Below are 55,615 nucleotides of genomic sequence, written 5' to 3'. Positions count from 1 at the left end.
TGGGGGGCTCGGGCTGAGCCTGCCGGGCCGCGTCGGCCAGCATCCGTTCCAGTTGCCGGGCGTCGGGGCGGGCCTGGGGATCGCGGACGAGGACGCGGGCGAGGACGTCCGTCAGGGCACCGGCCCTGACCGGCGGCGGTATGTCCTCGGTGAGGACCGCGGCGAGGGTCGCAAGGGTCGTATCCCGGCGCAGCGGATGGTGTCCCTCGACGGCGACGTACAGCATCATCGCGAGCGACCAGAGGTCCGAGGCCGCGCCGCCGTCCTTGCCGGAGACCCGCTCGGGTGCCATGTAGTCGGGGGTGCCGATGACCGAGCCGGTGGCGGTGAGGGCGGTGGTGTCGCGGATGGCGGCGATGCCGAAGTCGGTGAGCACCGGGCGGCCGTCGGGGCGCAGCAGGACGTTGGCCGGTTTCACGTCGCGGTGTTCGATGCCGGCCTCGTGGGCGGCCCGCAGCGCGACCAGCACTTCGAGGCCGATGCGTGCCGCCTCGACCGGATCCATCGGGCCGCGGGCGAGGCGGTCGGCCAGGGAGCCGCCGGTAACGAGCTCCATGACGATCCACGGGTAGGTCCCTGGGCCGCCGTCGACGATGTGATGGATCGTCACCACGTTGGGATGGTCGACCCGGGCCAGGGCACGGGCCTCCCGCAGCACACGCTCCCGCAGCAGCCGTGCCGCCTCCGGGTCGTACTCGGCGAGGCCCGGGTCGGACGGCCGTACCTCCTTGATGGCCACACTGCGGTGCAGCATCAGGTCGGTGGCCCGCCAGACCATGCCCATGCCGCCGCCACCGAGCCGTGCCACCAGCTCGAACCGTCCGTCGACAACCCGTCTCGCGGGGGTGTCTCTGCCCTCGTCGCTCATGCGCGGGAGCCTAGTGGTCCGCCCTGACAACCTCATATCCAGCTCAGTGAGCGAACCCCGGCGACTGCGCCGGGCCGGCGCCCTCCGGAACGTTCGTCGCCCATACCGCGGAACAGCGCGGTGACCTGCACGTCGAGACCGCGTGCCGACCGGGCGGGGATGGCCCGGCCGGTCACCGGCGCGTCTTATGCGGTGCGCCCCAGCCGGAAGCGGGGGTGCGGCTCGGCGTGGCCGGTCGCGAGGTCGGCGGCCATCGCGCCGATGAGCGGGGTGAACTTCGCACCGTGTCCGGAGCACGGGGAGACGATGACGAAGGGGCCGTGACGGTCGAGGATGAAGTCCTCGTCGGCGGTGGTGGTGTAGAGGCAGGTGGCTTCGGCGACCGGTTCGGGATCGAGGCCCGGGAGACGGTCGCGGACGAAGCCGCTGACACGCGTCCGCGACGAGGCATCGACGACACCGCTGCGGGCGCGGGCGGTGGTGGGCGTGCCGCGGTCGTGTTCGGCGACCTTGACCGTGGGCAGCGGACCGCCGTCGCTGCCCGACGGCAGACCGTAGAGGTGCAGTTCCTCGTCCCAGATCAGGGTCGGCCACTGTACGGCCGGATCCCGCTGCGGGAAGTGGAAGACCTGCTGCTGGGTGACCTCCAAGGGCGGCAGCGGTACGGGCAGTTCGAGCTCCGGCAGCCAGGCACCGGCGGCGATCACCACGGTGTCGGCGAGGACCTCGCGTCCGTCGTCGGTGCGCAGGAGCACCCGCTCGCCGCCCTGGATGTCGATGCCCGTGACACGGGTGCCGGTGATCGCCTCCGCGCCGTGCTCGATCGCCCGCCGGACGCAGGCCGCGACGGTCTGGTCGGCGTCGACGACGCCCGCCTCCGGGTGGTGGAGCACCAGGCCCGTGATGCGGATGTACGGCCAGCGCTCGGCGGCTTCCTCCGGGCCGAGGAGCTCATGGGGCACTCCGGCCGCGGACAGGAGCTCGGCGATCCCCTTCGTGTCGCGCTCCTCCCCCATGTCGAGGCCACCGGTCGTGCGCAGCAAGGGAGTTGAGGTGTCGTCCTCCAGTTCCCGCCACTGCTCGTACGCCCGCCCCGTCAGCTGTACGTAGAAGGGGTCGGCGTAAGCGCGCCGGATGATCCGTGAGCTGCCGTGCGAGCTGCCGTACCGGTGGCCGATGTCGTACGCCTCGACCAGCGTGACCTCGTGGCCGCGCCGGGCCAGCTGCCAGGCGGTGGCCGCACCCATCAGCCCGGCACCTACGACGGCGATCACAGCCCCTCCCCGGGGATCCAGTTCGTGCCCGCGAGCGCCACGCGGGCCGTGGCAGCGGATTCGATGGTACGGGCAACCACGTCCTCGTCCTGGGTGGAGATGCGCGGGGGTCGGGTGGTTGCCACCGAGGGCGATCAGCGCCCGCCGTGCCGGTGGCGACCGTAGCCAGATGGCCGGTACCGACGACCGGCAGCAACCGGGCTGAGTGGTAAGGGAGTTGGAACGTCAGGCCCCCGGCACCGGGAAGAGCATGCAGCTGCTCGTGGCGTGTGCGAGCAGGCGGTCCGCCGAGTCGAGGAGCCGCGCCTCGGCGAGCGCGGTGCGCCGGCCGCTGTTCAGGACGCTGCCGACGGCGCGGACCTTGCCCGTGTCGGCGGTGATCGGGCGCAGGAACTTCACGGTGAGGTCGAGCGAGGTGTAGCCCACGCCCGGCGGCAGGGTCGACTGGACGGCGCAGCCGGCCGCCGAGTCGAGCATGGTGGCGTAGATGCCGCCGTGGACGCTGCCGATGGGGTTGTAGTGCTCCTCGCCGGGCTCCAGGGAGAACACGGCGTGGCCGTGGTCGACCTCTTCGATGGCCATGCCAAGGGTGGCGGCGATCGGCGGCGCGGGCAGCCGGCCGGCGAGGATCTCACGGAGGAAGTGCAGGCCGGAGCCCTGCCCGACGGCGCCCGCCGAGATCGCGGGGTCGTCCCAGTCGTACGTACGAGAGCGTTCCATGCGGCTGCGGTTCCTCCCTGACCCACTGACTATGTTTCTCGAAGTTAGCTCTGCGCTTCGCTGACTGTCAATGTCGAAGCCAGGTGTCTACGATGGCGGTATGAAGTGGCTCGAGATGAGCACCGAGAACTGTCCGGTCCAGCGCAGCCTCAACCTGATCGGTGAGAAGTGGTCGCTGCTGCTCCTGCGCGACGCCTTCAACGGGGTGCGCCGCTTCGACGACTTCCGTCGCCATGTGGGGCTGTCGGAGGCGGTCCTCTCCGACCGGCTGCGCAAGCTGGTCGCCGCCGGGATCCTGCGGACGGTCCCCTATCAGGAGCGGGGCAGCCGGACCCGGTACGAGTACCGGCTGACCGCCAAGGGCCGCGATCTGTGGCCGGTCATCGTGGCGCTGCGGCAGTGGGGCGAGGCCTACGTCGGGGATCCCGAGGGCCCGGTCCTGGAGGTCCGGCACCGCGACTGCGGCGCCCCGGTGCGGGTCGTCGTCGAGTGCCCCGAGGAGCACACGGAGCTCTCCCCGAGGGAGGTCACGGTGACGCCGGGGCCGGCGGCGCGTCTGCAGCCCTGAGAGCCTGAAGGCCGTGTCCGGCGGATCTACCGGAGAGCTTGCCGCTCGGTGGACCGCCAAGACGGGCTTCCCGTCCGCGAGCAGTCGTTCGCCCGGGTTGACGTCACCCGCCCTCGGCGACCGCCCGTCGCCAGGCCTGCTCCCCCAGCAGCCGCAGCCCGTTGAGGCCGACGAGGACGGTGGAGCCCTCGTGGCCGGCGACGCCGAGCGGCAGTGGCAGGGTGCCCGCGAGGTCCCAGACGACGAGGCCCGCGATGAAGGCCCCGGCGATCACCAGGTTCTGCACGACCAGGCGGCGGGCCCGGCGGGAGAGGGCGATCACCGCCGGCACGGTGGCTAGTTCGTCGCGGACGACGACCGCGTCCGCGGTCTCCAGTGCCAGGTCGGATCCCGCGCGGCCCATGGCGATGCCGGTGTGGGCGGCCGCGAGGGCCGGGGCGTCGTTGACGCCGTCCCCGACGACCAGCACCTTGCCTCCGGCGCGCTCCAGTTCCGTCACCGCGCCCACCTTGTGCTGCGGCAGCAGTCCCGCCCGGACGTCCCTGATACCGACCTCGGCGGCCAGGCGTGCGGCCGCGCGCGGGTTGTCGCCGGTCAGCAGGGTCGGGGCGGTTCCGGTGAGGCGGGTGAGCGAGGCGACCGTGGCGGCGGCGTCCGGGCGCAACCGGTCGGCGAGGCCCAGGAGTCCGACGGGGACGCCGTCGGCCACGACGAGGACGGCGGTACGGCCGGACTCCTCCAGACCGGCCGCGTGGACCGCCGCATGCGCCGCCGCGGCGTCACTCGCGCCGCTGAGGAGCCGGGCCGGGGCGCCGACCGTCACCCACCGCCCCTTGACGGTCGCCGTCACTCCCACGCCGGGTGTCGAGTCGAAGTCCCGCGCGGGCGGCAGCGGCAGCTCCCGCTCGCGCGCCGCGTCCACGACGGCCCGCGCCAGCGGATGCTCGCTGGGGTGCTCGGCGGCGGCCGCGAGTGCCAGCAGCTCGCGTTCCCCCATGCCGGATCCGGGCAGCGGCCGTACGTCCCTCACCCTGGGTACGCCCTCGGTCAGCGTTCCGGTCTTGTCCAGCGCAACGGTGTCCACCTGGCCGAGCCGCTCCATCACCACCGCCGACTTGACCAGCACGCCGTGCCGTCCGGCGTTGGCGATCGCGGACAGGAGGGGCGGCATGGTGGCCAGGACCACCGCGCACGGCGAGGCCACGATCATGAAGGTCATGGCCCGCAGCAGCGCCCCGGTCAGCTCGGCGCCGAAGGCGAGCGGCAGCAGGAAGACGGCGAGGGTCGCCGCCACCATGCCGAGCGAGTAGCGCTGTTCGACCTTCTCGATGAACAGCTGGGTCGGCGCCTTGGTCCCGGACGCCTCCTCGACCATGCGGACGATGCGCGCCAACACCGAGTCGGAGGCGTCCCGTTCGACGCGGACGCGCAGCGCGCCCGTGCCGTTGACGGTCCCCGCGAACACCTCGTCGCCGGGCTCCTTCAGGACGGGCAGCGGTTCACCGGTGATGGTGGCCTGGTCGACCTCGCTCGCCCCGTCCATTACGCGGCCGTCGGCGCCGACCCGCTCACCCGGCCGTACGAGAATCGTGTCCCCGACCGCCAACTCCTCGACGGGTACCGCCCGTTCGGTGCCGTCCGTCGCGATCCGGGTCGCGGTGGCCGGGGCCAGGTCCAGCAGGCCGCGCACCGAGTCGGCGGTCCGGGCCGTGGCCAGGGCCTCCAGTGCGCCCGAGGTCGCGAAGATGACGATCAGCAGGGCGCCGTCCATGACCTGCCCGATCGCGGCCGCGCCGAGCGCGGCGACGACCATCAGCAGATCGACGTCGAGGGTCTTCTCACGGAGCGCCTTGAGCCCCTCCCCACCCGGCTCCCACCCGCCGGTGACGTACGCCGCCGCGTACAGCGGCCCCCAGGTCCAGGCCGGTGCGCCGGTCAGCTGCAGTGGCAGCGCGAGCAGGAAGCAGACGGTGGCCGCGACGGCCCAGCGCACCTCGGGCAGCGCGAGCAACCGGGTGCGCCGCGGGGGCGCGGGCGCGGTCGGGGCCGGGGCGGCCCGGGGCGGAGTGAGCGTGGAGGTCATACTCCGACCATACAGGAACACATGAAGACCCATTCATTTCTTCATGTGTACGGCGGACGTGAGTGCACATGGGTATGGGGCCACGGCCGCCCACCCTCCGTAGGATGAGTGGCATGGGCCACGGAGCTGACACCACCACCGCCGCAACGGCACGCGAGCGTCTGGAGGCAGTGGGCGCCGCCGATGTGGCCGCCACGCTCCAGGCCCTGGCGACCCCGTCCCGACTGCGCATCCTGGCCCGACTGCAGGAGGGCCCGTGCGCGGCGACCGAACTCGCCGACGCCGTGGGGATGGAACAGTCCGCCTGCTCCCACCAGTTGCGCCTGCTGCGCAACCTCGGCCTGGTCACCGGCGAGCGCCGCGGCCGCTCGGTCATCTACGCGCTCTACGACAACCACGTCGCCGAACTGCTCGAGCAGGCCCTCTACCACGTGGAGCATCTGCGGCTGGGCCTGCGCGACAGTACGGCCTAGGCCTCCTGGCCGTCCGGCTGCCGGACGACCGAGCGGGGCTCGGCGGAGGGGCGGCGGCGGAGCAGCAGGCGTCTCGCGGGGCGCTCCACCGCCTCGTACAGGACCCAGGACAGGCCGAGGGAGACGGCGAACGCGACGGCCGTGACGGCCAGCCCCGCCGTCGGACCGAAGAGGGGTTTCGTGCCGAGCAGGTTGGTCCCGGCCCGCAGCACGAGCAGGTGGACCATGTAGAAGGCGAAGGAGAGCTCCCCCAGCCGTACCAGTCGCCGGTGGCGCCACATCGAGGGCAGACCGTGCAGGTCGGCGACGGCCGCCGCCGGGATGAGCAGGGCGAAGCCGATGACGGTGCAGACGGTGGCCGGGTAGCCGTCGGTGATGTGCGGGACGTGCGGCACGAAGAAATAGCCGATGATCGCGATCGCGAGCGAGGCCTCCAGGCCGGGTCCGCGCCAGCGGTCGAGCAGCACCAGCCGGGCGACGGCGACCCCGAGGACGAACTCGGGCAGCCGCGCGGCGGGGAAGGAGTAGATCTGCTGGCCCAGCCAGTGGTGCGCGTCGACCCACGCCAGCCCCAGCACCGCCAGCACCGACGCTCCCGCCAGCGCCGTAGCACCGCGGGCACCGAGACGGCGCAGGACCAGCGCCAGCAGCGGGAAGACGGCGTAGAAGAAGGCCTCGCAGGCCAGCGACCAGCTGACCGGGTCCAGCGTCTGCCACCAGGGCCGCCACCAGGAATGCACCAGCAGGAGGTTGGCCAGCCCCTGGCTCAGGGTCGGCTTGGACTGGTGGGCCAGCGTGTACGCCATGAGCAGCGCGATCGCGGCGGTGACCAGGTGCACCGGCAGGATGCGCGCGATACGGCGGCGCCAGAAGGCGGGCGCGCGGTCACCCGGCCGGGCCGACCAGGTCAGGACGAACCCGGACAGCACGAAGAAGAACGACACCCCCGTCCCGCCGGCCCCGAACGCCCAGGTGACGACGGAGCCGGCGGTGCCGTCGAAATAGTGGAAGTTGTGCACGTGCAGTCCGAAGACCAGCAGTGCGGCCATCCAACGCAGGCCGGTGAGGGACGGCAGTGAGGGCGCCGGAGCGGACGGGGAACTCCTGGTCGTCGTGGTCGCGGTGGTCGATGACGACCGGGGCGCCCTGGTCGCCGTCGTCATCGAATCACCTGCAGGGGGCTGTTCGTACTGTGCATGAAGCGGGGCATGAAGGGGAACGTTGCCCGTTCAGCACCTTTCATTCATTCCCGTCCGCGACGTCACACCAATGGGGCCGAACCTCGCCGCCCTGGCGCTCAACCGCGGCCGCGCCCCTTGCCCAGACGTTCGAGAACGGCACGCGCCATCGCTTCCTCACCCTTGGCGTTGGGGTGCGCGGGGGCGGCGGGCGAGGCCGGCTGGAGCGGTTCGATCCAGCGGACGTCGGGTGCCTTGCACATGTCGTGGCCCACCGTGGGCCCGTAGGTGTCGACGTACTCCGCCCGGTCCCACTCGGCGACCAGCCGCAGCATCAGGTTCAGTCGCTTGCCGACGTCCCGCAGATAGGCGAAGTCCTCGGCCGCGAACGGCACCGACGGGTAGCAGCCGCTGCCGTCGTCGGGCAGCAGGTCGGGGTAGCCCACCACGAGCACCCGCGCGTGCGGCGCCCTGGTGTGCACGGCCCGCAGCACCGCGTCGATCTTCGGCGCGGTCCGCGCGATGGCGACCGTGAGCTGGTCGATGCCGGACGAGGCGTAGTAGCGCCGGCAGGGGTCTCCCGTCGGGTCCTGGGAGCTGAGGCGGGCGCAGGTGCCGATGATGGAGCTGAAACCGATGTCGTTGCCGCCGATCTGGACCGTCACCAGACCGGTGTCGCGGTTCAGCGCGTCCAGCTGGGGCCCGTTGGTGCCCTGCGCCTTCCACATGTTGTCGGTGGTCGCGCCGCTGCAGCTGACGTCCTTGAACGCGGTCGCCTTGCGCGCCGCCGCCACGATCGAGGGGTAATTGTGGTCGGAGCGGGCGCAGTTGGCGTCCACCTGCTGCGGGATGAGGGGACCCGCCGTATAGGAGTCCCCGAGCGACACATAGCGGGTGTCCCGGCCGTGTCCCCCTCCGTGTGCCGCGGCAGGCGTCGTGGACGCCGCGACGAGGGCGCAGCCGCCGAGCGCCGCCCCCACCGCCATCCCCCGCCGCCGGCGTCTCGCCGCTGAGCCCGAACGCGTGTCGTCCGCCATGCGATTCCTCCCCCTGAGACCCGGACGTCGCGCGGAGCCGCACCAAGGCGCGGCATCACACGCGACGCAGTCTGTATACCGCCCGGTATGTATCCGGGGCCAGAGGCGGGAGGCAGGCAACTGACCTTTCCCGCAAAGGGAATCCACCGGTTCCGGGGGCCTGAGACCCCCTCGGCCGGGGACCACGACATTGCTGCGGCACGCACCGAATCGACGAGCCCGTTGGGTCCCCGACCCAGGTAGGTCTATCGTCTGAATCGTGGGCCAGAACATAGGAGAGCGGCCATGATGCCGCAGGACGAAGCCGTGATCGGCTGCACGGGGAAGGTGCTCGTCGGAACGCGCGGATCCGCGGGGCCCGGCGAAATCCTGGTGCGCGTCAGAGGCGGTTCCGAGACCTTCCTCGCCTGGTCCGAAGATCCCCTGCCCACGGGGGCGACGGTGCTGGTGATCGAGTCGCGCGGATGTCGTGAGGTCGGCGTCATCGAGTGGGTGGATCCATTGGACGCGCTCGGCGACGCCGACGCTGACTGAGGAGTAGAAAGAAACATGTTCGGATACCGCGTTCCCGCTCCCGACGAGGCGATGTTGATCTCGGGAGGCAGGCGGGGACTGGGGGGCGCGCCGTTCCGAGTGGTGACGGGCCACGGCAAGTTCGTGATCCCGTTCTTCCGCAAGACCCGGTTCCTCACCCTGTCGATGTGCGAGTCCGAGGTCACCGAGACCTGTGTGACCCGGCAGGGCATCGCCCTGCACGTCCGCGCCGTCATCGCGTTCAAGGTCGGCAACGACCACGAGAGCATCATCAACGCCGGCCAGCGCTTCCTCTCCGACCAGGACCAGATGTCCGTCCTGACCGGCCGGATCTTCGCCGGTCACCTGCGGGCGATCATCGGCTCGATGACGGTCGAGGAGATCGTCACCGAGCGGCAGAAGCTCGCCGCGGAGGTCCTGGACACCTCCAAGACCGAGATGGCGAAGATCGGTTTGATCGTGGACTCGCTGCAGATCCAGTCGATCGACGACGGTGACGCCGGATACATCGACGCGATGTCCGCCCCGCACAAGGCGGCCATCCAGCGGCAGGCCCAGATCGCCCAGGCCCAGGCCACCCAGGCCTCCGTCGAGGCGGAGCAGGAGGCCGCCCGCAAGCAGGCCGAGTACGCCCGGCAGACCGCCATCGTGAAGGCGGAGTACTCCGCCGAGGTGGACCGCGCGCAGGCACAGGCGGCCCAGGCCGGACCCCTGGCGCAGGCGCACGCCCAGCAGGAGGTGCTCGCCGCGCAGACCGAACTGGCGCAGCGCCAGGCCAAGCTGCGTCAGGAGCAGCTGGTCGCCGAGATCGTGAAGCCCGCCGAGGCCGAGGCCGAGCGGGTCAGGGTGCTCGCGGCCGCCGAGGCGCAGCGCATGAAGATCCAGGCCGAGGCGGCGGCCTCGTACGACCGGGTCGCGCTCGACCGGATGCTGATCGACCAGCTGCCGCAGATCGTGAAGGAGGCGGCGGGCGGCCTGGCCGGCGCCAACGTCAACGTCCTCAACGGAGCGGACGGTCTGGGCGAGATCGCCGCGGGTCTGGTGTCCCAGGGCCTGACCATCCTCGACTCGGTCCGGCAGAACCTGAACGGCCAGGACGCCACCGACGGCCGCCGGCCCGAGGAGAACAGCGGCGGCGGGCTGCTCCAGCTGCACTCGGGCAAGGAGAGGAAGTCGGACGACGGGCCGGTCGACGTCGACTAGGCGCTCCGCGGGTGGTGCCGCGATGGGTTGCCTGTCGTCTGCGGCGCCGTTGTGGCTGGTCGCGCAGTTCCCCGCGCCCCTTGGGGCGCGGAGAGCCGCAGCGGACTTTGTCCCGCCTGCCATAACGTAGAGGGTGATCGCCACCTGACCGGGAGCCCCCATGACCGGTAGCCGACGGAACAGACCCGCCGAGGTCTCCGACGCCATCCAGCCGCCGAGCGACGCCGAACTGGTCGTCGGCGTGATCTCCGTGACCGTGCTGGTGGAGGTCCTGGGGGTGCTGTCGGGGTCCGAGGTGTGGCTGCTCGGGCTGCTGGTCTTCCTGCCGGGGACGGCGTCGGCGCTGTGCACCGTGCGGCAGACGGGGTTCGTCGCCGCGTGGACCACGCTCGTCGTCACCACCACCGCGGTGGTGCGGGCCCCGGTCGGCGGGCACTGGCTGGACCGGCTGCTGCTGGTCCTGTTCACCCTCGCGCTGGGGGTGGCCTCCGTCTACGCCTGTCGCTGGCGCATCCGGCGCGAGCACGAGATGCTGCGGCTGCGCTCCACCGCCGCGGCCATGCAGCGCCACATCCTGCACCCGCTGCCCCTGGTCACCGACGACGTGCTGGTCAACGGCGTCTACGAGCCCGTGCAGGAGGACCGGCTCGTCGGCGGGGACATCTACGACGTCGTCGACTCGCCCTTCGGCACCCGGGTGCTGATCGGTGACGTGCAGGGCAAGGGGCTGGCCGCCGTGGGCGCCGCGTTCGCCGTCATCGGCGCCTTCCGGGAGGCGGCCCACCGGGAGCCCACGCTCACCGCCCTCGTCGACGCCCTGGACGCAGCGGTCGTCCGCCACAACTCCTACGCCGAACAGACCGGCGACGACGAGCGGTTCGTCACCGCGCTCATCCTCGGCGTCGACGCCGACAGCGAGGTGCAGGTCGTCAACTGCGGTCACATTCCTCCCCGGTTGATGCACGAGGGCCTGGTCACCACACCGCCGCTGGACTCCGGTGTCCCGCTCGGTCTCGCCGAACTGGCCGCCGAACCCACGACCGTGGACTGGTTCGACTTCCCGGCCGGTTCGACGCTGCTGCTGACCACCGACGGCCTCACCGAGACCCGCGCCGACGACGGCACGTTCTACCCGCTCGACGAGCGACTGACGAAGCACCTCGGCCTCTCCCCCACCGAACTGCCCCGGGCGCTGCACGAGGACGCCCTCGCGTTCACCGACGCCGACCGGCGGCACGACGACATCGCCGTCCTGACCGTCCGCCGCTCCCCGCGCCTGTGAGCACACCATGCTCCGGTGCGGCCCTGCTGACCGGTCCGGTTAGCATCGGAGCTCCGCGTGGCTCCCAGCAGAGGCGACAGACATGGATCCGGCCGCGGTCTCCCCGCCCCCCGCGGGCGTCAGCCTGCGCCGGCTGCTGATGACCCTGGGCGACTCACTGGTGGAGGTGCAGGCCGCTCCCGCCGGACTGGACGTCGAGATCCAGGGCGTGGCGCTGCTCGATCCCGAGGACCCGCCAGCAGCACAGCCCGGCGAGCTGGTCCTCGTCATCGGTGCCCGCGGCCGGGCCGCCTTTCCCGCGCTGCGGGCCGCCGGGCGCGACGGGGCGGCCGCCGTCGTGGTCAAGCTGGACGGTGCCGGCCAGGCCACCGCCCTCAGCGAGACCGCCGCCGAGGCCGGGGTCGCCCTGCTCTCGCTGCGCGGCGACGCCCCCTGGGATCAGGTGAACGCGCTGGCCCGCGCCGCCCTCGACGACGCACCGCCGGGCGAGTACGAGGCAGGGGCCGAGGAGGGCGACCTGTTCTCGCTCGCCCAGACGACCGCCGTGCTGACCGGCGGCATCGTCAGCATCGAGGACGCCGCCAACCGGGTGCTGGCCTACTCCCGCTCCACCGACTCCGACGAGATCGACGACCTGCGGCGGCGCTCCATCCTCGGCTGGCAGGGCCCGGAGGCGTATCTGGCGAAGCTGCGCGAGTGGGGCGTGTTCCAGCACCTGCACTCCAGCGACAAGGTGATCGGCATCGACAGCCACCCGGAGCTGGGCATCCGCCGCCGCCTCGCGGTGGCCATCCGCTCCGGGGAGCGGCAGCTGGGCACCATCTGGGTCCAGGAGGGCTCCACGCCGCTGTCCGAGCACTCGGGGCGGGCGCTGCTGGGTACCGCCCGGGTCGCCGCCCACCACCTGGTGCGCCGCCGCCGGGAACTCTCCGACGACCTGACCCTCACCCGCACCTTGCTGGCCGGACTGCTGGAGGGCAGCACCGGCCCGCAGCCCCTGGCCACCCACCTCGGTCTCGACGCCGCCCGCCCGGCCGCCGTCCTGGGCTTCTCCTACGGGACCGCCGAGGCGGTCACCGCCCCGGAGCTGACCCACACCGAGGTCACCAACCTCATCTCGGTGCAGATCGCCGCCCGGCACCGCAGCGCCCTGGTCACCCAGGTCGACCCCCGGATCTATGTGCTGCTGCCCCAGCTGCCCCGCAGCATCGACAGGGACACCCTGCGCGGCTGGGCCCAGGAGATCACCGACGCCGCCCACCGCCATCTGAGCCTGCCGCTGCGCGGCTCGATCGGCTGCCTGGTGTCCGGACTGGGCAAGGCCCCCGACTCGCGCCGCGAGGCCGACCGCGTCCTCGACGCCATGCTGGGCGCCGGGGTCCCCGCCGCGGTCGCCGCACTCCCGGACATCCAGGCGGAAGTCCTGATCAGCGAAATGCTCACGCTGCTCGCCGCCCACCCCGAGATACGGGACCCACGGCTGACCGCGCTGGTCGCCCACGACGGCCGGCACCAGGGCCGGCTCGCCGAGTCCCTCCTGGCCTACCTCAACTGCTTCGGTGACGTGCGGGCGGCCGCCACCCGGCTGCATGTGCACCGCAACACGCTGCGCTACCGCATCCGCCGGGCCGAGGAACTGACCGGTCTCGACCTGAGCCGCCCCGACCAGCGACTGCTGGCCATGCTCCAGCTGCGGCTGCCGCCCGGCGCCTGAGCCCGGCTTCGCATTGTCCGGCCGTACAACCCTCGAGGACTACTTCGTACCCGAGAACAAACCCGCCTCCCCGCAGCCGCTCATACGCTTGCGCAAATCCATTTCCGCCAGTGAAACGGATCACTTCCCGCAAGGGAACGGAACGCGGCGCGGACCCCCTCCCTCGCGGCCCTCCCACCACCCCATGGATGTCGACATGACTACACGTCCCCCTGGTGCTGCGGCTCCGGCCGCCGCTCCTCCCTCCAGTGGTCGGACTCCCGAGCAGGCAGCCCTGCGGCCCGGCCTCAAGAACCGCCATCTGTCGATGATCGCCATCGGCGGGGTGATCGGCGCCGGGCTCTTCGTGGGCTCCGCCTCCGGCATCGCCGCCGCCGGACCCGGCATCCTGCTCTCGTACGCGCTGGTCGGCGCCCTGGTCGTGTTCGTGATGCGGATGCTCGGCGAGATGGCCGCGGCGAACCCGAGCTCCGGCTCCTTCTCCGCCTACGCGGACCGCGCGCTCGGCCGCTGGGCCGGATTCTCGATCGGCTGGCTGTACTGGTTCTTCTGGGTCGTCGTGCTCGCCGTCGAGGCGACCGCGGGTGCCGTGATCCTGGAGGGGTGGGTGCCTGCCGTGCCGCAGTGGGCCTGGGCGCTGATCGTGATGGTCGTCCTCACCGTCACGAACCTGGCCTCGGTCGGCTCCTTCGGCGAGTTCGAGTTCTGGTTCGCCGGCATCAAGGTCGTCGCCATCACCGGCTTCATCGTCCTCGGCGGTCTGGCGATCTTCGGTGTGCTGCCCGGCTCCGACCATGCCGCGACCGGCTTCGGCAACCTCACCGGGCACGGCGGCTTCCTGCCGAACGGCCCGGGCGCGATCCTCACCGGCATCCTGCTGGTCGTCTTCTCCTTCATGGGCAGCGAGATCGTCACGCTGGCCGCCGGTGAGTCGGCGAACGCGCGGCAGGCGGTCGCCAAGGCCACCCGGAGCGTGATCTGGCGGGTCGGCGTCTTCTACGTCGGCTCGATCCTCGTCGTGGTCTCGCTGCTGCCGTGGAACGACCCTTCGATCGCCAAGAAGGGCTCGTACGTGGCGGCTCTCGACTCGATCGGCATCCCGCACGCCGGCCAGATCATGAACTTCATCGTGCTGACCGCCGTGCTGTCCTGTCTCAACTCCGGCCTCTACACCGCCTCCCGGATGGCGTTCTCCCTCGGACAGCGCGGCGACGCGCCGCGCTCCTTCGTACGGACGAACTCCCGCGGCGTGCCGCAGCCCGCGATCCTGGCCTCGGTGGCCTTCGGTTTCGTCGCGGTGGGCTTCAACTACCTGTGGCCGGACACGGTCTTCCAGTTCCTGCTGAACTCCTCCGGCGCGGTCGCGCTCTTCGTCTGGCTGGTCATCTGCTTCTCGCAGCTGCGGATGCGGGGGATCATCCTGCGCGAGGCCCCGGAGAAGCTGGTCGTCCGCATGTGGCTCTTCCCGTACCTGACCTGGGCCACGATCGGCATGATCTCCTTCGTCCTCCTCTACATGCTCACCGACGACAGCAAGGGCGGCGGACGCATCCAGGTACTGCTGTCGGTACTGGTCGCCGCGCTGGTGATGGCCATCTCCCTGATTCGCGAACGCATCCGCCGGAACGGCACCCAGGACGCGCCGGTGTCCCGGTAGCCGCAGCGAACCGCAGCACCGTCCTCGGGGCTCCCCGCCACTACGGCCGGGGAGCCCCGACACGTCAACTGCCCACACCCGGACGAGGTTTCAGTGACATCAGGTGTGAGCATCCACACCTCCTTCACCATTGCGCCACCCGCCCCCGCACGGCAGAGTGTTCGAACTGCTGGGTAGGCCAAGCGAGTTGCTCGACACGTCACGACATGGCCTCACGAACGAAGCGGAAGGAAGACGTGTGAGCCCGATCTCGGTCCGGGGACTGGCAGTGGCTTCGGCCTCCGCGGTCACCGCTGTCGGAAGCGTCGTCGGAGCTTCCTCGGCCGCCACGCCGCAGACGAACGACGCCGAAGCGACGGCAGTCGGCTCGACGCTGCTCGCGGACATACCCGCGGGGCAGCAGGCCCAGGTGCAGACCGCGTCCCTGACGCAGCAGGCCGACGCCCAGGCCGTCCAGGCGGACGCGAGCGCCAGGCAGGACGCCGAACAGACGGCCCGCAGGGCTGCCGCCGCGACCGCGGTCGCGAAGAAGGAAGCCGCGGAGAAGGCGGCAAAGGAGCGGACCGAAGCCAAGGCGGCCGCCGACCACAGCAGCGCCGTCGTCCCGACCAAGAGCTCGTACACCGTCGCCGAGATCCAGGCGATAGCCCGGCAGATCGTGCCCAGCGGCCAGTTCCAGTGCTTCAGCAACATCGTGGACCGCGAGTCCGGCTGGAACATGCAGGCGCTCAACGCCTCCTCCGGCGCCTACGGCCTCATGCAGGCACTGCCCGGCAAGAAGTACGCGTCCGCCGGCTCGGACTGGCAGACCAACCCCGCCACCCAGATCAAGTGGGGCCTGAACTACATGAACAGCGTGTACGGCAGCCCCTGCCAGGCCTGGGCCTTCTGGCAGACCCACCACGCGTACTGACGTCGCTCGACGGTGCAGCGGGCCACTTGGTGGCCCTGGCGGTTCAGCTCCCGCCAAACCCTTCCCGCCCCCTAGACAGCTCGGGGGGTACAGCGCCTCCAACTCCGCTACCAGCCCGGACACTTGAAGGTTCGAAGGCCTGTCGTGACCCGTGAGCGCACTGGATACTGGACACGGTACGGCCCAGGGAACCGGGGGAGGCAGCATGGCTGGACGTTCGCGGGCGCAATGGGGGCTGGTACGGGAGAAGGCGTTGCTGATCAGCGCGCTCCTGCTCATTTCCGGAAGCTGGCTGTGGCTGGCGACACTCCACCAGGCCGGGCCCGACGGCTCGACTGCGAACCAGTACCTGAACCTCCTTGGCAACACCCTGGTCCAGGCAGGTGCGGTGGCCCTGATCCTCGATCTGATCAACCTCAAGCGATATGCGACCCAGGAGCTGGTCGCCGCCCTGCTCTCCAGCGACGGATATCTGAGTCAGCTCAGCAGCCTGGAGCAGGAACGTCACCTCAAGCGCGCCGTCCGGGCCCGCTTCCCCAACGACGGTGGTGTGTCGCAGGCCGTGGACTGGCTGGTGGCGACGCTCGCCGCGCCACCGCGCAGCAGCTACCGGGCCGAGATCGAACTGTCGGACCAGCCGGCGCAGGAACGGTTCGCCGACTCCGCACCGCCGCTGCCGGACAGCGTGCTGCGGATCAAGGCGTCCTTCACCTACCGCACCGACGCCAACACCTCCCGCCGCCCGGTGCGGATCAACGGCGACGGCGTCATCCACTCCCAGCTGATCCCCATCCCGGCGAACACCGAACTCACCCGGCGCTTCCGAGCCGGGCAGCTGTCCGCGGAGGAGTGCCTGGTCTGGGTACGGCACGTGCTGCAGCCCAGCATCAAAGTGGTGCTGCCCAGCCACGCCGTACCCCTGCGGATCGAACCCGACCTCGGCGGCATCTCGCTCAGCGACAGCTCCAACGGCACGCTCTGGCTGGAGTTCGACGTGACCTGCCAGCAGATGCTGATGCAGCCCGGCGAACAGGCCTGGGTCACTTACACACACCGGCAGCTGTGCAACCGGCACGACAACTACGTATGGCGCTCGTCCGCCCGCACGTACGACTTCTCGTTCCGGGCGATCGGCTTCCAGGACTACCAGCTCATGCCGATCGCCAACCTCGCCTCCCAGTCGACGGTCAGCCAGCTCGACCTGCTCAACGACGAGATCCGCTGCTCCGGGATGATCCTGCCCGAGTCGATGTTCGCCTTCGCGTGGAGTCCCTGGTCCGAAGGCGTCAACGGCGTGCGGCAGTCGGTCGACGGGCAAACCGGTGAACCGCCCCGGCCCGAGCCCGATCCCGTCTGACGCGGTGGATCAGCCCTCCGAGGCGTACAGGTCGCGCCAGTTCTCGCGCGGGCGTACGACTCGCGGGCTGCCGCCCTCCACGACGATCTCCGGGGGACGCCGGTTGGTGTTGTAGTTGGAGGCCATCACCATCCCGTACGCCCCCGCGTCCAGGAAGGCGACCAGGTCACCGGGGACGAGGTCGGGCAGTTGCGCGTCCTGGGAGAACGTGTCGGTCGACTCGCACACCGGACCGACCACCTCGGTCGGCCCCACCGAGGGCGCTTCCCGCACGGGCACGATGCGATGGGCCGACGTACGGTACAGGGCGGGGCGGATGAAGTGGTGCATCCCCGTGTCCAGGACCAGCATCCGGCGACCGGGCCGGTGCTTGCGGTACAGCACCTTGGCCACCAGCACGCCCGCCGGGCCGGCGACCGACCGGCCGGGCTCCAGGAACAGGTCGAGGTCATCGCGCCCGGACAGCAGCGGAGCCAGCGCGGCCGCGAACTCCTCCGGCCCCGGCACGCTCTCCCCGCCGTGGTCGATGGGGAAGCCACCCCCGATGTCCAGCCGCCGGAACCCGGCCAGGCCCACCTGCTGCCCGTACTCCAGCACATCCAGCAGTACTTCGGTGGCCCGCACCATCCCCGCCGGTTCCGGCACCTGCGAGCCCACATGCATGTGCACGCCCAGCGGTTCCAGATCCGGGTACCGCCCGGCCGCGAAGCCGTCGACCAACTCCCGTGCCTCGTCGGCCGGAACCCCGAACTTCGCCCGCGCGCTCCCGGTCTGCATGGGCGCCAGCGTCGCCACCGTCACCGCGGGATTGATCCGCAGACCCACCCGTACCCGGCGCCCCACGCCCTGCGCGATCCTCTGCAGTGCGTCCAGCTCATCGGCCGACTCCACATTGACGAGCACCCCGTGGCGGACGGCCAGCAGCAGCTCCTCATCCGTCTTCCCCACGCCCGCGAAGGTGGTGTGCGCCGGGTCCCCGCCCGCGTCCAGCACACGGCTCAGCTCGCCACCGCTCACCACATCGAAACCCGACCCCAGTGCTGCGAACCTGGTAAGGATCGCCTGATTGGAGTTGGCTTTCACGGAGTACGAGACACGCCCGCCCAGCGGCGCGAACGCCTCCCGGACCCGGACCAGGTTCGCCACCATGGCGTCCAGCGAGTAGACATAAGCGGGAGTACCGACCCCGGCCACGACCCGGTCGAGCGGCAGCCCGTCCAGGCACAGGACGCCGTCGATGTATCGCACCGGCGTGGGCGTGGTGCAGTCCCGTGAAAGGGTGGGTGATACGTCCATTGGAGACCCTTCTCCCCTGGCAGTGCGGGCTGAGCAGCAGCTCACCGATCTGTTCGTGACACTACGCCACATCGTGTGGGGCGATGCACAGTTGCCCCTCTACCCCGCCGTCGCGGTCCATCCACGACCACGTCCGCAGATTCACCGGCTGCTCGTCGGCGGGGTTCGTCTCGATCTTCGGTGAGTGACGGCACAGTCGGTCGCGCGCCTAGCTGATCCACCTGTCGCCGATGAGCGGCATGCTTAACCTCGAAGCCGGAAACGACCCACGCAGAAAAGGGTCTTCGCAGGCTCCTGCCTGCGAAGACCCTTCGCACCGTCGGGACGACAGGATTTGAACCTGCGACCCCTTGACCCCCAGTCAAGTGCGCTACCAAGCTGCGCCACGTCCCGGTGCCCGTCTGACCTGGGGTTTCCCCTGACCGGACGTGCATGGAAACCATACCGCACTCGGGTCGATGGTCGCGCATGGCTTTTGTCCGGGGCTGCCGAGGAGCGGTCCGCGGCAACACTTGACCTGAAGTTTGGTTGAGGTTGCACGATCGTCCGCATGACGATCACCGAGGAACAGCGGCGTACGTACGCCCACGAGGACCTGCCCGGGCTCATGGGGCTGATGACGGGCGACGAGAAGCACGGCCCGGCGGCGACGTCCACGCTGGACGTGCTGTGGGTGCTGTACGACCGGGTGCTGCGGGTGGGACCCGAGCGTATGGCCGACCCGGGGCGGGACCGCTTTCTGCTGTCGAAGGGGCATGGCCCGATGGCCTACTACGCGGTGCTCGCCGCCAAGGGATTTGTGCCCGTGGACTGGCTGCCCGGGTTCGGGACGTACGCCTCTCCGCTCGGGCACCATCCGGACCGTGTGCTCGTGCCGGGGGCAGAGATCGGCAGTGGGTCGTTGGGGCACGGGCTGCCGATCGCTGTGGGTACGGCGCTGGGGCTGCGTGCGCAGGGCTTGCACGAGCCGCGGGTCTGGGTGCTGATCGGGGACGCCGAGCTGGACGAGGGCAGCAATCACGAGGCGATCGCCTTCGCGGGGCCCGCCGGGCTCGAGCGACTGCACACCGTCGTCGTCGACAACTCCTCCGCCAGCCATGCCCGGCCCGGCGGCATCGCCGCCCGTTTCGAGGCCGCGGGCTGGTCCGCGGTCACGGTCGACGGTCGCGATCACGAAGCGCTCCATGCCGCTTTCACCGCTCCGCATCCGGGCCGCCCGCATGTCGTCGTGGCTCAGGTGGAGCCGAAGAGCGCCTGAGACCCGCTTCCTCCTGCGGTATTGCCTCCACCACGAGAAAGGCCAGACCTTCCATGGACACGATGCGTGACCGTTTCGCCCCCGTCGTCTCACGGCTGCTCGACGAGGATCCGCGGGTCGCGGTCGTCCTCGCCGAGATCGGCAGGGACGCCTTCGCCGAGGCGCAGAGGCGACATCCGGACCGGGTGCTCAATGTCGGCATCCGCGAGCAGTTGCTGATCGGGGCCGGTGCGGGGCTGGCACTGACCGGGCTGCGGCCGGTCGTGCACACCTTCGCCAGCTTCCTCGTCGAGCGGCCCTTCGAGCAGGTCAAGCTGGATCTGGGGCATCAGAACGTCGGTGCGGTGCTGGTCAGTGCCGCCGGGTCCTTCGACTGGCCGGCGGGTGGATACACGCACATGGCTCCCGGCGACGTGGCCCTCCTCGACACCCTGGACGGCTGGACCGTGCACGTGCCCGGGCATCCCGACGAGGCCGAGACGCTGCTGCGGCATGCGGTCGCCGCGGGCGACGACAAGGTGTACGTGAGGCTGTCCGTGCAGTCGAACGCGGAGGGGTTTCCGGTCGACGGCGAGCGTTTCCTCACCGTCCGCGAAGGTCGCTCCGGCATTGTCGTCGCCGTCGGACCGATGCTGGACGCCGTGCTCGCCGCCACGGCGGAGCTCGACGTGACCGTGCTGTACGCGACGACCGTGCGCCCCTTCGACTCGGCCGCACTGCGCCGGGCGACGGAGACGGCCGGGACGGATGTCGTCCTCGTCGAGCCGTACCTGGCGGGCACGTCGACGGCCGCCGCGAACGACGCGCTGTCCGACGTCCCCCACCGCGTGCTGGGGCTCGGCGTGGGCCGTGGTGAGCTTCGCCGGTACGGCCGCATCGAGGAGCACGTGGCCGCGCACGGCCTGGACGCCCGATCACTGCGGGAACGGATCGGCAGGTTTGTATCGGGCGGTGGGGTGGGTGCGCGGGTCGCGTGAGGCGGGGCACCGGCGGGTGCCGAGGACGTCACCGCGCGGCCCGGGGCGTCACGGGGTGAGCCGGCGCCGAGACTGGTGAGCCAGAGGCGGCGGCTGTGAGTCAGGGCGTTGGGCGCGTGGCAGCCGGGCATGCCGGTGTGGGAGGGAGCGAGCCGAGCAGGCGGATGCGCGCCGTCAGCCTGTCGTCTGCGAACGCAGCCGCCGACCTGCCGTCCCCCGATCCGCCGCGGGAACAACGACGCGTACCGGGCGAAGAGCGAGCCAACCAAGCCAGCCAAGCCAGTCGATGCCCACCGCCAGCCCGCCGTCTCCGAACAAGGTCGCCGACCTGCCGCCCCCCGTGCCCCGATCCGCCACCGGTGCGTCAATGCCCGTAGTGGGAGAGAACAACCCGAGCAGGCGGATGTCCCCCGTCAGCCCGTTGTCTCCGAGCGCCGCCGCCGGTCGGTCGCCCCCGCTCCCGAGCCCCCCGCCGATGCGTCAGCGCGTATCAGGTTGCGTATCGCCGGTACCGAGAGCAGGGCGATCGGGATGGCGAAGCTCATCGCTGCGGCGGCGAGGAGGACGTGGTCTGCGCCGACGGCCGTGGCTGCGGGGCCGGCGAGGGCCTGGCCGACCGGCATCATCGCGAGGGAGCCGGCGACGTCGTATGCGTGGATGCGGTTGAGGACGTCGGGCGGGACCTGGGTCTGGACGCTCGTCGCCCACATCACGCCCCAGAAGGACATCCCGGCCCCGGCGACGGCCGCCCCGACCGCCATGGCCGGTACGCCGAGTCCGGCACCGACGGTCGCCGGGAAGCCGGCGAAGGCGAACAGGGAGAGGGCACCGGCGCGCAGCATGCGGCGGGGGCGCAGGCGCAGGGCGAGGAGGCCGCCGATGACGGTACCGGCGCCGAGGGCGGAGTTGACCACGCCGTAGGCGCGCGGGCCGTGCTCCTGGACCACCTCCGTCGCCACCAGCGGGACGGAGGGGCCCCAGACGGCGATCATGTACACGCACCAGATGGCGATCACGCCCCACAGCCACGTGCGCGCTCTGAACTCCCGCCATCCTTCGATCAGATCGGCCCGGAAGGCACTGCCTCCGCCGTGTCCCGCCGGACCGCTTCCCGGGGCCGGCGGGGGCAGCCGGAGCAGCAGCAGGCACAGGGCGCTGACCGCGTAGGTGGCCCCATGGGCCGCGAAGACGCCACCCGGCGAGGCGAAGCCCACCAGGACGCCTGCGAGCGCGGGACCGGCGAGCTGGGCCGCGGACTCGGCGACGCGTATGGCGCCGTTCGCGCCCTGGATGTCGGAGGCGAGCCGGGGCACCGTACTGGCGACGCCGGGCTGGAACACGGCGCCCGCGGCACCGTTGACGAAGCCGATGGCGCAGATTTCCCAGAGAGCGACGTGACCGGAGTAGAACAGCCCGGCGGCCAGGGACTGGGTGCCGAGGCGTACGAGGTCGGCGCCGATCATCAGCTTCTGTGTACTGAAGCGGTCGGCGATCACCCCGCCGAAGACCACAAGCCCGGCGAAGGCGACGGAGGTAGCGGCCATCGCGAGGCCGACCGCGCCCGCTCCGTACCCGTGTTGCAGCAGGCCCGCGGCGAGGGCGACGGGCAGCATGGTGTCACCGAGCCGGGCGACCGCACGCGCGACGAAGAACAGCGCGAAGTCCCGTGACCACACCGGTCCCACGCCTCCCCCCGGAGCCTGGGCTTCGGCAACGATGTCACGCGGTCCGCCGGCCGCTCCTTCCGAGCCGTCCAGCTGTTTCGCTTCCCCCACCCAGGCCCTTGGGTCCGGTGGCTGTGATGACGTCCCGGTCACCCTGTCCCACTCCCCTCCCCGCTGCCCGATCCCCCACGATCCCCGCATCCCGACGTGTCGGTGGTAGCCGAAGCCCCCTCCGCTCCGGCTCCCACACCCGACTTAGGATCATGTCACGGGCCACTGACAACGCTCGAAGCGTTTTCAGTCCGCGTCCGGAAGCCCCAACTCCGGGTAGGCGTCCAGCAGTCGGGGCGGGGCCGCCTGGCGCCAGGAGTCCGCGAGGATGTCGCGCAGTTCGCCCTCGTCCTCGATCGCGGCGAGACGGGCTCTGACCCAGGCGAACTGCGCCTCGTGGTCGGCGATCCAGAACTTGCCCGGCTCGGCCAGCACCAGTTCGTCGCGCTCCTCCTTGGGGCAGCGCACGGCGATGGAGGTCTCGTCCTCGGGCAGCGTGGCGAACATCTTCCCCGCCACCCGGAACGTGGGCATGCTCCAGGCGATCTTCTCCGTCGTGTCCGGCAGAGCGAGGCAGATACGGCGTACGTCTTCGGCATCCGGCATGCTCCGCACCGTAGCCGCTGCCACTGACAATCACCTGGTGAGGGCGTCGGGCGACTACCTCACGCTGCTGTTGGGCCCAGCTTCTTGAAGTAGATCGACGTCGGCCGCAGCACGCCGTCCGGGGCGGCCGCGTAGTCCGGTATCGCTCCGATCCGGGTCCAGCCGGCCGTGCGGTAGAGGTGCTCGGCGAGGCTGTCGGTCTCGGTGTCCAGGTGCAGCAGGGTGATGCCCGCCGCGGCGGCGGCCTCCTCCGCGGTGGTCAGCAGTGTGCGGCCGAGGCCCTGTCCCCGGGCGTCCCGGTGCACCATCAGCTTGACCAGTTCGGCGCGGTGGCGGCTGTTGGGCTTGTCCGGGAAGGCCAGGCTGACGGTGCCCACCACCCGCTCACCGTCGAGCGCCGTCCACACGGCGAGCTGCCCGGCGGCGACGGCCGCGGCGCGCTCCTTCCACCAGACGAGGGCCTCGGCGCGGTCGAGCGGTGCGAGGAAGCCGATGGAGGCGCCGCCGTCCACGGTGTCGACGAGAAGGTCCGCCAACGCGTCCACGCGCGCGTGCAGTTCATCGCAGTCCAGCCGGTTCACGATCACGGCAGCACCACCGCCAGGACGTAGCGCACGTCGTCCGGTCCCGCGCACCGGAACCGCGTCGGCCCCCACACCCTCAGCCGCAGACAGTCCCCGGTGCCGAGGTGGTGCTCCACCTCCTGTGCCGTCACCTCGAGTGCTCCTTCCAGAACCCAGATGTGCTGTTCGAGGCCGGGCACGGGTGGCCGGTCGTACGCGATGTCCGCGCCCGCGGTCAGCCGTCCCTCGACGAGTTCGCCGCGCAGCCCCGCGTGCGGCGGCGACACGGACCGTCGTACGAACCCGGAGGCCCGGTCCTCCCAGACCTGCTGCTCGGCGGCCGCCACCAGCAGCGCCGGCTCCGCCTCCACCTCGCTGAGCAGCTGGGACATGGTCCGCCCGTACACACCGCACAGGCGGTTCAGGAGCGAGGCGGTGGGGCTGATCTCGGCCCGTTCGGCGCGGGAGAGCGTCGAGCGGCTGACCCCGCTGCGCTCCGCCAACTCCCCCAGCGACCAACCCCGTTCGGCCCGCAGCTCGGCCAGCCGGGCACCGAGCCGGGCGTCGACCGGATCGGGCCCGGTCTCAGCGACATCCTGTTTCATATTCGGGATGCTATCCCAGATCAGAGACGGCGGGTCCTGTGGCTCCCGTCACGCTCCCCGGTCCCTGTGTCCGCGCCGCCTCGTCGAGCGCCGCCAGCACCGGCCGGATCAGCGGATGATCCTCGGCTCCCCGCCGTACCGCCGCGAACACCCGGCGGGTGGGTGCCGTCCCGTCCACCGGACGCACGACCACGCCCGTGAGGTCCATTCCGCGCAGTGCCGAGCGTGGTACGAGGGCCACGCCCGCGTCCGAGGAGGCGAGGGCCACGACGGCCCGGAAGTCGTCGGAGGAGTGTTCCAGGCGGGGCTGGAATCCGGCGCTCTCGCAGGCCAGGACGACCACTTCGTGGCAGGGGTTGCCGGGGTACGGGCCGATCCACGGGTCCTTGGCCAGGTCGGCCAGCGGGATCTCGGGGGCGTCGGCCAGCCGGTGGCTCACCGGGACGACCGCGTCGAAGGGCTCGGCGTACAGCGGTACATGGGTCAGGCGCGGGTCGTCGGCCGGTGGCGCCCCGCGGTACTCGACCGCGACCGCGACGTCGACCTGACGGTCCAGGACCATCGGCAGGCTGGCGTCGCCCTCGGCGTCCTGGACGCGGATGCGGATGCCGGGCGCGGAGGAGGCGAGGCGGGCCACGGCCGGCGCCACGACCAGGGCGATGCCGGTCGCGAAGGAGGCCACGGTGACCGTGCCTGCGGCGCCCGAGCCGTAGGCGGCGAGTTCGGCCTCCGCCCGCTCCAGCTGGGCGAGGACCGCGTTGGTGTGGCTGAGCAGGATCTCGCCGGCCGGGGTCAGCCGTACGCCCTTGGCGCCGCGCTCGACCAGGCGGTGGCCCGTCTCCTGTTCCAACGCCGTCAGCTGCTGGGAGACGGCGGAGGGCGTGAGATACAGCGCGGCGGCAGCCGCCGTCACGGTGCGGTGGTCGGCCACCGCACGGAGGATGTGGAGCCGCCGCGCTTCGATCATGAGATCGATTATCTCAATATGTCCGGGACGGCCGGATCAGGCCTCCAGTTCCGCCCGCGCCGCCACGAAGGCGTCCACGGCCCGGTTGACGTCGTCCGTCGAGTGGGCGGCGGACAGCTGCACACGGATACGGGCCTGCCCCTGCGGCACCACGGGGTAGGAGAAGCCGATCACGTACACGCCCCGCTCGAGCAGCAGCTCCGCGAGGCGGCCCGCCTTGGTCGCGTCGCCGATCATCACGGGGGCGATGGCGTGGTCGCCGGGGAGGATCTCGAAGCCCTCCTCGGTCATCCGGCGGCGGAACAGGGCGGTGTTCTCGGCCAGGCGGCTGCGCAGGTCGTCCGCCGACTCGAGGAGGTCGAGGACCTTCAGGGAGGCGGCGGCGATCACGGGCGCGAGAGTGTTCGAGAAGAGGTACGGCCGCGAGCGCTGGCGCAGGAGCGCGACGATCTCGGCGCGGGCGGCGACATAGCCGCCGGACGCCCCGCCGAGCGCCTTGCCGAGTGTGCCCGTGATGATGTCGACGCGGTCCATGACACCATGCAGCTCAGGGGTGCCGCGGCCGCCGGGACCGACGAAGCCGACGGCATGGGAGTCGTCGACCATGACCATGGCGTCGTAGCGGTCGGCGAGGTCGCAGATCTCACGCAGGGGTGCCACATAGCCGTCCATGGAGAAGACGCCGTCGGTGACGATGAGCCGGCGCCGGGCGTCGGACGCGTCCTTCAACTGCCGTTCCAGATCGGCCAGATCACGGTTGGCGTAACGGAAGCGGCGGGCCTTGGACAGGCGGATGCCGTCGATGATCGACGCGTGGTTGAGGGCGTCGGAGATGACGGCGTCCTCGGGGCCGAGCAGGGTCTCGAAGACACCGCCGTTGGCGTCGAAGCAGGAGGAGTACAGGATGGTGTCCTCCTGGCCGAGGAAGGCGGAAAGGCGCGCTTCCAGCTCCTTGTGCACCTCCTGGGTGCCGCAGATGAAGCGGACCGACGCCATGCCGTAGCCCCAGCGGTCCAGGGCCTGGTGCGCGGCGGCGACGACCTCGGGGTGGTCGGCGAGGCCGAGGTAGTTGTTGGCGCAGAAGTTGAGGACCTCGCCGGGGCGACCTCCCGCGGTGACGTTCACGGTCGCGGACTGCGGGGTGCCGATGACGCGCTCGGGCTTGTGCAGGCCCGCGGCGCGGATCTCGTCGAGGGTGGCGCGCAGGTCGTCGCGCACGGAGTCGAACATGGGGAAGCTCCTGAAAGTGCTGACGGGTGAAGGGAGTTACACGGTCCAGTCGAGGATGACCTTGCCGCCGCGGCCGCTCGCCGCGTCGGCGAACGCCGCCTCGAAGTCGCCGTAGCCGTACCGGCCGGTGATCACGGGTGACAGGTCGAGGCCGGCTTCGAGCAGCACCGACATCGCGTACCAGGTCTCGAACATCTCCCGGCCGTAGATGCCCTTGACGGTGATCATCGAGGTGACGATGCGGGCCCAGTCGACCGGGAACTCCTGGGCGGGCAGACCGAGCATGGCGATACGGCCGCCATGTGTCATGTTGGCGATCATGTCGCGCATGGCCTCGGGGCGGCCGGACATCTCCAGGCCGATGTCGAAGCCCTCGCGCAGCCCCAACTCCCGCTGTCCGTCGGCGATTTCCGACTCCGCCACGTTCAGCGCGAGGCTCACGCCGATCTTCCTGGCCAGCTCCAGCCGCTCCTCGCTGACGTCGGTGATCACGACGTTGCGGGCGCCCGCGTGCCGTGCCACCGCGGCGGCCATCAGGCCGATGGGGCCGGCTCCCGTGATGAGCACGTCCTCGCCGACCAGCGGAAAGGAGAGCGCCGTGTGCACGGCGTTGCCGAACGGGTCGAAGATCGCGGCGACGTCGAGGTCGACGGGCACCCGGTGCACCCACACATTGGCGGCGGGCAGGGCGACGAACTCCGCGAAGGCCCCGTCGCGTCCGACGCCGAGCCCGACCGTGGACCGGCACAGATGCCGCCGCCCGGCCAGACAGTTGCGACACTTCCCGCAGACCAGGTGCCCCTCGCCGCTCACCCGGTCGCCGACGGCGATGTCCGTGACATCACGGCCGGTCTCCACGACCTCGCCGACGAACTCGTGCCCCGCCACCAGCGGCGTACGGATGGCTCGTTGCGCCCAGCCGTCCCAGGCCCGGATGTGCAGATCGGTCCCGCAGATGCCGGTCCGCAACACCTTGATCAGTACGTCACCGGGCCCGACGGCCGGCTCCGGCACGTCCGCGAGCCACAGCCCGGGCTCAGCCTTCTCCTTGACCAGCGCCTTCACGTACGGCTCCTGTGGGTGCGACCCCGGGACCGGGCATGCCGAAGGCGCCCGTATCCGGGGAGAGGGGTGGAATCGCAAAGCAATCTGCCGCACGACGCCACCCCCGGTCCATCGAGGTTTTCTTAAGCCGCGCCGCAGCTCCGCTTCACACCCGGCCCGCCCGCCCCACCCCTGTCCTTGTGGCGGGCGCGGTCGGCAAGGCCGACTCGATCATGGTTGCGTTTCGGAGGCCTTGGCCCGCTCGATCTCGGACTGCGCGGCCGTGAGCGTCATGGCGCCGTCGCACACCGCACGGTGCAGGGAGTTCTCCAGCCGGTCGTCCGCACTGGCCCGGGAGAGCGGGACGGGGCGCAGATTCGCCGGGTCCGCCGGAGCCCCGCCCAGTTCGAGGGGGATGATGTGGTCTTCCTCGTAGTGCGAGGGGTCCTTGTCCGCCGCGCCGGACGCCGCGAGTTGCTCCCTCTTCAGCTGCTCGGTCACATGGACCGGCGGGCGTATCGACGCCGTCCAGCCCGGCACGCAGATCGTCGAGTGGATCGTGGCCTGGGTGACGTCCGGGTTGAGGGTCCCCACCTGCCCACCAGGTGCGCTGGGCACCGGTGTCCGAGTCGGGGAACTCGTCGCTACGAGGTGCAGCGAGCCGTAGGTGATCGTCCCGTTCTCGACGACGTACGAACCGGCATAGTCGGCGGTGCTTCCATCGGTGTGCAGGGCGTGGAGGTGGACATCGACCGTGTTCCCGTTCACGTCGTCGATGCCGATCACGTCGGCGACGGTGTCGGCGAAACCGCCCGCGAAGTCGGCGTAGGGCCTGCCGAGGTGGCTTCCGCCCAGATCCCACGCCCGGCGGTAGTCGTGGGCGTTGATCGCGGCGTAGAAGCTCTCGACGACAGAGGCGGGATCCGCCGGGCTGGTGCTGGGAGCTGCCGTCGCCGTGTCCGGCGCCGAAGGGGTCGCCGGGGTGCTGGGCGGCGGCGGGCGTGGTGTCCCGGTCGCGGTCGATGCGGTCGGGGGCGAGGCCGCGGACGTACCGGCGTGCTCGCTGCAGCCGGCGAGACCGAGGCCGACGGTGAGGCCGAGTACGGCAGCGGTTCCCGACGCCTTCATGCTTCACGACCGGCGGGACGGGCGAGCGGTCGAGGCGTTCGCGCACACACTCCGAGAGTACTTTGCACGCTTATGTGCCGATAGCGGAGCGAGAGCAGACCGGGTCAGCCAGGGAGTCTGTGCGGATCGTCGGCGGGCAGCCAGGCGTCCGGGGTGTGGATGCCCAGGTCGCCGACGCCCTCGCAGAGGGCGTCGACGGCGGCGAGGACCCCGGCGCGGTCCTCGGCCTCCCGCCGGACGAGGGACCAGGTCCAGTAGACCTTCGGGTCGACGATCTCTCGGCGGACCAGGTCGGGCGGGAGCGGAGTGGTCTGTCCCTTGGGCGAGTTGAGGACCGGACGGCGGCAGCGGCGGACGTGGTCGAAGAAGGCGGGGCCGGTGACGGCCCCGTCGGAGATGCGCACGGTGCGGGCCCCGGTGGCCTGTGCGAGCTCCTCGGCGTACACGTTCCAGGACGCCCAAGCGGTGATGTCGTCGTCGATGAGGACGTCGGTGTCCCGGGCCGCCACATCCGGTACGTCGTGGGTGTCGCCGCCCTTGGCCACGGCGTACAGCCGGTCGGCGCCGATCAGCCGGGCCCGCAGCCCGAGCCGCTCGAGGTCCGCTCTGCGCAGCCAGCACACGGCCAGGTCCAGGCTGCCGTCGGCCACCCGGGCGGCCTGGGTGTGCGAAGGCGCCACCCAGGCGTCGACGTGCACTCGGGCCACCGCTGCCGTACGCGAAATCAGGTCCGGGGGAAGCCAGTTGACGTAACCGAGGCGTACCGACTGGGAGCCCGACAGCCGGCCGGCCCGGCGCTTGAGGTCGTCGGCCCGTTCCAGCAGGGCGCGGGTGTGCGGGAGGAGGTCGGCTCCGGCGGGGGTGAGGGAGACCGAGCGGCGGTCCCGGTCGAACAGGCGGACGCCCAGGTCCCGTTCGAGCGCCTTGATCTGCTGGGAGAGCGAGGGGCCCGCGATGAGCAGCCGCTCGGCGGCCCGGCCGAAGTTCAGTTCCTCGGCGACCGCGACGAAGTAGCGCAGCTGGCGCAGTTCCACGCGCGCCATGCTACGCGCGCTGGGAGGCTGAGCCTCTCAGCAGTGAGGCAGCCGGTCGTGGCATCGGTGCTGGTCACGGGCGCACGATGGGCCCACCAACGACGATCGGAGCACATCATGCGCGAGTTCCTGGTCGAGATCACCACCACTGTCCCGGAGGGCACCGGCCAGGACGAGGTCGACCGGCGGCGGGCCGCCGAGGCCGTCCGCGCGCGGGAGTTGGCCGGCACCGGCCATCTGGTCCGGCTGTGGCGCCCCGTGGGCGAGTTGCGCAGCATCGGCGTGTGGCGGGCCGCCGACGAGGCGGAGCTGCACGAGAAGGTGCTCGGCACGCTGCCGCTGCGCCCGTGGATGACCGTCGCCGTCACCCCGCTCGAGTCCCACCCCAACGACCCGGGCCGGGTCGACGGCACCCGATGAGCACCCCCTCCTCCCCCTGGACCCATGTCGCGCGGACCGCGGCGGCGCTCGCGGCCGCCATGGGAGTCGGGCGCTTCGTCTACACGCCGATCCTGCCCCTGATGCACACCCAGGCGGGCCTGTCCGCCGGTGCCGGAGCCGACCTGGCGACCGCCAACTACGCGGGTTATCTCGTCGGGGCGCTCGCAGGCATCCTGCTGCCCTCGCTGGTGCGATCCCGTACTGTCCTGCGCGGCTCCCTGCTGCTACTGACCGCGACCCTCGCCGCCATGCCCCTCACCCACAGCACCACGCTGTGGGGCATGCTGCGCCTGCTGGCCGGGGTGGTGAGCGCCCTGGTGTTCGTCGTCGCCGCGAGTTCCCTCCTGCACCATCTGCGCGGGCACCCGGCGCACCTGCCCGGCTGGGCCATCGGCGGTGTCGGCGCCGGTATCGCGCTGTCCGGCCTGGTGCTCCTGGCGCTGCGGTCCGTCGCGGACTGGCGGGTCGCCTGGTGGGCCTCGGCCGCGCTCACCGCGCTGCTGACCGTCGGCGCGTGGAACCTTCGGCCGGAGGCGGCCGCCCCCGCGAGCAGCGAGAAACCAAGGAGTACGGCGCCCCGCACACACCGCTGGTTCGGCGCACTGCTCGTGAGCTACTCCCTGGAGGGCATCGGCTACATCGTCGCCGGAACCTTCCTGGTCGCGGCGATCGGCCGGCGCTCCCCCGGCTGGGTCGGCAACGGCTCCTGGGTGCTGGTGGGGCTGGCCGCCGTGCCGTCCCCGGCGCTGTGGGCGTGGCTGGGCCGCCGCTGGTCCCGGCCCGCGCTGCTGCTCGCCGCGCTGGTGGTGCAGGCAGTCGGTATCGCCCTGCCCGCCCTGATCGGCTCAGTGGCTGCCGCACTCCTCTCGGCGGTGCTGTTCGGCGGTACCTTCCTGGGCATCAGCATGCTGGCCCTGGCCACCGGGTCCCATCTGCGCTTCCCCCGCTCGGTCGCCCTGCTGACCGCCGGATACTCGGTCGGCCAGATCCTGGGCCCGCTCGCCGTCACCCCGCTGCTGCACCACGGCTACCAGCGGGCGCTGCTGCCGGCCGCCCTCGTGGTCCTCGCCGCGGCCGCGGCCGCCGCCGTGCTGCGGATCGGCTTCCCGCACGACATGGTCGTAGTACGACACACAGCCCCGCCGCGGCAGCGAGAATCGACTGAGGACGCCGGCCTGCTCAGTTCCTGTCCGGCGGATCGGGGCGGCGGTGGGTAACCTCGGCTTGCAGCCGTCCTGCCGCCGAAAGGCTGAGGAGGGCGGCGACGCGGAGTGTCGGCGGCCGGCGACAACGCCGCAGATGCGCGTGCCGGACCCGCGACGCCGGCCTGATCCACCGGGCAGGCCCCGAGGCCGGCCCCGACGTCCTCGCCCCGCCCTCGGACAACTGACGTGGAGCCGCCCATGAACACCGCACGGGACCTCGCGATCGTCGCCCTGGACGCGGCGCCCAGCCGCCAGGTCCAGCAGGGCGAACTGTCGCTCGCACTCGCGGGAGCCGAGGTGCTCGACCTCATCGAGGCCCTGGCCCTCGCCCTGGACGGTGACCGCATCCTGCCCAGCGCACCGTCACCCACCGGCGACCGCCTGTTGGACGAGGCCGCCTCCTCCCTCGTACGGCAGGAGCCGTACGAGTCGGTCGAGGAGTGGCTGTGGCGCCGGGGCCGCGGGCTGTCCTCGGCCTACGTCGACGACCTGGAGCGGGTGGGGCTGACCGCCCGGCCGCGCGGGCGCCGGCTTCCGCTGCGGGCCGGGCGGGCCGAGCTGGTCGACTCGCCGGCCCGGCAGCAGGCCGAGGAGCGCTGGGCCTCGGGCGAGCCGGTCCTCGCCGCCCTTGCCGCCGCCGCCGGGATCCACGAGGAGCAGGCCGAGGAGCAGGACGACCTCTCCGGTGAGGCGGTCACGACCGTACTGGCTGCCGTCGGCGATGCGGTGATGGAGTTGGAGGCCGTACGGCAGCGGAAGGCGATCGAGGACGCCGCGTTCGACAACGTGTGGCGCGGCTATTGAGCACTCGGCGCGGGCGCAGCGACGGGCGCGCGTCGATCGTCTGCGGCTTCGTCGTAGCTGGTCGCACGGTTCCCCGCGCCCCGGAAAGCCGCTGCGCGGCACTGTCTCGTCGAAGAGCCGCCACAGCGCTCGCCCGGTGGCCGGCCGTGCCCGCCGTCACAGCAGCGGGAGCCCGTCCGCCTCCCGTCGCTCCAGCCGGGCGACCAGGTCTGCCGCCGTCGACTTGATGGTCTCCAGGCCGGGCCTGCCCCAGGGGCGCGGCTCCACGTCGACGACGCACACGGTGCCGAGCACCATCCCCGTACTGTCGATCAGCGGCGCGCCCAGATAGGAGCGGATGCCGAACTCGTCGACCACCGGATTGCCCGCGAACCGTGGGTAGTCGCAGACGTCCTCCAGGACCAGTGCCTTGCGCCGGACCACCACATGGGGGCAGAAGCCGTGGTCGCGGGCCAGTTCGCGGCCCAGGACGGGCGTGCTGCCGTCCGCCTTCACCACGGGCCGGGCCACGTCCGAGAGGTGCAGGCCCGCGAAGAACTGCCGGTTCTCGTCGATGAAGTTGACCATGGCGTACGGCGTCCCGGTGAGCTCGGCGAGGTGGTCCGCGTAGACGTCGAGGGCGGGGTCCGGGTGTTCTGCGAGGCCCAGCTGACCGAGGCGCCGGGCCCGGGCGGGGGCCTCCTTGTCCTCGGGGGTGAGCAGCAGACGACCGGCCGGGCGCGACGGGTCGTACCTCATGAGCGGGCTCCGTCACTGTGGACGCAGGGCATATACGGGCTCCGTGGCGGTGTGCGGGGATCACATGTGGGCGCCGTGGCTCGGCGCGTGCGCCGGGGCGTGGGCGATGAGGTGCCGTACGAGGGTCAGCAGGGTCTGCACCCCCGAGCTGGAGATCCGGGCGTCGCAGCGCACGACGGGGATCGCCGGGTCGAGGTCGATGGCGGCGCGTACCTCCTCGGGGTCGTAGCGGTACGAGCCGTCGAACTCGTTGATCGCGACGATGAAGCCGAGGCCGCGCTGCTCGAAGAAGTCGACGGCCGCGAAGCACTCCTCCAGGCGGCGGGTGTCGGCGAGGATCACCGCGCCGAGCGCGCCCTCGGAGAGCTCGTCCCACATGAACCAGAACCGCTCCTGCCCGGGCGTGCCGAACAGGTACAGCACATGTTCCGGGTCGAGGGTGATGCGGCCGAAGTCCATGGCCACCGTCGTCTCGACCTTGTTCTCGATCCCGTCGAGAGAGTCGGTCGCGGCGCTGACCGTGGTGAGCAGCTCCTCCGTGCTGAGCGGCGCGATCTCGCTGACCGCGCCCACGAAGGTCGTCTTGCCGACTCCGAACCCGCCCGCCACCAGGATCTTCAGTGCGGTGGGGAAGGGGTCAGAGCTGTCGTCGTAGTCCATCGAGCACTGCCTCCAGAAGGGCCCGGTCAGTCGGGTTGTGGTGGAACTCGGGTGGCTTGGTGGTGAGCGCCCCGCAGTCGACGAGGTCCGACAGCAGCACCTTGGTGACCACCGCCGGCAGCTTCAGGTGGGCGGCGACCTCGGCGACCGAGACGGGAGCGCGGCACAGGTCGAGCGCCTGCGCGTGTTCGGGGCCGAGGTAGCCGAGGGGGGTGGCCCCGGTGGCCATCACGTGCGACAGGAGGTCGAGCGCGATGGTGGGCCGGGTGCGGCCGTTGCTGACCGTGAAGGGGCGCACCAGCCGACCGGCCGCGTCGTCGAGCCAGGGCCCGTCGCCGACCGCCGCCACGCTCAAGGCCTCATCGCCGTGGGTTCGACGGCGTGCTGCCGGGGCGCGGTGACCAGGTAGGGGCGGACGCTCTTGACCAGCATCGCCATCTCGTAGCCGAGCACCGCCGCGTCGGCCTCGCGGCCGGCCAGTACGGCGAGACAGGTGCCGGAGCCGGCGGTGGTCACGAACAGCAGCGTCGAGTCGAGTTCGACGACGACCTGGCGGACGTCTCCGCCGTCGCCGAAGCGGACCCCGGCGCTGCGGCCGAGGGAGTACAGGCCGGAGGCCAGCGCGGCCATGTGGTCGGCGCTGTCGGGATCGAGGCCGTGGACCGACTTCACGAGCCCGTCGCAGGACAGGAGTACCGCACTGGTCGTGTGGGGTACGCGCTGCACGAGGCCGCTCATCAGCCAGTCGAGATCGGATACATGGCCGGTGGGCGCATCGCTCGCCATGGTGGATCGACTCCTTGGGGTACGAAGGTCTGCGGGAGCGGTGGGGGTGGGAACAGGGGTGGTCATCCGGCTGGTGCGCTCCCGTCGTGCCGGGTGGGACGGTCGGTGCCGCGCGCGGACGCGGGGCGCGCCTCGGCTATGTGGGCCGGGTCCATGTGCGGTGGATCAGTGGAGGGCGGCGGGGTGGTGGCGGTGACGTCCGTGTGGCGGACGTCCAGGGACGAGCTCGGGAGGAGGGATGCGGCCCCGGTGTGAGCCGGGTCGGTGAGGGGGCGCGACTCGATGCGCGCCGTCTGCTCCATGGGCTCCGGGGCCGGGTAGGCAGCCTCCGTGCGCGCCGATTCCATGTGCGCCGAATCCACGTGTGACGCATCCATGTGGGACGCATCCATGTGTGGCGAGGACATGTGGTCCGGCTCCAGGTGCGCGGATGAGGCCGTGCGTACGGCGCCTGTGTACTCCGATGAGTACTCCGAGTGCTCCGCGTACTCGGAGCGCTCCGACTCGAGGCTCTGCTGGGCCTCCGCCAGGCCGATGCCGCGCTGGAAGGCGGCCATCAGGCCCGGGTCGTGGCCGGCGAGGTACTCCGACTCCTGGCGTGGCGCCGGGCCGTCCCGCAGCTGGGGTGCGATGTGCTCCTGGGCACGGCGGCGCGGCAGTTGGGGCTTGCCCATGGTGCCGCGGACGGTGCCGGTGCGGGGCGTGGGCGGGGTGGCCGCGTTCTCCTCGACGAGCCGCCGGTCGTCGGGCCGGATGCCGGGCAGGGCCTCCGCGGGATTGGCCCGCTCCTCGTGGGCCCCGCGCACCGGGAGCGGCGCCGGTCCGCCGCCGGCCCCGGTGCTGCCGCACGGCGGATTGCCGTTCGGGGCGGCGGTCGTGTGCTGCGCGGGCGGCGGGGGCGTGACGCGACGCCCGGCGGTCTCGGGTCGGGGACCGGGCGACGCCTGCGGCTGCGGCTGGGCGCGCGGCGGGATGGACGGCTCGGACATCCCCGTCGCACCCGTGACACCGTGCGGCTGCGCCGCACCCCCGGGTACGCCCGGCGTCGCGCCCAGCAGCCCCTGCGGTACGACGAGCACGGCCTGCACTCCGCCGTAGATGTTGGTCTGCAGCCGGACGTTGATGCCGTGCCGCCGGGCGAGCTGCGAGACCACGAACAGTCCGATGCGGCCGTCCGCGAGCAGGCTGGCCACATTGACCTGGTCGGGGTCGGCGAGCAGGGCGTTCATCTTCTTCTGCTCGGCGACCGGCATACCGAGACCGCGGTCCTCCACCTCGACGGCGAGTCCCGAGGTGACGAGGTTGGCGCGGAGCAGGACCTGGGTGTGCGGGGCGGAGAACACCGTGGCGTTCTCGACGAGTTCGGCCAGCAGGTGGATGACGTCGGCGACGGCGTGGCCGCGCAGGGTGCCGTCGATCGGCGGCACCAGCTTGACCCGGGAGTACTGCTCGACCTCGGCGATGGCGGAACGCAGCACCTCGGTCATGGAGACGGGGTTGCTCCACTGCCGGCGGGAGACGGCGCCGCCGAGGACGGCGAGGTTCTCGGCGTGCCGGCGGATCCGGGTGGCGAGGTGGTCGACGTGGAAGAGGCCCTTGAGCAGGTCGGGGTCCTCGATCTCGTTCTCCAGATCGTCGAGGATGGAGATCTCCCGGTGCACCAAGGACTGCAGCCGCCGGGCGAGGTTCACGAAGACCTCGAGCTTCTGCTCGCTGCCTGCCTGGCTGGAGAGCTGGGCGGCCTGGACGACGGCGGTGACGGCGCCGTCGTGCGCGCGGGTCAGATCGGCGGCGAGCAGCTCGAAGTCGTCGGCATCGTCCGCGGGGGCGCTGCGGGGCTTGCGCGGGGGCGGGGTGTCGCCGCGGCGCAGCGAGTCGACGAGGGCGCGCAGATCGGCCTCGCCGCGGCCGCTGATGCGGCGCAGGGCGCCGAGGCGGTCGCTCACCGACCGGGCGGTGCGGTCGGCGGCGACGGAGGCGATCAGGATCCCTGTGAGCGCCACCGCGGCGGCACCGGCCAGCACCCCCCACAGCGTGAGGCTGGGCCGTGCTCCCGTGGTGCGGACGGTGAACAGGACGGCCGCGCTCGCGCTCAGGGCGACCGCGACCGGCGGCAGCACGGCGAGCCGCAGCAGTTGGGGCCGTATGCGTGTCTCGGGCAGCGAGGGGACGGGACGGGCAACCGGCCGTCCGTGCCGCCCGCCCTCGCGGCGGTCTGCGCGTGCGGCCGGTGCGCGAAGGTGAGACATCGGTGTCCTCGTCGTACTGATCCGTCGGTGCCTGGGGCGCGTGCTGCGCGGTTCGGGCATGCGTCGCCCGATGGACACTCACAGTAGTCGCCAACGCATCATGTGCGGTGGGCAGTTGACAAAGTCCCACGCACAGCGTCCCGCTCTGGTATGAGGGCTCGTACGACAGACCGATAAACCCAGCGGGCACATGATCCCGCCGAATGAAGGATCGATCAGAGCTGGTCAGAAGCGGTCACCAGGAAAGAGTGAGGGCCGGGGTGCGACTGCTCCCCGGCCCTCGCCGAATGCTCTTTTCTGTACGCCCGACAGCCCGCCGGGACCGGTTCGGGACGCTCACGCGCCTCCAGAAGTCATCCCCCGAACGTCACTGAGTGTATTGACCTAGCCCTTCGGCTGGGTGAAGCGGATGCTGTTGCCGAAGGGGTCGCGCAGGCCGCAGTCGATTCCGTACGGCCGCTCGGTGGGCTCCTCGGTGAACTCGACGCCCTTGGCCTTGAGGGTCTCGTACGTCTTGCGGCAGTCCTCGGTCCGGAAGATGAGGAAGCCGCCCGTCGCGCCCTTGGTGAGCAGCTCGCGGACCTGCTCCGCGGTCTCCTCCGACAGCCGCGGCGGGCCCGGCCGCTCCAGCAGGACCTCGCGGTCGGGCTGGCCGGGGACGTTGATGGTGAGCCAGCGCATGAAGCCGAGGTCGGCGTCGGTGTTGACCTCCAGGCCCAGCTTGCCGACGTAGAAGTCGAGCGCCTCGTCCTGGTCGAGGACGTAGATCTGCGAGTGCGTGATTGCTGTGAACATGAGCATCACGCTACGAGCCCGGCCCCGCGAAAACTTATCCGAAACTGCTCTGTCCGCCGAGGAACGAGCAGAAGGACGAACGTTCGGACCGACGAGGGGTCCATCAGGCGCTCGGCCGCATCCACGCCATCGTGAAGCAGGTGGGGACGTCCAGGGCGACGGCCTGCTTGCGGTACTCCCTGGGCGAGCGGCCGACGACGTCGCGGAAGGTGCGGCTGAAGGTGCCCGGGCTGCCGAAACCGACCTCGAAGCAGATGTCCGTGATGCTGCGGTCGGTCTCCCGGAGCAGGAACATGGCGCGCTCGACGCGGCGGCGCTGCAGATAGCGGTGCGGTGTCTCGCCGAACGTGGCGCGGAAGGTGCGGGCGAAATACGCCGGGGAGACATGGGCGATCCGGGCCAGGGCGGGCACGTCCAGCGGCTGCGCGTAGGCGCGGTCCATCGCGTCCCTGGCCCGCAGCATGCGGCGGTTCGATTCTTCGGCGGCGCGGCTCACGGCGCCATCACACCACGGTTCGCCTCGTCAGGGCCCCTGGCTAGCCTGGTGGGGAGACGGGGCCGCCGTTCGACGGCCCGAACGGAAGGAGCCCTCATGGAGCCTCCACACGACGAGGTTGCCGTCGCCCGTCCCGGCGACCGGCGGCCCGGGCCCGCGACACCGGGAATGGACCGGCAGGAGGCGTTCGCCACCGACGGCATGTGGTCGGGATTCGTCCGCACCGAACCCGGGGCGGCCTCCGGCTGGCATCACCACGGCGAGCACGAGTCGGTGATCTACGTCCTGACCGGCGCTCTGAGGATGGAGTTCGGCCCGGACGGCTCGCGCACGGTCGAAGCCGGTCCCGGCGACTTCATCTACGTTCCCAAGGGCGCCGTGCACCGGGAGAGCAATCCGTCGGCGGAACCTGCCGACATCATCGTCACCAGGGCGGGGACGGGGCAGTCCACGTTCAATGTGGAGGGGCCCGCGCAGGGCTGAGACGCCGGCTCGCGCCCCCTTCGGCCGGCGGTGTCGTCAGCGAAGGGCGGCCAGCTCCCCGCCCGGCAGGTGGATCCAGCCCTCCTGCCCGGCGGCCGCGCGCTCCTGCGCGGTCTCCGGCCACCGGGTGTCCCCGACCAGAACGGCCCGCGCGACCAGGGCGCAGAGCAGGGCGTCCAGGTGGTCGTGGCTGTCGGCGCACGTGGAGCGCACGGGCTCGGGCAGGACCGGCCCCAGGCCCTCCTCGACCGTGAGAAGGATGCGCTCGCGGACCTCGCGCGCCTCGGGCGTGGCGCTCTTGTAGCTGCGGGCCGGGCGGATGCCCCACCGCCGCAGCGCGGCGGCCGGGTACACCTCGGCGACCTGACCCGACCCGTCCCGGGGCACCGGGGTGCCGGTGGCCGCGAGTGCGTCCAGGAGGCGGGCCGCACGCAACGCCACCACGCCCAGCAGATCGGTGGAGACCGACAGCGGAGGGCGCATCGACGTCGCCTTCCAGGTGAGGTCGTCGGTCAGCCGGAACCGCAGCGCGTCCAGGCCCGGACGGCCGTCCGTGCGCTCCCCGAACCGGGCGGCCGGCGGCAGCCGTAGGCCCTGGTGGTGGGCGAGGACGGTGTCCACGAAGCTGGACGGCCAGCCGAGCGGGCAGTCGAGGCCGGTCTTGTCGGCGGCCCGGACCAGCGCCAGCAGGTCCTCGTCCCCTTCCGGCACGACGAACTCCGCCGCCGGGGCACCGTCGGCTGCCCACACCACACGGCACACGGCGGTACGCCGTGCACTCGCCGCGAGGTCGACGCCGACCGTCACCGTGTGCTGACCGCTCATGCCGGAATCCTCTCCCGGCCTGCCGGGTCGCGTCACCGCCCCCCTGCCGAGGTCAGCCCGCCGATACCGTCTCCGGCTCCCCCGTGCCCTCCGCGGACCTGCCGTCGGCCCCGGCCTGGGCCTCGGCGCCGGAGTCGGCGGTCGTCTTGATCGCCGCCTTCGTCAGCACGTCCGCCGTCGGCCAGCCGCCGGCCGGGGCCTGGGCGACGGCGCGCCACCACGGCTCGGAGGGAACGGTCTCGGCGGTGGGCTCGAAGGGCTCTCCGGGGCGGGGCAGGGCGACGCGGGAACCGGTGGCGCGGGCGGCCGCGACCGTGCCCTCGCCGGGCTCCGCCCAGGGGTGTGTGGCCAGGTTGAAGGTGGCCCAGTGGATCGGCATCATCACGCCGTGCGGCTCGCCGCCCTGGAGGTCGAGGTGGGCGCGCATGCCCTCCTCGGGCGTCATGTGGATGTCGGGCCAGAAGTCGGAGTAGGCGCCGATCTGGATCATCGTGGCGTCGAAGGGTCCGTGCTCGGCGCCGATGTCCTTGAAGCCGTCGAAGTAGCCGGTGTCGCCGCTGTGGAAGATCCGGTGCTCGTCACCGGCGACGGACCAGGAGGCCCACAGGGTGTGTTGGGTGTTGCGCAGGCCGCGGCCGCAGAAGTGGCGGGCCGGGGTGGCGGTCAGGGTGAGGCCGCCGACCTTGGTCGCCTCGTGCCAGTCCAGCTCGCGCAGCCGGTCGGCCGAGACTCCCCAGTGTTCGAGGTGGGCGCCGACGCCGAGGGGGACGGCGAACAGCGTGTCCGTGCCGGCCAGGGCCTTGATGGTGGGCAGGTCCAGGTGGTCGTAGTGGTCGTGCGAGATGACGACTACGTCGACCGGGCCGAGCGCGGCGATCGGCAGCGGCACCGGGTGCAGCCGCTTGGGGCCGACGAAGGAGAACGGGGAGCAGCGCTCGCCCCACACGGGGTCGAAGAGCACCCGCTGCCCGTCGATCTCGGCGAGCACGCTGGAGTGCCCCATCCAGGTCAGCCGCAGTCCGGTGGCCGGCGGCTTCGCGATGTCGGCGAGCGTCGTGGGGTAGACCGGCACGGTGCCCTTGGGGGCGCGCCGGGGCCGCTCGTCCTTGTCGAAGAAGACCTTCGCGAAGTCCAGTGTGGAGCCGGAGGGCCTGGTCCTGGCGGTGCCTCCGGGATTCTGGAAGACCCCGTCCTTGAAGTGCGGTGACCTGCGGATGCGCGCGAGGCGCTCACCGCTCGGGTCCGCGCCGAAGCCCGCGGGCTGCAGCGCGCGGAGCCCGGAGCTCAGGGAACGGAAACCGGACACGGTACCTCCAGGAGGGAGTCGACGAGGCATTCCATTATGGTCGGCTCCTCCGACAACACCTGGGTCGTCCGGGGCGCTGCGGACTCATTCCAAGGAAAGCCCAAAGATTGCCTACCGCTCGGTGAACCGCGGACCGTCGGCGTCCATTCCCGTCGCCCTGCCGGCGCCGAGGTGATCGATCCGTCCGTTGACACGCTGTGCCCCCGGTTCCGATACTGACTGCCGATTCAGTAAATGGGGGCCTTCGCCGCCGGCGCCGCCACCCTGATCACCATCCGCGAGGAGACCGCATGACCGCCCCCCTGATGTCGGTCGCCTGGACCGACCACCTCACCGGCCGCCAGGGCTTCCTGGTCGTCGACCGGCTGGTGCGCGGCGTCTCCAGCGGCGGACTGCGCATGCGCGCGGGCTGCACCCTCGAAGAGGTGACCGGCCTCGCGCGCGGAATGACCATGAAGGAGGCGCTGCACTACAACCCCGAGGGTCGCTACGTCCCCCTGGGCGGCGCCAAGGGCGGCATCGACTGCGATCCCCGGGACCCCGGGGCGTACGCGCTCCTGGTGCGCTACCTGCGCGCCATGAAGCCGTACGTCGAAAACTTCTGGACCACCGGCGAGGACCTCGGTCTCAGCCAGGACCTGGTGGACCGGGCGGCGGCCGAGGCGGGCCTGGTGTCGTCGGTCCAGGCCGTGTATCCGCTGCTCGACGACGAGGCGGCGGCGCGGCGGAGGCTCGCGGACGCGTTCGCGATCGAGGTGGGCGGCATCGGTCTGGACGAGCTGGTCGGCGGGTGCGGGGTCGCCGAGTCGGCGCTGGCCGCCCTGGACCGGGCGGGCGTGCCGTACACGGGGACACGGGTCGCCGTGCAGGGGCTGGGCACGATGGGCGGGGCGACGGCGCGGTTCCTCGCGCGCGCGGGGCTCACCGTCGTCGCCGTCGCCGACATCAAGGGCACCATCGCCAACCCGGCCGGTCTCGACGTCGAGGCGCTGCTCGCCGCGCGGGACACCTACGGCACCGTGGACCGTGCGGTCCTGCGCCCGGCCGACCGTGAACTGCCCGGTGACGCCTGGCTGTCGGCCGAGGCGGAGGTGCTCGTGCCCGCGGCGGTCTCGTACGCCATCGACACCGACGCCCAGGAGCGGATCACCGCCCGGTGGATCGTCGAGGCGGCGAACATGCCCGTACTGCCCGAGGCTGAGGAGCTGCTGGCCGCGCGCGGGGTGACCGTGCTGCCGGACGTGGTCGTCAACTCCGGGACCAACGCCTGGTGGTGGTGGACCCTGTTCGGCGACATCGGCGCGGACGCGGAGGAGGCGTTCACCCACACCCGCCGCTCGATGCGCGCCCTGACCGAGCAGATGCTGGCCCGCGCGGAGTCCGACGGGACGACCCCGCGGGCGGCCGCGCACGCCATCGTCGCGGACCGGCTGCCGGTGATCGCGGAACGCTTCGGCTGGTACCGGTGACGACGGGCCGGGTCGGGCAGGGGTACGGCCGCAGCCCGCACCCTCCGGAACCCGCCAACTGACGGCCTCACCCGGCGCTGTCAGCGGCGACGGAATAGGGTGACGGCGTGGCGAGAGTGCGGTTGAGTGTGGCCGAGCGGCGCGAGGAGTTGCTGCGAGCCGCCATCGGGCAGATCGAGGCGCGGGGTGTGGCGGCGGTCAGGATCGCCGACGTGGCCTCGGCGCTCGGCGTGAGCAACGCGCTGGTGCTGTACCACTTCTCGACCAAGGAGAAGCTGGTCGCCGCGGCCTTCACCTTCGCGGCCGAGGACGACCTCGCGCAGCTGCGCCGGCTTCTCGGCCGCCGTACGACGGCGCTGCGGCGACTGCGGTCGGCGGTGCGCTGGTACGCGCCGACGGGCCAGGCCAAGGGCTGGCGGCTGTGGATCGAGGGCTGGGCGGCGGCGCTGCGCGAGCCCTCGCTGCGGGAGGTCACGCGCGACCTCGACAGACAGTGGAAGGCGGCGATCGCCGAGGTCATCGCGGAGGGCGTGGCCGCGGGCGAGTTCGACTGCCCGGACCCGCACGGCGCGGCTCTGCGGCTGACCGCCCTGCTGGACGGGCTCGCCGTACAGCTGACCTCGTACGCCGGTGCGGTGTCGCGGGCACGGGCCCAGGAGTGGGTGGACGAGGCGCTGGCCCGGGAACTGGGGCTGGAGCGGGCGATGTCGACGGCTTCGGAGCACTGAGCCCCGCACTCGGCGGGGGCTCAGTGCCACCGGGCCGCTTCACCGCCCGTCGCGGCGAGGGCCGTTCTCCAGCCATCCGAAGCACCCCGCCCAGTACGGTTTTCAGGCGACTCCTGGCAGCCCTCAGGCCACCGAAGCGATCCGCATCTTGATGTCGTCCGGCGACAGCGCACCCTTCGCCGTGACGTGGTCCCCGGACGACTCGCCGCGCAGCCGGCGGCCGATCCACGGCACCAGGTACTCACGCGCCCAGTGCACGTCGTCCCGTCGCACCTCGAGGGTGCCGCGCGGCGGGAGCGGCGGCCAGGGCTGGTCCGGGTCGGCCGGCACCTCGAGACCGAGGACCTGCCCGGCGCGCAACGCCACACGCGTGTGCCCCTCGGGTGAGAGGTGAAGGCGGTCGCCGTCCCACGCCCTGCGGTCCTGGACGGTCTTCAGGGACCACAGGTCGAGCACGGGACAGCCGTACCGGTCGGCGATGGCCCGGACATGACCGTTGTAGGTGGCGATCTTGCCGCGCAGGTGCTTGAGCACGGGGACGCCACGGGTGTCGAAGCCGGTGGTCACCATGACGGTGCCGGCGACTTCGGTGAGCTTGGCCACCGCCCGCTCGAAACGCTCGGCGACCTCGTCGGGGTCGGTGCCGGGACGGATGATGTCGTTGCCGCCCGCACAGAACGAGACCAGGTCCGGCGCCAGTTCGACGGCCTGCGGTACCTGGTCCTCCACGATCTGGTCGAGCAGTTTGCCGCGTACGGCGAGGTTGGTGTAACTGAAGTCGCCCTCGGGTCGCCGGTCCGCGAGAAGTACCGCGAACCGGTCGGCCCAGCCGACGAACGCCCCGTCGGGGCCGGGATCGCCGACGCCCTCGGTGAAGCTGTCCCCCACCGCAACGTACGACCCGATCACTGATCTGCTGTCACTCTTCGAATCGTCTGCCACACCGACCATGATTCACCTTCGAATGTGACCTACGCGACCGTAGGAAAGGGTTGACGCGCGGTGAGATAAGCCACTTCTAAAGTGTTCACCAAGCCCGGAATAACCTTCCTACCAGGGCTGTTGAGGCGTCAGCGATGTTGTGCGGCGACACCGAAGGCCGGACCCGGGGATCGAGGTCCGGCCTTCGGCAGCTGTGTCAGGCAGTTGACTGCGGGGGATGTCAGCCGACGCCGACGCCCTTCGAGCGGAGGTAGGCGACCGGGTCCACGTCGGAGCCGTAGTCGGGCGTGGTCCGGATCTCGAAGTGCAGGTGCGGGCCGGTCACATTGCCGGTCGCGCCGGACAGGCCGAGCTGCTGGCCCTCGGTCACGGACTGGCCGGCCGAGACGGAGATCTGGGACATGTGGCCGTACTGGGCGTAGTAGCCGTCGGCGAGCCTGACGACGACCTGGTTGCCGTAGGCACCGCCCCAGCCCGCGGAGACGACCGTGCCCGCGCCCACGGACTTGATGGAGGTGCCGGTCGGGACGACGAAGTCGACGCCGGTGTGGTAGCCGCTGGACCACATGCTGCCGGCCACGTGGTAGCCGGTGCCGATGGTGCCGCCGATCACCGGGAGGGTGAAGCCGGTGGGGGCGGACTGGGAGGCCTTGGTGGCGGTCGCCCTGCCGGCGGAGGAGGACGTCTTCGAGGCGGACGAGGAGGACGACTTGGCGGTGTCCGTCGCGGCCTTCCGGCCGATCGTCAGCTTCAGGCCCGGGTGGATCAGCGACGGGTCGTCGCCGACGGCCCTGCGGTTGTCCGAGTAGAGCCTGTGCCAGCCGCCGGCGACATGCTGCTCGTCGGCGATCTTCGAGAGGTAGTCGCCGGCCCGTACCGAATAGGTCCGCACACCCGCATTGCCGCCGGCACTCTTCCGGGCCGCCTTCTTCTCGGCGACCGGAAGGGACTGGACGGCCTTTTCGGAAACCGCCCGGGGAGGGGACTGAGTGGTGGCGGCATGGGCGCCGGTGGCCCCCATGAGCGGGAGAGCGAGTGCGGCGCCACCGGTTCCGGCGACGGCGATGGAACGGGTGAAGCGCTGGGGCTTCGGGCGACGGTGCTTACCCTTCGCGGGCATGACGAATTCCTCTCCGGCGCCTGCGAGGTGAGCTGTCGGGTTCGGGCTGGAGATGCCCGGCCGCGCATGCGACGCGGCTTTACCCCTAGCCGTTCCGGAGACCGGAACAGGCAGTTGTACCTGTGGGTCCCCCGCTCCTGCCGTTCACGGGTGAGTTTTGCGGGTACCGGGCGGCGGCAGGATTGGGCGTCCGTCCGGATTGGTGGCGAACGTAAGCGACCAAGACGCAGAGGAACAAGTGCCGGTTCCCCGTGAATGCGTTTTTATTGATCCCTTGAGAGAAAACGCCGTGACCCTGCGTGAATTCCGGGGTGATCGTCTCCGTCAAACAGCCTTGTTGAGCATATGAATTACGTGGACATGACGCGCCACGCACCGTCACGGATATGACGCTCCTCACGTGCCCCTGCTCCAGGTTCCCCTATTCGGGAGCGAGTTGGAATGAAGAGGCAGAAGGAGCGCCAAACCGGACAGAAGGCTCAGATGCGCCGCAGACGGAAAACTGCCGCATCGAGGTCGCCACGCAATCCCGTCCTCAGACCGTGATGCAGCAATACGGCACCGCTATGGATTTCGCCCGTTTCGGGGCATTCATACCAGGCTGTCGGGTCGAGGCCCCGCAGTCGCAGCGCCGGTACGGGCTCGCCGTGGCTCTGCGCCTGGAGCCAGGCGAGGACGACCGCCTCGTCCCCGCGCATGTACTGCACCGCACTCAGCCCGCCGCGCGGGGGCCGCAGCCGGTAGAGGTCGCCGTGCTGCACCAGCGGCCGGATCTCCTTGTAGAGCGCCACCCACTCGCCGGCCTCGGCGAGCTCCTCCTCGGTCCACCGGGTGAGGTCCCCGCCGACCCCGAGCACGCCGGCCATGGAGCTCACGAACCGGAAGCGCAGCGAGCTGACCCGGCCGTTGAGCTGGGTGTTCGGGCTGTCGGTGACCCAGGCGGCCATCACCCGCGCGGGGTGGATCTGGCTGAAGCCGTGCTGGATGGCGAGCCGGTCGAGCGGATCGGTGTTGTCGGAGGTCCACACCTGGTCCGTACGGCTCATGATCCCGAGGTCGATCCGTCCGCCGCCGCCCGAGCAGGACTCGAAGGCCACACCGGGGTGGGCCGCCCGCAGCCGGCCCAACAGGGCGTAAAGGCCCCGGACATGATCGACCCAGAGGCGCTGCGGGTAGGACTCGCCGGGCCAGCCCGCGTCGGTGAAGCAGCGGTTGAAGTCCCACTTCACATAGTCGATGGGGGCGCTGGAGAGGAGCGCGTCGAGCTGCTCCCAGAGGTATTCCCGCACGTCCTCCCGGGCCAGGTTCAGCACGAGCTGGTTGCGGAATTCCGTCCGCTTCCGACCCGGCTGGAACTGCACCCAGTCGGGGTGCGCGCGGTAGAGGTCGCTGTCCGGGTTGACCATCTCGGGCTCGACCCAGATGCCGAACTGCATGCCGAGGGCGTGCACATAGTCCGCGAGAGGCTTGAGGCCCTTCGGGAAGCGGTCCCGGTTGACCGTCCAGTCGCCGAGTCCCGCGCGGTCGCTGGTGCGCTTGCCGAACCAGCCGTCGTCGACCACGAACAGCTCGACGCCGATCGCCGCGGCCCGCCGCGCGAGGGCACCCTGCTGCTCCTCGGAGATGTCGAACTCGGTGGCCTCCCAGGAGTTGAACAGCACCGGCCGGTCCTGGTCGGCGTCCGGGATGACGTACGCACGCTGGTAGGCGTGCCAGGCGCGGCTCGCGCCGCCGAAGCCGCCGTCGCTCCACAGACCGGCGAAGACGGGGGTGGTGTACGACTCCCCCGGCTCCAGCCGCAGCAGCCCGGAGTCGTCGTAACCGACGCCGCCGGTGATCTGCACGCGCGCGTCCGGAAGTTGCGCCACCGCGATCCGCCAGGAACCCGACCAGCCCAGAGCGCAGCCGTAGACCTCGCCGTACTCCTCGGTGGCGTCGGTGTCGAGGGCGACCCAGGGCAGGTGCTGGTGGCCGGTGTGGCCGCGGCGGCTGCCGATGACCTTCTCACCGTAGGTGAGAGGCGAGGCGGTCAGCCGGGACTCGGCGGCCCAGCGGCCGTGCAGCTGGGACAGCCGCCACTCCTCGCGCTCGGGCAGTGTCCAGGTCGCGGAGTCGGCCCGCAGCAGCTCCAGGGCGGGTCCCTCGTTGTCGAGGGTCACCCAGCGTTCCACGACGTCGTGCCGCATCCGGTAGTGCAGCGTGATAGCGAGCCCACCGTCCCGGAAGCCCAGCCGGAGGTGGTCGCCCTCCGCCTCGTACCTCTCGAAGCGCCACTCGGTGCCGCGCCGCTCGTCGGTGCGCACGGACAGGGCGGGCCGCACGAAGCGGGGGCCGCCCTCCACCGGGTACTCCTCGCGTCCGTCGAGCGGGGACTCGAAGGGCCGGTAGTCGGGCAGCGGGCGGACGGCGAGTGCCTCGGCGTCGGCGAGCGCGATCCGGGGGCCCCAGTGCAGGTGCAGCAGCTCGTCGTCCTCGGTGAGATGGACGGCGTAACTGCTGGCCGGCCCCGAGAGGAGCCACGTACGGCCGTTGTCTGCGATCTCCAGCATCAAGCCCTCACACATCCGAACAGGTGCGACCAATCCGCAACATCATCAAGCCACGTGAGGCCTGGTCGCAACGCCTGTGGACAACTCATTGCCCCAGGAATCCATGTCGTATCGTCGGGAGGGTGCCCGACGACGAGCCGCGCCGGCCGGGCGGACTGGGAGGAGCCCACGTGACGCAGCAGGTCCCGTCGACCGAACCCGAGCTGGCGGGGGTCCGCAACTTCCGTGACGTGGGCGGACTTCCGACGGTGGACGGACGGCGGGTGCGCCACGGGATGCTGTTCCGCAGCGGCCACCTCGCGCACGCGACCGAGGGGGACGCCGAGTTCCTGTCCGCCCTGGGGCTGCACACGATCTTCGACTTCCGCAACGCCGCGGATCAGAAGCTGGAGGGCCCGGACGTCGAGCTGCCGGGCGTGCGCAATGTGAACCTCCCCCTGACGGACCCGGCGGACGGCGCCGGGTTCTGGAAGATGGTCAGGGAGGGCGAGATCGAGCAGCTGCGCGAGCTCCTCGGCGACGGCAAGGCGGCGAACCGCATGATCGTCTCCTACCGCAGGATCATCAAGGAGCGCACCACCGAGCACGCGCACGTGCTGCGCTCGCTCGCCGACGACAGTGTGCCCGCCCTGATGCACTGCGCGGCGGGCAAGGACCGTGCGGGCCTGTCCATAGCGGTGACCCTGCTCGCGCTGGGCGTCGAGCGCGAGGCGATCGTCGCGGACTACCTGGAGTCGAACGCCAAGCACCGCCGCTACAAGGTGCACCGCAGCAGCCGCTCGGCCGCGGCCTACTCCCCCGAGGTGATGGAGTTGCTCAGCCCCCTGTTCGAGGCGCGTGCCGAGTATCTGGCGGCGGCCTTCGAGACGATCGAGGGGACGTGGGGCGACGTCGACACCTACCTGGAGCAGGGCCTCGGGCTCACCCCGGAACTCCGCGAGCGGCTGCGCGAGCGGCTGCTGGACTGAGCCCGGCCGCTATTTCGCTCCCACCTCGAACAGCAGGTAGACGAAGGCCGCGAAGAGGTGCCCGACGGCGATGTAGATGATCAGACGCACCCATAGGGCGCGGGGGAACTTCTCCTCCATGTTGCTGTTGCTCATGGCATCTCTCCGGTGATCGGGCCCAGGCACAGGGTGGCCGTGGGGCTCTGCAGCAGGGTGTGGACGAACAGGAGCTCCACGCCGTCGGGATCCTGGGCGGCGATGCGGTGGGGGGTCAGCGAGTCGAAGTGCGCGCTGTCGCCGGGGGCGAGCCGGTGCGTGGTGTCCCCGAGGCGCAGCCGCAGCCGTCCCTTGAGGACGTACAGCCACTCCTCGCCGGGGTGCACCCGCACGATGTCGCCCTGCGAGCCGTGCGGCACGTGGACGCGCAGGGCCTGCATACCGCGGCCGGACGCGCCGGCCTGCCAGTAGGTCCAGCCGCCCGCGACGGTCGGTTCCATGTCGGCGGCACGCACCACGGCGTCCCGGTCGGCGACCGTCTCGCCGAGCAGCTCCGAGACGGTCGTACCGTAGATACGCGCGAGGGCGAGCAGCACCGGCAGCGAGGGCTGACGCTGCCCGGTCTCCAGCCGGGAGAGATGGGCGGCCGACAGCCCGGCGGCACCCGCCGCGGCCTCCAGCGTCAGGGAGGCACGACGGCGCAGCGCGCGCAGCTGAGGGGCGACGGCGGGCAGGACCTCGTCCGGCCCGGCCGAGGGCCCCGTCTCGGGAGAGAGCCCGGTCTCGGGAGAGCTCATGCTCTCCATTCAGCCCTGTAATTGCCTGTGCGGCAATTTTCTTGCCTCAGAGGCAAAAGCAGCTCGGGGCCTCAGAGGCAGAAGCCGGCCGGTTGCGTCACTCTCTCGCCGTCATCGTCTGGTACGCCTGGGTCCGTACGTCCGGGTCGGGGTGCCGGCGCAGCCGCCGCAGCAACGACCGCCACTCCTCCGGCCAGCCGACACCGGCAGCCGTGCGGGACACCAGCTGCGCCGCGAGCAGACCGCGGACGGTGCCGCCGTCGCCGGCCAGCCGCTCCGCCGCCGCCAGCAGGGCCGCGACGTGCTCGGGACGGGCCCGGTGCGCCCAGCCCGCCTCCAGTTGGGAGGAGACCTGAAGGGCGACGGCCGTTCCGGCGCCTTCCAGCGCTCCGGCCAGGTCCAGCAGCCGCCCGAGCAGGCGGTCCGGTTCCTCGGTCCGGTCCACCAGCCGGCGCAGCAGACCCGCGCGTTCGGCCGCCAGCAGCGGCTCCGGCGTCAGCAGTGCCGCGATCTCCTCCAGCACCTCGGGCCGCGCGACGCCATCGTACGACGGTGCCACCAGGGACCGCAGCCGTTGCAGCGCGGGCAGGTCCCGGTCCTCCAACGCCTCGGCGCCGCCCTCGGGCGTGTGCATCGCGCCCAGCAGTCCGGTCACCGCGCCGTGGAAAGCGCTGCCCTCGGCCGCGCCGCCCACCGGATGCGGAAGGCCGGAGAGGGCCAGGTCGCGCAGCACCCACCCCGCGTGCTGCCAGTGTTCCCGGCTGCTCAGGTCGCCCACCGTGCCGGCGAGCCGCACGGCCAGCCCCGGCGCGTACCGGGCCCAGGGGGTCAGTCCGCGCAGGAAGCCGTAGGCGAAGAAGCCGTCGTAGGAGGCGAGGCCGGGGTCGTAGACCGCTTCGACCACCGCGGCATACCGGCCGCGGTGCCCGTCGGCCAGCTCCCAGGGGGCCACCTCGACGACGGCCTGGAGCACGCCCGGGGTGTCGTCCCGCACGGCGGCGTCCAGCAGCTGCCAGGCCGCCGGCACGCCCAGCAGCGGCGGCAGGGCACGGATCACGGCGGTCCGCACGTCGGGGTGCGCGCCCGGGGCGAAGCCGCGCGCGAGCAGCGCCACCGCCCGGCGCGGCGGCAGGAAGCGGGCCGCGAGACGTACCGCCTCCTTGCGGGAGGTCACCTTCGCCGGCCGCTCCCCGGTCAGCAACTCGCCCAGTGCGGTGGCCAGTTCGGAGGGGGCGGTGAAGCGGGCGGCGCGGCTCGCCGCGTACACCGCGACCCGGGCCCGGTCATCGCCGGCCTGCTCCAGGAGCACCGGCAGGGCCTCCCGCGGGCGGTCGGTCCAGGGCAGCGCGACGAGCGCCGCCTCGGCGACGACCACCTCCTCGTCGTCCTTGTGCCGCATGGCCAGGGCCAGGCCCAGCTCCGGCACCGGGGCGGCGGCGCGGATCGCGGCGGCCCGGTCGTCCAGCGGGAGGGAGCGGTCCTCCGCCACCTTTTCGGCGAGCCGTGCCGCGGCCAGCTGCTGGCGGGGCAGCCAGCGGTCGGCGGCGCCGAGGTCCGGCAGCGGGCGGGCGGCCCCGGCGACCAGGAAGCGCCCGTACGGCGGGGTGTCGGCCAGCAGGGCGTCCAGCAGGTCCGTACGGTCGCGGGACAGCACACGCCGTACCGGCGCGAGCACGACCGCCGACGGCTCCTGTCCGACGATCCGGGCCACCCGTTCCCCGCGGGTGGCGGGCGGTGCCAGCCACAGGGCCGCGGCCGCCTCGAACGTCATGTCGTCGCCGCGCTCCAGCGCCAGGGCCAGCAGGTCCTGCAGCGCGGGCATCCGCCGGGCCCGCGGGCCGAACGCGGCGGCCAGGCCCAGCAGCAGCCGGAAGTCGGACCTGCCGGCCGCGGCCTCCAGCCAGGGGCGCAGCGCCTCGAACACCTCGTGCTCCTGGCCGCGCCGCAGAACGCGGTGCAACGGCCCGAAGTCCGGTACGCCGACCCGGCCCACCATCCGCTCCAGGGTGCTCAACGCCCAGGCGCGCAGTGCTGTTTCGCCGTCCGCGGCGTACTCGACCAGGACGCGCCCGGCGAGGGTGCGCAGCGCCTTGAGGCTGTCGGCCGAGCAGTCCCGGGCCGCGAGGGCGTCGAGGGCGATCCGGTCGAGCCGGTCGGCGTCGGCGGGGGCGAACAGCCGTGGATGCATCCCCGCGAGCCCCTCCAGCGCGGCCGCGCGCACAGGGTCCTGGTCGTTGCGCAGCCGGGCCGCCGCACCGAGCACCTCGGTGACCGCCTCCCGGCCGCCGTCCCGGGCGGCGCAGGCGACCAACAGCGGCCACGCGGCGGCGCGCTCGTACGCCTCGGACCGCCGGGTCGCGGCCAGCAGTGTGGCGCGCGCCTCGTCGTACGGGCCGTGGGCGAGCGTGTCCAGGTCCTCCCAGTCGTCGACCCGGTCGCCGAACTCGGCGGCGGCCCTGCGCACTTCGGCCCAGCGACGCTCGCGCGGCAGCAGACCGAGCACGGACAGGGCCGGGTCCCAGTTCGTCCCGTCCGCGGTGGCGTCGAGGAAGGCCGCGCGCCTGCCCGGCGCCATGGCCTTCAGCAGTCCGGCGAAGTGGCCGTGGCGCTGCATCCAGTGGCGGCCCAGCAGCGGCAGGGACGGCGGCTCGGCCCGCACCAGCCTGCGCAGCACACCGGGCGGTGGTGCGGGCTCGTGGCGCGGTGCGTTCCGGTCGGGGGAGATGATCCAGCGGACGACACGCTCGGCGTCGGCGTCGACGAGCGCGCCGAGCCCGCCGAAGAGGCCGGGTGGCAGGCTGGGCGGCCCGTACCGTTCGAGGAGGGCGAGGACTCCCTCGGGCCGGCGCGGGGCGAGCGCCGCGACCGTCGTGGCGTTCAGCCGCCACCACTCCTCCCGGGCCGGGAGGTCGGCCCGGTCGGCCAGAGCCCGCTCGGCGTGTTCCAGCACCGGGCCGGGGTGGCGCCGGGCGAGCCGCGTCCAGCCGTCGACGGCGTGCGCGAGCCGGGGCAACTCCCGTGCGACGAACGGCGTGGAGCAGGCGGGCAGCAGACGCGCGGCCTCCGTCTCGCCCCATTCCTCGCCGAGCCGCGCCACCAGCCGCTCGGCGAGCGCGCTGCGGCCGCCGGAGGCCAGCAGACGGGCCAGCCGGCCCCGCAGCGCGGCCGGCGCGTTGTCGTACGCCGCCTCGATCGCCGCGTCCGGCACGGGCAGGGTCCGGGCCGCGCGCAGGGCGTACCCGGAGACCACCGCGTCGGGGTCGGCGAGCCGTCCGGCGAGGAAGCCGGCGTCCCGGCCGACGAGGGCAGCCAGCGCGGCCAGGCGCCGCCCGTACGGGCCGCGGGTGTCGAGTTCGGCGAGGAGCGGAGCGAGTTCCCCCTGCTCCGCGAGCCGGCGGGCGGTCCTCGCGGTGCGGGCGAGACGGGCCGGGAAAGGCAGTCCTTCAAGTGCGGAGAGCAACTGCTCCGCGGTGGTCGGCATCCGGCGATTGTGCCCCAGGATGATCGCTCGCGCGATCGAATATTCGGGTGGCCGGGACCGCTGCACGGTCCCGGCCGCGGGGCCTGCTAGCGGTTGGCGACCGCCTGCTTCACCAGCGTCTTGCTGAAGTCCCACATCAGTCCGCCGCCGCTGTGGGCGTCGTCCATCACGGCGGTGAAGGCGTCGACGAACCGGTCGACGTCCTCCTCGCCGATGGTCAGCGGCGGGATCAGCTTGATCACCTCCAGGTGGTCGCCGGAGACCTGGGTGAGGATCCGGTGCCGCTGCAGCAGCGGTACCACGACCATCTGCGCGAACAGGCCCTTGCGCGCGGCCTGCAGCATCGTCCAGCGGCTGCGCAGCTTCAGTGACTTGGGCCGCCCGAACTCGATACCGATCATCAGGCCGCGGCCGCGGACGTCCGCGAGCAGCTCGTACTTGTCGATCAGGGCGGTGAGCCGGGATTTCAGCTGCTCTCCGGTCACGCGCGCGCCGGCGACGATCTGCTCGTTCTCCATGACGGACAGCACGGCGAGGCCCGCCGCCATGGCCTGGGCGTTGGACCCGAAGCTGGCCGAGTGGACCAGCACCCGGTCCATCGACGAGTAGACCTTCTTGAAGATCCAGTCCTTGCCGAGGGTGGCGCCGACGGGCACATAACCGCCGGAGAGGGCCTTGGCCACGCACACCAGGTCCGGCTCGACGCCCTCCTCGTGCTGGTGGGCGTAGAAGTCCCCGGTCCTGCCCAGTCCCGTCTGCACCTCGTCGGCGATGAGCAGCGCCTTGTGCTTGTGCAGCAGCTCCTGCGCGGCGCGCAGATAGCCGGGCGGGGCCTCGTGCACGCCCTTGCCCTGGATCGGCTCCACGATCAGGGCTGCGACGTCGCCCTTCTTCAGCTCCCGTGCGAGAGCGTCGAGATCGCCGAGCGGTACGGCCGTGTCGGGCAGCAGCGGGGCGAAGCCGTCGCGGAAGCCGTCCTCTCCGTTGACCGAGAGCGATCCGGTGGTCAGGCCGTGGAAGGCGTGGTCGCAGTACAGGATCCGCGGCTTCCCGGTGGCGTACCGGGCGAACTTCAGCGCGGTCTCCACCGCCTCCGTACCGCTGTTGCCGAAGAACACGCGGTCCAGGTGCGGGCTGTAGGTGAGCAGCTTCTCGGCCAGCAGTCCGGGCAGCGGCTGGCAGTCGAAGCGGGTGAGGTCGGCGAGGGAGGCGTCGAGGACGTCGTGCAGCGCCTTGCGGACGACGGGGTGGTGGCGGCCCAGGCCCATCACCCCGAACCCGGCGAGCATGTCCAGGTAGTCGTTGCCGTCCGCGTCCCAGAAGTGGGCGCCCTCGGCGCGCTCGTAGACCTTGTCGAAGCCGATGGTGTGCAGCATGCGCGGGAGCTGGTGGTTCAGGTACTTCGCGTGCAGCTCGTAGCGCTCGGCTCCGCGCTCGGCCAGGAGTGCGCCGAGGTCGAACTCCTTGGTCATTCAGCCCTCTCCTTGACTGTGCCGTCCAGCTGTTCCTTGACGGCGAGGCTCGCGCTGATCCGTCCGGCCACCTCGACCGGTGTGAGGCCGATGTCGGCGAGCACTTCCCCGCGCTTGGCGTGCGCGAGGAACTGCTCCGGGATCCCGAACCGCCGTACGGGTACATCGACTTCGGCGTCCCCGAGCGCGAGCGCCACCGCGGCGCCGACGCCGCTCGCACGGCTGTTGTCCTCGACCACGGCCACCAGCCGGTGCTCGGCGGCGAGCCCGGGGAGCGCCGGGTCGACGGGCTTGACCCAGCGCGGGTCGACGACGGTGCACGAGATGCCGCGCGCCTCCAGCAGCTCGGCGGCCTGGAGGCACACGGGCGCCATCACGCCGACGGCGACCAGCAGCACCTCGGGGGTGTCCGGACCGCGGTGCAGGACGTCGAGGCCGCCCACCCGGTCGATCGCAGGGATCTCGGGCCCCACCGACTCCTTCGGGAAGCGGACCAGCGTCGGGGCGTCGTCGACGGCGACGGCCTCCCGCAGCTGCCCCCGCAGCTGGTCGGCGTCGCGCGGCGCGGCGATCCTGAGCCCCGGCACGACCTGGAGGATCGACATGTCCCACATGCCGTTGTGGGACGGCCCGTCGACACCCGTGACGCCGGCCCGGTCCAGCACGAACGTCACCCCGCAGCGGTGCAGCGCCACGTCCATCAGGAGCTGGTCGAAGGCACGGTTGAGGAAGGTGGCGTAGACGGCGACCACCGGGTGCAGCCCGCCGGTCGCGAGGCCGGCCGCGGACACCGCCGCATGCTGCTCGGCGATGCCGACGTCCCACACCCGGTCGGGGAAGCGGGCGGCGAACTTGCCGAGCCCCACCGGGTGCAGCATGGCCGCCGTGATCGCGACGACGTCCTCCCGCTCCTCGCCGATGGCGACGATCTCGTCGCCGAACACCGAGGTCCAGGAGGGCCCATTGGAGGGGGCGAGGGGCTCGCAGGTGAGCGGGTCCATCACACCGACGGTGTGGAAGTGGTCCTCCTCGTGGGCGATGGCGGGCTCGTAGCCGCGGCCCTTCTCCGTCAGGCAGTGGATGAGGACCGGCCCGTGGAAGCGCTTGGCGCGGCGCAGCGCCGACTCGACGGCCCCGATGTCGTGCCCGTCGATCGGGCCGACGTACTTGAGGCCCAGGTCCTCGAACATGCCCTGCGGGGCGAAGGCGTCCTTGAAACCCTTCTTCGCGCCGTGCAGCGATTCATAGATGGTGTTGCCGACGACCGGTGTGCGCAGCAGGACGTCCTTGCCCCAGGCGAGCACCTTCTCGTAGCCGTCGGTGGTGCGCAGGGTGGCGAGGTGGTTGGCGAGTCCGCCTATGGTCGGCGCGTACGAGCGCTCGTTGTCGTTGACGACGATGATCAGCGGGCGGTCCTTGGCGGCCGCGATGTTGTTCAGCGCCTCCCAGGCCATGCCACCGGTGAGGGCGCCGTCGCCGATGACCGCGACGACGTGTCCCTTCTCGCCCTGCACCTGGCGGGCCTTGGCGAGGCCGTCGGCCCAGCCGAGCGCCGTGGAGGCGTGGCTGTTCTCCACGATGTCGTGCTCGGACTCCTCGCGCGAGGGATAGCCCGACAGGCCGCCCTTTCCGCGCAGCTTGGAGAAGTCCTTACGGCCGGTCAGGATCTTGTGTACATAGCTCTGATGGCCGGTGTCCCAGACGATGCGGTCGACGGGCGACTCGAAGACCCGGTGCAGCGCGATGGAGAGTTCCACCACCCCCAGGTTGGGCCCGAGGTGCCCGCCGGTCCTGGCCACCGCGTGCACCAGGAACTCTCTGATCTCTTCGGACAGTTCGCGAAGCTCCGTCTCGGACAGCGCCTTCAGGTCGCGTGGTCCCCGGATGTTCTCCAGAATGGTCACGCTCGGGCCCCCTTCGGTCCGTGCTGTTCAGCTCACGGTGACGGCCGGCTCCCCCGACGCGCCGTCCTGTTCCATCTGTTCGGCGATCTTCATCGCTTCCTCGATGAGGGTCTCCACGATCTTCGACTCGGGTACGG

Annotated in this window: 52 protein-coding genes, 1 tRNA gene and 1 riboswitch (2 of these 54 cut by a window edge); of the genes, 18 read left to right on the top strand and 35 right to left on the bottom strand. The window is 71.7% G+C overall.

Going from position 1 to position 55,615, the window contains the following annotated elements; translation table 11 throughout:
- From ABT254_RS14980 to ABT254_RS14970, 3 genes are all read right to left on the bottom strand, one after another.
- Positions 1-868, bottom strand: the 5' portion of a protein-coding gene (locus tag ABT254_RS14980) for a serine/threonine-protein kinase (RefSeq protein ID WP_351468843.1). The gene continues 752 nt to the left of window position 1, outside the view; the window shows 868 of its 1,620 coding nt (coding positions 1-868); its start codon is at positions 866-868; the stop codon falls past the left edge of the window.
- 185 nt (positions 869-1,053) lie between these two features.
- Positions 1,054-2,142: an N-methyl-L-tryptophan oxidase gene (gene solA / locus ABT254_RS14975; protein ID WP_351468840.1), complete on the bottom strand. Its 1,089-nt coding sequence runs from the start codon at positions 2,140-2,142 to the stop codon at positions 1,054-1,056.
- Between the two features lie 225 nt (positions 2,143-2,367).
- Positions 2,368-2,862, bottom strand: a complete 495-nt coding sequence (locus tag ABT254_RS14970) for a PaaI family thioesterase (RefSeq protein WP_351468837.1) — start codon at positions 2,860-2,862, stop codon at positions 2,368-2,370.
- 100 nt (positions 2,863-2,962) lie between these two features.
- Here ABT254_RS14970 and ABT254_RS14965 point away from each other — a divergent pair, with 100 nt between their 5' ends.
- Positions 2,963-3,430, top strand: coding sequence for a winged helix-turn-helix transcriptional regulator (locus ABT254_RS14965; RefSeq protein ID WP_351468834.1), 468 nt, complete (start codon positions 2,963-2,965; stop codon positions 3,428-3,430).
- A gap of 103 nt (positions 3,431-3,533) precedes the next feature.
- On the opposite strand, the gene ABT254_RS14960 is transcribed toward ABT254_RS14965, so the two are convergent.
- Entirely contained in the window at positions 3,534-5,513 is a 1,980-nt protein-coding gene (locus ABT254_RS14960) for a heavy metal translocating P-type ATPase (protein WP_351468831.1), read from the bottom strand.
- Positions 5,514-5,626: 113 nt separating this feature from the next.
- Here ABT254_RS14960 and ABT254_RS14955 point away from each other — a divergent pair, with 113 nt between their 5' ends.
- Positions 5,627-5,986 carry an ArsR/SmtB family transcription factor gene (locus ABT254_RS14955; RefSeq protein ID WP_351468828.1) on the top strand — a complete coding sequence of 120 codons (360 nt, stop codon included), beginning with the start codon at positions 5,627-5,629 and terminating at the stop codon, positions 5,984-5,986.
- Here the strand turns inward: ABT254_RS14955 and ABT254_RS14950 are convergent.
- Together ABT254_RS14950 and ABT254_RS14945 are read right to left on the bottom strand one after the other, a co-directional pair.
- The gene (locus tag ABT254_RS14950; protein ID WP_351468825.1) at positions 5,983-7,149 is read right to left on the bottom strand and encodes an acyltransferase family protein; all 1,167 of its coding nucleotides are present in this window, start codon (positions 7,147-7,149) and stop codon (positions 5,983-5,985) included. The two genes, ABT254_RS14955 and ABT254_RS14950, sit on opposite strands and share 4 nt — an antisense overlap.
- Positions 7,150-7,283: 134 nt before the next feature.
- Positions 7,284-8,201, bottom strand: coding sequence for an SGNH/GDSL hydrolase family protein (locus tag ABT254_RS14945; RefSeq protein ID WP_351468822.1), 918 nt, complete (start codon positions 8,199-8,201; stop codon positions 7,284-7,286).
- 288 nt (positions 8,202-8,489) lie between these two features.
- On the opposite strand from ABT254_RS14945, the gene ABT254_RS14940 reads away from it, so the two are divergent.
- The 7 genes from ABT254_RS14940 to ABT254_RS14910 all read left to right on the top strand — a co-directional run bounded on the left by ABT254_RS14940 (position 8,490) and on the right by ABT254_RS14910 (position 16,861).
- Complete coding sequence (locus ABT254_RS14940) at positions 8,490-8,735, top strand: NfeD C-terminal domain-containing protein (protein ID WP_351469151.1); 246 nt, start codon at positions 8,490-8,492, stop codon at positions 8,733-8,735.
- 15 nt (positions 8,736-8,750) lie between these two features.
- Positions 8,751-9,938: an SPFH domain-containing protein gene (locus ABT254_RS14935; RefSeq protein WP_351468819.1), complete on the top strand. Its 1,188-nt coding sequence runs from the start codon at positions 8,751-8,753 to the stop codon at positions 9,936-9,938.
- Between the two features lie 160 nt (positions 9,939-10,098).
- Positions 10,099-11,220, top strand: coding sequence for a PP2C family protein-serine/threonine phosphatase (locus tag ABT254_RS14930; protein WP_351468816.1), 1,122 nt, complete (start codon positions 10,099-10,101; stop codon positions 11,218-11,220).
- Positions 11,221-11,302: 82 nt separating this feature from the next.
- The gene (locus tag ABT254_RS14925; RefSeq protein WP_351468813.1) at positions 11,303-12,934 is read left to right on the top strand and encodes a PucR family transcriptional regulator; all 1,632 of its coding nucleotides are present in this window, start codon (positions 11,303-11,305) and stop codon (positions 12,932-12,934) included.
- 196 nt (positions 12,935-13,130) lie between these two features.
- A complete protein-coding gene (locus ABT254_RS14920) occupies positions 13,131-14,591 on the top strand; it encodes an amino acid permease (RefSeq protein WP_351468810.1) in 1,461 nt (486 codons plus the stop codon).
- A gap of 238 nt (positions 14,592-14,829) precedes the next feature.
- A complete protein-coding gene (locus ABT254_RS14915) occupies positions 14,830-15,504 on the top strand; it encodes an aggregation-promoting factor C-terminal-like domain-containing protein (RefSeq protein WP_351468807.1) in 675 nt (224 codons plus the stop codon).
- Positions 15,505-15,709: 205 nt separating this feature from the next.
- Entirely contained in the window at positions 15,710-16,861 is a 1,152-nt protein-coding gene (locus ABT254_RS14910) for a hypothetical protein (RefSeq protein WP_351468804.1), read from the top strand.
- A 9-nt stretch (positions 16,862-16,870) separates the two neighbouring features.
- Here the strand turns inward: ABT254_RS14910 and lysA are convergent, their stop codons facing one another.
- Both lysA and ABT254_RS14900 read right to left on the bottom strand, forming a co-directional pair.
- Positions 16,871-18,157: a diaminopimelate decarboxylase gene (lysA, locus tag ABT254_RS14905; protein ID WP_351468801.1), complete on the bottom strand. Its 1,287-nt coding sequence runs from the start codon at positions 18,155-18,157 to the stop codon at positions 16,871-16,873.
- Between the two features lie 319 nt (positions 18,158-18,476).
- Positions 18,477-18,550, bottom strand: a tRNA-Pro gene (locus tag ABT254_RS14900).
- A gap of 157 nt (positions 18,551-18,707) precedes the next feature.
- Here ABT254_RS14900 and ABT254_RS14895 point away from each other — a divergent pair.
- Positions 18,708-19,415, top strand: a complete 708-nt coding sequence (locus ABT254_RS14895; protein ID WP_351468798.1) for a thiamine pyrophosphate-binding protein — start codon at positions 18,708-18,710, stop codon at positions 19,413-19,415.
- Positions 19,416-19,468: 53 nt separating this feature from the next.
- The gene (locus ABT254_RS14890; protein ID WP_351468795.1) at positions 19,469-20,392 is read left to right on the top strand and encodes a transketolase family protein; all 924 of its coding nucleotides are present in this window, start codon (positions 19,469-19,471) and stop codon (positions 20,390-20,392) included.
- Between the two features lie 413 nt (positions 20,393-20,805).
- Here the strand turns inward: ABT254_RS14890 and ABT254_RS14885 are convergent, their stop codons facing one another.
- The 9 genes from ABT254_RS14885 to ABT254_RS14845 all read right to left on the bottom strand — a co-directional run bounded on the left by ABT254_RS14885 (position 20,806) and on the right by ABT254_RS14845 (position 29,293).
- Entirely contained in the window at positions 20,806-22,077 is a 1,272-nt protein-coding gene (locus ABT254_RS14885; protein ID WP_351468792.1) for an MFS transporter, read from the bottom strand.
- Between the two features lie 276 nt (positions 22,078-22,353).
- A complete protein-coding gene (locus ABT254_RS14880) occupies positions 22,354-22,713 on the bottom strand; it encodes an MmcQ/YjbR family DNA-binding protein (protein WP_351468789.1) in 360 nt (119 codons plus the stop codon).
- Positions 22,714-22,772: 59 nt separating this feature from the next.
- Entirely contained in the window at positions 22,773-23,300 is a 528-nt protein-coding gene (locus ABT254_RS14875) for a GNAT family N-acetyltransferase (RefSeq protein ID WP_351468787.1), read from the bottom strand.
- A complete protein-coding gene (locus ABT254_RS14870; RefSeq protein WP_351468784.1) occupies positions 23,297-23,881 on the bottom strand; it encodes a helix-turn-helix domain-containing protein in 585 nt (194 codons plus the stop codon). The genes ABT254_RS14875 and ABT254_RS14870 overlap by 4 nt, the downstream gene beginning before the upstream one ends.
- A gap of 10 nt (positions 23,882-23,891) precedes the next feature.
- Complete coding sequence (locus ABT254_RS14865; RefSeq protein ID WP_351468781.1) at positions 23,892-24,848, bottom strand: LysR family transcriptional regulator; 957 nt, start codon at positions 24,846-24,848, stop codon at positions 23,892-23,894.
- A gap of 36 nt (positions 24,849-24,884) precedes the next feature.
- Positions 24,885-26,078: a glycine C-acetyltransferase gene (locus tag ABT254_RS14860; RefSeq protein WP_351468778.1), complete on the bottom strand. Its 1,194-nt coding sequence runs from the start codon at positions 26,076-26,078 to the stop codon at positions 24,885-24,887.
- A 36-nt stretch (positions 26,079-26,114) separates the two neighbouring features.
- Positions 26,115-27,143, bottom strand: a complete 1,029-nt coding sequence (gene tdh / locus ABT254_RS14855) for an L-threonine 3-dehydrogenase (RefSeq protein ID WP_351468775.1) — start codon at positions 27,141-27,143, stop codon at positions 26,115-26,117.
- 210 nt (positions 27,144-27,353) lie between these two features.
- A complete protein-coding gene (locus ABT254_RS14850; protein WP_351468772.1) occupies positions 27,354-28,250 on the bottom strand; it encodes a nuclear transport factor 2-like protein in 897 nt (298 codons plus the stop codon).
- A 104-nt stretch (positions 28,251-28,354) separates the two neighbouring features.
- Positions 28,355-29,293 (bottom strand): LysR family transcriptional regulator, encoded by a 939-nt coding sequence (locus ABT254_RS14845; protein ID WP_351468769.1) that lies wholly within the window; start codon positions 29,291-29,293, stop codon positions 28,355-28,357.
- Positions 29,294-29,401: 108 nt separating this feature from the next.
- Between ABT254_RS14845 and ABT254_RS14840 the strand changes: the two genes are divergently transcribed.
- From ABT254_RS14840 to ABT254_RS14830, 3 genes are all read left to right on the top strand, one after another.
- Complete coding sequence (locus tag ABT254_RS14840) at positions 29,402-29,704, top strand: muconolactone Delta-isomerase family protein (RefSeq protein ID WP_351468767.1); 303 nt, start codon at positions 29,402-29,404, stop codon at positions 29,702-29,704.
- On the top strand, positions 29,701-30,942 hold the full coding sequence (locus tag ABT254_RS14835) for a YbfB/YjiJ family MFS transporter (RefSeq protein ID WP_351468764.1): 1,242 nt from the start codon (positions 29,701-29,703) through the stop codon (positions 30,940-30,942). The genes ABT254_RS14840 and ABT254_RS14835 overlap by 4 nt, the downstream gene beginning before the upstream one ends.
- A gap of 186 nt (positions 30,943-31,128) precedes the next feature.
- On the top strand, positions 31,129-31,734 hold the full coding sequence (locus tag ABT254_RS14830; RefSeq protein ID WP_351468761.1) for a GPP34 family phosphoprotein: 606 nt from the start codon (positions 31,129-31,131) through the stop codon (positions 31,732-31,734).
- Positions 31,735-31,890: 156 nt separating this feature from the next.
- Here the strand turns inward: ABT254_RS14830 and ABT254_RS14825 are convergent, their stop codons facing one another.
- The 7 genes from ABT254_RS14825 to ABT254_RS14795 form a co-directional block, all read right to left on the bottom strand.
- The gene (locus ABT254_RS14825) at positions 31,891-32,472 is read right to left on the bottom strand and encodes a GAF domain-containing protein (RefSeq protein ID WP_351468758.1); all 582 of its coding nucleotides are present in this window, start codon (positions 32,470-32,472) and stop codon (positions 31,891-31,893) included.
- Between the two features lie 60 nt (positions 32,473-32,532).
- The gene (locus ABT254_RS14820; RefSeq protein WP_099932743.1) at positions 32,533-33,132 is read right to left on the bottom strand and encodes a GTP-binding protein; all 600 of its coding nucleotides are present in this window, start codon (positions 33,130-33,132) and stop codon (positions 32,533-32,535) included.
- A complete protein-coding gene (locus ABT254_RS14815; RefSeq protein WP_351469148.1) occupies positions 33,110-33,481 on the bottom strand; it encodes a DUF742 domain-containing protein in 372 nt (123 codons plus the stop codon). The genes ABT254_RS14820 and ABT254_RS14815 overlap by 23 nt, the downstream gene beginning before the upstream one ends.
- Positions 33,482-33,483: 2 nt before the next feature.
- Entirely contained in the window at positions 33,484-33,918 is a 435-nt protein-coding gene (locus ABT254_RS14810; RefSeq protein WP_030936144.1) for a roadblock/LC7 domain-containing protein, read from the bottom strand.
- A gap of 62 nt (positions 33,919-33,980) precedes the next feature.
- Positions 33,981-36,167, bottom strand: a complete 2,187-nt coding sequence (locus ABT254_RS14805; protein WP_351468754.1) for an ATP-binding protein — start codon at positions 36,165-36,167, stop codon at positions 33,981-33,983.
- A 384-nt stretch (positions 36,168-36,551) separates the two neighbouring features.
- On the bottom strand, positions 36,552-36,962 hold the full coding sequence (locus ABT254_RS14800) for a VOC family protein (RefSeq protein ID WP_115913750.1): 411 nt from the start codon (positions 36,960-36,962) through the stop codon (positions 36,552-36,554).
- A 103-nt stretch (positions 36,963-37,065) separates the two neighbouring features.
- A complete protein-coding gene (locus ABT254_RS14795; RefSeq protein WP_351468750.1) occupies positions 37,066-37,458 on the bottom strand; it encodes a helix-turn-helix domain-containing protein in 393 nt (130 codons plus the stop codon).
- Positions 37,459-37,554: 96 nt separating this feature from the next.
- On the opposite strand from ABT254_RS14795, the gene ABT254_RS14790 reads away from it, so the two are divergent.
- Entirely contained in the window at positions 37,555-37,941 is a 387-nt protein-coding gene (locus ABT254_RS14790; RefSeq protein WP_351468747.1) for a cupin domain-containing protein, read from the top strand.
- Positions 37,942-37,977: 36 nt separating this feature from the next.
- Here the strand turns inward: ABT254_RS14790 and ABT254_RS14785 are convergent, their stop codons facing one another.
- Together ABT254_RS14785 and ABT254_RS14780 are read right to left on the bottom strand one after the other, a co-directional pair.
- On the bottom strand, positions 37,978-38,766 hold the full coding sequence (locus ABT254_RS14785) for a DUF429 domain-containing protein (protein WP_351468744.1): 789 nt from the start codon (positions 38,764-38,766) through the stop codon (positions 37,978-37,980).
- Between the two features lie 52 nt (positions 38,767-38,818).
- On the bottom strand, positions 38,819-40,072 hold the full coding sequence (locus ABT254_RS14780; protein ID WP_351468741.1) for an MBL fold metallo-hydrolase: 1,254 nt from the start codon (positions 40,070-40,072) through the stop codon (positions 38,819-38,821).
- A gap of 290 nt (positions 40,073-40,362) precedes the next feature.
- Between ABT254_RS14780 and ABT254_RS14775 the strand changes: the two genes are divergently transcribed.
- Both ABT254_RS14775 and ABT254_RS14770 read left to right on the top strand, forming a co-directional pair.
- Entirely contained in the window at positions 40,363-41,541 is a 1,179-nt protein-coding gene (locus ABT254_RS14775; protein WP_351468739.1) for a glutamate dehydrogenase, read from the top strand.
- Between the two features lie 107 nt (positions 41,542-41,648).
- Positions 41,649-42,269, top strand: coding sequence for a TetR/AcrR family transcriptional regulator (locus tag ABT254_RS14770; RefSeq protein ID WP_351468736.1), 621 nt, complete (start codon positions 41,649-41,651; stop codon positions 42,267-42,269).
- A 123-nt stretch (positions 42,270-42,392) separates the two neighbouring features.
- Here ABT254_RS14770 and ABT254_RS14765 read toward each other — a convergent pair whose 3' ends face one another.
- From ABT254_RS14765 to ABT254_RS14755, 3 genes are all read right to left on the bottom strand, one after another.
- Positions 42,393-43,178 carry an SGNH/GDSL hydrolase family protein gene (locus ABT254_RS14765; RefSeq protein WP_351469145.1) on the bottom strand — a complete coding sequence of 262 codons (786 nt, stop codon included), beginning with the start codon at positions 43,176-43,178 and terminating at the stop codon, positions 42,393-42,395.
- A gap of 253 nt (positions 43,179-43,431) precedes the next feature.
- The gene (locus tag ABT254_RS14760) at positions 43,432-44,331 is read right to left on the bottom strand and encodes a M23 family metallopeptidase (protein WP_351468733.1); all 900 of its coding nucleotides are present in this window, start codon (positions 44,329-44,331) and stop codon (positions 43,432-43,434) included.
- A 4-nt stretch (positions 44,332-44,335) separates the two neighbouring features.
- Positions 44,336-44,503: riboswitch (cyclic di-AMP (ydaO/yuaA leader) on the bottom strand.
- A gap of 307 nt (positions 44,504-44,810) precedes the next feature.
- Positions 44,811-46,880, bottom strand: a complete 2,070-nt coding sequence (locus tag ABT254_RS14755; RefSeq protein WP_351468730.1) for an alpha-galactosidase — start codon at positions 46,878-46,880, stop codon at positions 44,811-44,813.
- Positions 46,881-47,050: 170 nt separating this feature from the next.
- Between ABT254_RS14755 and ABT254_RS14750 the strand changes: the two genes are divergently transcribed.
- Positions 47,051-47,848, top strand: coding sequence for a tyrosine-protein phosphatase (locus tag ABT254_RS14750; RefSeq protein ID WP_351468727.1), 798 nt, complete (start codon positions 47,051-47,053; stop codon positions 47,846-47,848).
- 9 nt (positions 47,849-47,857) lie between these two features.
- On the opposite strand, the gene ABT254_RS14745 is transcribed toward ABT254_RS14750, so the two are convergent.
- From ABT254_RS14745 to ispG, 6 genes are all read right to left on the bottom strand, one after another.
- Positions 47,858-47,983: a DUF6126 family protein gene (locus tag ABT254_RS14745; protein WP_344400340.1), complete on the bottom strand. Its 126-nt coding sequence runs from the start codon at positions 47,981-47,983 to the stop codon at positions 47,858-47,860.
- Positions 47,980-48,621, bottom strand: a complete 642-nt coding sequence (locus ABT254_RS14740) for a helix-turn-helix domain-containing protein (RefSeq protein WP_351468724.1) — start codon at positions 48,619-48,621, stop codon at positions 47,980-47,982. The genes ABT254_RS14745 and ABT254_RS14740 overlap by 4 nt, the downstream gene beginning before the upstream one ends.
- 97 nt (positions 48,622-48,718) lie before the next feature.
- Positions 48,719-52,102: a hypothetical protein gene (locus tag ABT254_RS14735; RefSeq protein WP_351468721.1), complete on the bottom strand. Its 3,384-nt coding sequence runs from the start codon at positions 52,100-52,102 to the stop codon at positions 48,719-48,721.
- 86 nt (positions 52,103-52,188) lie between these two features.
- The gene (locus ABT254_RS14730) at positions 52,189-53,574 is read right to left on the bottom strand and encodes an aspartate aminotransferase family protein (protein ID WP_351468718.1); all 1,386 of its coding nucleotides are present in this window, start codon (positions 53,572-53,574) and stop codon (positions 52,189-52,191) included.
- On the bottom strand, positions 53,571-55,478 hold the full coding sequence (gene dxs / locus ABT254_RS14725) for a 1-deoxy-D-xylulose-5-phosphate synthase (RefSeq protein WP_351468716.1): 1,908 nt from the start codon (positions 55,476-55,478) through the stop codon (positions 53,571-53,573). Before dxs ends, ABT254_RS14730 begins: the two co-directional genes overlap by 4 nt.
- Positions 55,479-55,505: 27 nt before the next feature.
- Positions 55,506-55,615, bottom strand: partial view of a flavodoxin-dependent (E)-4-hydroxy-3-methylbut-2-enyl-diphosphate synthase gene (gene ispG / locus ABT254_RS14720; protein WP_351468713.1) — the final stretch only. Its footprint extends 1,045 nt past the window's final position; only the last 110 of its 1,155 coding nucleotides appear in the window; its start codon lies off the right edge, out of view; its stop codon occupies positions 55,506-55,508.

Origin of the sequence: Streptomyces sp. NPDC001137 (assembly GCF_040298885.1) — a bacterium.
GTDB lineage: Bacteria > Actinomycetota > Actinomycetes > Streptomycetales > Streptomycetaceae > Streptomyces.
This window is presented reverse-complemented; position numbering and strand designations above follow the sequence as displayed.

Excerpts from the sequence above, each read along its gene's own strand:
- ABT254_RS14970 (WP_351468837.1), bottom strand. The coding sequence starts at position 2,862 with ATGGAACGCTCTCGTACGTACGACTGGGACGACCCCGCGATCTCGGCG.
- ABT254_RS14965 (WP_351468834.1), top strand. The coding sequence starts at position 2,963 with ATGAAGTGGCTCGAGATGAGCACCGAGAACTGTCCGGTCCAGCGCAGC.
- ABT254_RS14960 (WP_351468831.1), bottom strand. The coding sequence starts at position 5,513 with ATGACCTCCACGCTCACTCCGCCCCGGGCCGCCCCGGCCCCGACCGCG.
- ABT254_RS14955 (WP_351468828.1), top strand. The coding sequence starts at position 5,627 with ATGGGCCACGGAGCTGACACCACCACCGCCGCAACGGCACGCGAGCGT.
- ABT254_RS14950 (WP_351468825.1), bottom strand. The coding sequence starts at position 7,149 with ATGACGACGGCGACCAGGGCGCCCCGGTCGTCATCGACCACCGCGACC.
- ABT254_RS14945 (WP_351468822.1), bottom strand. The coding sequence starts at position 8,201 with ATGGCGGACGACACGCGTTCGGGCTCAGCGGCGAGACGCCGGCGGCGG.
- ABT254_RS14940 (WP_351469151.1), top strand. The coding sequence starts at position 8,490 with ATGCCGCAGGACGAAGCCGTGATCGGCTGCACGGGGAAGGTGCTCGTC.
- ABT254_RS14935 (WP_351468819.1), top strand. The coding sequence starts at position 8,751 with ATGTTCGGATACCGCGTTCCCGCTCCCGACGAGGCGATGTTGATCTCG.
- ABT254_RS14930 (WP_351468816.1), top strand. The coding sequence starts at position 10,099 with ATGACCGGTAGCCGACGGAACAGACCCGCCGAGGTCTCCGACGCCATC.
- ABT254_RS14925 (WP_351468813.1), top strand. The coding sequence starts at position 11,303 with ATGGATCCGGCCGCGGTCTCCCCGCCCCCCGCGGGCGTCAGCCTGCGC.
- ABT254_RS14920 (WP_351468810.1), top strand. The coding sequence starts at position 13,131 with ATGACTACACGTCCCCCTGGTGCTGCGGCTCCGGCCGCCGCTCCTCCC.
- ABT254_RS14910 (WP_351468804.1), top strand. The coding sequence starts at position 15,710 with ATGGCTGGACGTTCGCGGGCGCAATGGGGGCTGGTACGGGAGAAGGCG.
- lysA (WP_351468801.1), bottom strand. The coding sequence starts at position 18,157 with ATGGACGTATCACCCACCCTTTCACGGGACTGCACCACGCCCACGCCG.
- ABT254_RS14895 (WP_351468798.1), top strand. The coding sequence starts at position 18,708 with ATGACGATCACCGAGGAACAGCGGCGTACGTACGCCCACGAGGACCTG.
- ABT254_RS14890 (WP_351468795.1), top strand. The coding sequence starts at position 19,469 with ATGGACACGATGCGTGACCGTTTCGCCCCCGTCGTCTCACGGCTGCTC.
- ABT254_RS14880 (WP_351468789.1), bottom strand. The coding sequence starts at position 22,713 with ATGCCGGATGCCGAAGACGTACGCCGTATCTGCCTCGCTCTGCCGGAC.
- ABT254_RS14870 (WP_351468784.1), bottom strand. The coding sequence starts at position 23,881 with ATGAAACAGGATGTCGCTGAGACCGGGCCCGATCCGGTCGACGCCCGG.
- ABT254_RS14865 (WP_351468781.1), bottom strand. The coding sequence starts at position 24,848 with ATGATCGAAGCGCGGCGGCTCCACATCCTCCGTGCGGTGGCCGACCAC.
- ABT254_RS14860 (WP_351468778.1), bottom strand. The coding sequence starts at position 26,078 with ATGTTCGACTCCGTGCGCGACGACCTGCGCGCCACCCTCGACGAGATC.
- ABT254_RS14850 (WP_351468772.1), bottom strand. The coding sequence starts at position 28,250 with ATGAAGGCGTCGGGAACCGCTGCCGTACTCGGCCTCACCGTCGGCCTC.
- ABT254_RS14845 (WP_351468769.1), bottom strand. The coding sequence starts at position 29,293 with ATGGCGCGCGTGGAACTGCGCCAGCTGCGCTACTTCGTCGCGGTCGCC.
- ABT254_RS14840 (WP_351468767.1), top strand. The coding sequence starts at position 29,402 with ATGCGCGAGTTCCTGGTCGAGATCACCACCACTGTCCCGGAGGGCACC.
- ABT254_RS14835 (WP_351468764.1), top strand. The coding sequence starts at position 29,701 with ATGAGCACCCCCTCCTCCCCCTGGACCCATGTCGCGCGGACCGCGGCG.
- ABT254_RS14830 (WP_351468761.1), top strand. The coding sequence starts at position 31,129 with ATGAACACCGCACGGGACCTCGCGATCGTCGCCCTGGACGCGGCGCCC.
- ABT254_RS14825 (WP_351468758.1), bottom strand. The coding sequence starts at position 32,472 with ATGAGGTACGACCCGTCGCGCCCGGCCGGTCGTCTGCTGCTCACCCCC.
- ABT254_RS14820 (WP_099932743.1), bottom strand. The coding sequence starts at position 33,132 with ATGGACTACGACGACAGCTCTGACCCCTTCCCCACCGCACTGAAGATC.
- ABT254_RS14810 (WP_030936144.1), bottom strand. The coding sequence starts at position 33,918 with ATGGCGAGCGATGCGCCCACCGGCCATGTATCCGATCTCGACTGGCTG.
- ABT254_RS14805 (WP_351468754.1), bottom strand. The coding sequence starts at position 36,167 with ATGTCTCACCTTCGCGCACCGGCCGCACGCGCAGACCGCCGCGAGGGC.
- ABT254_RS14800 (WP_115913750.1), bottom strand. The coding sequence starts at position 36,962 with ATGTTCACAGCAATCACGCACTCGCAGATCTACGTCCTCGACCAGGAC.
- ABT254_RS14790 (WP_351468747.1), top strand. The coding sequence starts at position 37,555 with ATGGAGCCTCCACACGACGAGGTTGCCGTCGCCCGTCCCGGCGACCGG.
- ABT254_RS14785 (WP_351468744.1), bottom strand. The coding sequence starts at position 38,766 with ATGAGCGGTCAGCACACGGTGACGGTCGGCGTCGACCTCGCGGCGAGT.
- ABT254_RS14775 (WP_351468739.1), top strand. The coding sequence starts at position 40,363 with ATGACCGCCCCCCTGATGTCGGTCGCCTGGACCGACCACCTCACCGGC.
- ABT254_RS14760 (WP_351468733.1), bottom strand. The coding sequence starts at position 44,331 with ATGCCCGCGAAGGGTAAGCACCGTCGCCCGAAGCCCCAGCGCTTCACC.
- ABT254_RS14755 (WP_351468730.1), bottom strand. The coding sequence starts at position 46,880 with ATGCTGGAGATCGCAGACAACGGCCGTACGTGGCTCCTCTCGGGGCCG.
- ABT254_RS14745 (WP_344400340.1), bottom strand. The coding sequence starts at position 47,983 with ATGAGCAACAGCAACATGGAGGAGAAGTTCCCCCGCGCCCTATGGGTG.
- ABT254_RS14740 (WP_351468724.1), bottom strand. The coding sequence starts at position 48,621 with ATGAGCTCTCCCGAGACCGGGCTCTCTCCCGAGACGGGGCCCTCGGCC.
- ABT254_RS14735 (WP_351468721.1), bottom strand. The coding sequence starts at position 52,102 with ATGCCGACCACCGCGGAGCAGTTGCTCTCCGCACTTGAAGGACTGCCT.
- ABT254_RS14730 (WP_351468718.1), bottom strand. The coding sequence starts at position 53,574 with ATGACCAAGGAGTTCGACCTCGGCGCACTCCTGGCCGAGCGCGGAGCC.